The 55,828-nt window shown below is 74.7% G+C and carries 51 protein-coding genes and 1 pseudogene (1 of these 52 cut by a window edge); 15 read left to right on the forward strand and 37 right to left on the reverse strand.

What is annotated here, in order from left to right; translation table 11 throughout:
- Positions 1-55: 55 nt before the first annotated feature.
- Together ACWERV_RS26590 and ACWERV_RS26595 are read right to left on the reverse strand one after the other, a co-directional pair.
- Positions 56-277, reverse strand: coding sequence for a DUF397 domain-containing protein (locus tag ACWERV_RS26590; protein ID WP_452937522.1), 222 nt, complete (start codon positions 275-277; stop codon positions 56-58).
- Entirely contained in the window at positions 255-1,103 is an 849-nt protein-coding gene (locus ACWERV_RS26595; protein ID WP_452937525.1) for a helix-turn-helix domain-containing protein, read from the reverse strand. Before ACWERV_RS26595 ends, ACWERV_RS26590 begins: the two co-directional genes overlap by 23 nt.
- Before the next feature lie 126 nt (positions 1,104-1,229).
- On the opposite strand from ACWERV_RS26595, the gene ACWERV_RS26600 reads away from it, so the two are divergent.
- Positions 1,230-1,661 (forward strand): ATP-binding protein, encoded by a 432-nt coding sequence (locus tag ACWERV_RS26600; protein ID WP_452937527.1) that lies wholly within the window; start codon positions 1,230-1,232, stop codon positions 1,659-1,661.
- A 2-nt stretch (positions 1,662-1,663) separates the two neighbouring features.
- Here the strand turns inward: ACWERV_RS26600 and ACWERV_RS26605 are convergent, their stop codons facing one another.
- From ACWERV_RS26605 to ACWERV_RS26620, 4 genes are all read right to left on the reverse strand, one after another.
- On the reverse strand, positions 1,664-2,380 hold the full coding sequence (locus ACWERV_RS26605; RefSeq protein ID WP_452937530.1) for an anti-sigma factor: 717 nt from the start codon (positions 2,378-2,380) through the stop codon (positions 1,664-1,666).
- Positions 2,377-2,964, reverse strand: coding sequence for an ECF RNA polymerase sigma factor SigK (gene sigK / locus ACWERV_RS26610; protein ID WP_398178608.1), 588 nt, complete (start codon positions 2,962-2,964; stop codon positions 2,377-2,379). Before sigK ends, ACWERV_RS26605 begins: the two co-directional genes overlap by 4 nt.
- Before the next feature lie 81 nt (positions 2,965-3,045).
- Entirely contained in the window at positions 3,046-3,687 is a 642-nt protein-coding gene (locus ACWERV_RS26615; RefSeq protein ID WP_398178605.1) for a fasciclin domain-containing protein, read from the reverse strand.
- A 65-nt stretch (positions 3,688-3,752) separates the two neighbouring features.
- The gene (locus tag ACWERV_RS26620; protein WP_452937533.1) at positions 3,753-5,360 is read right to left on the reverse strand and encodes a molybdopterin-dependent oxidoreductase; all 1,608 of its coding nucleotides are present in this window, start codon (positions 5,358-5,360) and stop codon (positions 3,753-3,755) included.
- 75 nt (positions 5,361-5,435) lie between these two features.
- Between ACWERV_RS26620 and ACWERV_RS26625 the strand changes: the two genes are divergently transcribed.
- A complete protein-coding gene (locus tag ACWERV_RS26625) occupies positions 5,436-5,693 on the forward strand; it encodes a hypothetical protein (protein WP_452937536.1) in 258 nt (85 codons plus the stop codon).
- Positions 5,694-5,699: 6 nt separating this feature from the next.
- Here the strand turns inward: ACWERV_RS26625 and def are convergent, their stop codons facing one another.
- Positions 5,700-6,359, reverse strand: coding sequence for a peptide deformylase (gene def / locus ACWERV_RS26630; protein WP_452937539.1), 660 nt, complete (start codon positions 6,357-6,359; stop codon positions 5,700-5,702).
- Between the two features lie 77 nt (positions 6,360-6,436).
- Between def and ACWERV_RS26635 the strand changes: the two are divergent.
- Both ACWERV_RS26635 and ACWERV_RS26640 read left to right on the forward strand, forming a co-directional pair.
- Positions 6,437-6,631: pseudogene (locus ACWERV_RS26635) on the forward strand (helix-turn-helix domain-containing protein); the annotation flags it as partial.
- 126 nt (positions 6,632-6,757) lie between these two features.
- Positions 6,758-7,543, forward strand: a complete 786-nt coding sequence (locus ACWERV_RS26640; RefSeq protein ID WP_452937620.1) for an arylamine N-acetyltransferase family protein — start codon at positions 6,758-6,760, stop codon at positions 7,541-7,543.
- Between the two features lie 6 nt (positions 7,544-7,549).
- On the opposite strand, the gene ACWERV_RS26645 is transcribed toward ACWERV_RS26640, so the two are convergent.
- Positions 7,550-8,887 (reverse strand): aminotransferase-like domain-containing protein, encoded by a 1,338-nt coding sequence (locus ACWERV_RS26645; protein ID WP_452937542.1) that lies wholly within the window; start codon positions 8,885-8,887, stop codon positions 7,550-7,552.
- Between the two features lie 88 nt (positions 8,888-8,975).
- Between ACWERV_RS26645 and ACWERV_RS26650 the strand changes: the two genes are divergently transcribed.
- Complete coding sequence (locus ACWERV_RS26650) at positions 8,976-9,587, forward strand: DJ-1/PfpI family protein (protein ID WP_452937545.1); 612 nt, start codon at positions 8,976-8,978, stop codon at positions 9,585-9,587.
- A 49-nt stretch (positions 9,588-9,636) separates the two neighbouring features.
- Here the strand turns inward: ACWERV_RS26650 and ACWERV_RS26655 are convergent, their stop codons facing one another.
- The 9 genes from ACWERV_RS26655 to ACWERV_RS26695 form a co-directional block, all read right to left on the reverse strand.
- Entirely contained in the window at positions 9,637-9,966 is a 330-nt protein-coding gene (locus tag ACWERV_RS26655; RefSeq protein WP_452937547.1) for a hypothetical protein, read from the reverse strand.
- 121 nt (positions 9,967-10,087) lie between these two features.
- Positions 10,088-10,537 (reverse strand): hypothetical protein, encoded by a 450-nt coding sequence (locus ACWERV_RS26660; RefSeq protein WP_398178586.1) that lies wholly within the window; start codon positions 10,535-10,537, stop codon positions 10,088-10,090.
- A 132-nt stretch (positions 10,538-10,669) separates the two neighbouring features.
- The gene (aroA, locus tag ACWERV_RS26665; protein WP_452937551.1) at positions 10,670-11,905 is read right to left on the reverse strand and encodes a 3-phosphoshikimate 1-carboxyvinyltransferase; all 1,236 of its coding nucleotides are present in this window, start codon (positions 11,903-11,905) and stop codon (positions 10,670-10,672) included.
- A 107-nt stretch (positions 11,906-12,012) separates the two neighbouring features.
- On the reverse strand, positions 12,013-13,089 hold the full coding sequence (locus tag ACWERV_RS26670) for a hypothetical protein (RefSeq protein ID WP_452937554.1): 1,077 nt from the start codon (positions 13,087-13,089) through the stop codon (positions 12,013-12,015).
- Positions 13,086-13,955 (reverse strand): ABC transporter ATP-binding protein, encoded by an 870-nt coding sequence (locus ACWERV_RS26675; RefSeq protein WP_452937557.1) that lies wholly within the window; start codon positions 13,953-13,955, stop codon positions 13,086-13,088. The genes ACWERV_RS26670 and ACWERV_RS26675 overlap by 4 nt, the downstream gene beginning before the upstream one ends.
- Entirely contained in the window at positions 13,952-14,359 is a 408-nt protein-coding gene (locus tag ACWERV_RS26680; protein WP_452937560.1) for a GntR family transcriptional regulator, read from the reverse strand. The genes ACWERV_RS26675 and ACWERV_RS26680 overlap by 4 nt, the downstream gene beginning before the upstream one ends.
- Positions 14,360-14,665: 306 nt before the next feature.
- A complete protein-coding gene (locus tag ACWERV_RS26685; protein ID WP_398178577.1) occupies positions 14,666-15,283 on the reverse strand; it encodes a bifunctional 4-hydroxy-2-oxoglutarate aldolase/2-dehydro-3-deoxy-phosphogluconate aldolase in 618 nt (205 codons plus the stop codon).
- A gap of 173 nt (positions 15,284-15,456) precedes the next feature.
- Positions 15,457-16,296, reverse strand: coding sequence for an AIM24 family protein (locus ACWERV_RS26690; protein WP_452937562.1), 840 nt, complete (start codon positions 16,294-16,296; stop codon positions 15,457-15,459).
- Positions 16,297-16,360: 64 nt separating this feature from the next.
- The gene (locus tag ACWERV_RS26695) at positions 16,361-17,665 is read right to left on the reverse strand and encodes an ROK family transcriptional regulator (RefSeq protein WP_452937564.1); all 1,305 of its coding nucleotides are present in this window, start codon (positions 17,663-17,665) and stop codon (positions 16,361-16,363) included.
- A gap of 148 nt (positions 17,666-17,813) precedes the next feature.
- Between ACWERV_RS26695 and ACWERV_RS26700 the strand changes: the two genes are divergently transcribed.
- The 4 genes from ACWERV_RS26700 to ACWERV_RS26715 are packed head-to-tail and all read left to right on the forward strand — an operon-like array spanning position 17,814 to position 22,434.
- A complete protein-coding gene (locus tag ACWERV_RS26700; RefSeq protein WP_398178568.1) occupies positions 17,814-19,169 on the forward strand; it encodes an ABC transporter substrate-binding protein in 1,356 nt (451 codons plus the stop codon).
- Between the two features lie 16 nt (positions 19,170-19,185).
- Positions 19,186-20,190, forward strand: a complete 1,005-nt coding sequence (locus tag ACWERV_RS26705) for a carbohydrate ABC transporter permease (protein ID WP_398178565.1) — start codon at positions 19,186-19,188, stop codon at positions 20,188-20,190.
- Complete coding sequence (locus ACWERV_RS26710; protein ID WP_452937568.1) at positions 20,183-21,058, forward strand: carbohydrate ABC transporter permease; 876 nt, start codon at positions 20,183-20,185, stop codon at positions 21,056-21,058. Before ACWERV_RS26705 ends, ACWERV_RS26710 begins: the two co-directional genes overlap by 8 nt.
- A gap of 20 nt (positions 21,059-21,078) precedes the next feature.
- On the forward strand, positions 21,079-22,434 hold the full coding sequence (locus ACWERV_RS26715) for a GH1 family beta-glucosidase (protein WP_398178556.1): 1,356 nt from the start codon (positions 21,079-21,081) through the stop codon (positions 22,432-22,434).
- A 48-nt stretch (positions 22,435-22,482) separates the two neighbouring features.
- Here the strand turns inward: ACWERV_RS26715 and allB are convergent, their stop codons facing one another.
- On the reverse strand, positions 22,483-23,877 hold the full coding sequence (allB, locus tag ACWERV_RS26720; protein ID WP_452937572.1) for an allantoinase AllB: 1,395 nt from the start codon (positions 23,875-23,877) through the stop codon (positions 22,483-22,485).
- A gap of 189 nt (positions 23,878-24,066) precedes the next feature.
- Here allB and ACWERV_RS26725 point away from each other — a divergent pair, with 189 nt between their 5' ends.
- Positions 24,067-24,834: an IclR family transcriptional regulator gene (locus tag ACWERV_RS26725; protein ID WP_452937574.1), complete on the forward strand. Its 768-nt coding sequence runs from the start codon at positions 24,067-24,069 to the stop codon at positions 24,832-24,834.
- Here the strand turns inward: ACWERV_RS26725 and ACWERV_RS26730 are convergent.
- Both ACWERV_RS26730 and ACWERV_RS26735 read right to left on the reverse strand, forming a co-directional pair.
- Positions 24,831-25,154, reverse strand: a complete 324-nt coding sequence (locus tag ACWERV_RS26730; protein ID WP_398178546.1) for a DUF5955 family protein — start codon at positions 25,152-25,154, stop codon at positions 24,831-24,833. The genes ACWERV_RS26725 and ACWERV_RS26730 overlap by 4 nt on opposite strands.
- A 134-nt stretch (positions 25,155-25,288) precedes the next feature.
- Positions 25,289-27,520, reverse strand: coding sequence for a serine/threonine-protein kinase (locus ACWERV_RS26735; RefSeq protein ID WP_452937577.1), 2,232 nt, complete (start codon positions 27,518-27,520; stop codon positions 25,289-25,291).
- Between the two features lie 195 nt (positions 27,521-27,715).
- On the opposite strand from ACWERV_RS26735, the gene ACWERV_RS26740 reads away from it, so the two are divergent.
- Together ACWERV_RS26740 and aceB are read left to right on the forward strand one after the other, a co-directional pair.
- On the forward strand, positions 27,716-28,357 hold the full coding sequence (locus ACWERV_RS26740) for a nucleotidyltransferase family protein (protein ID WP_452937579.1): 642 nt from the start codon (positions 27,716-27,718) through the stop codon (positions 28,355-28,357).
- A gap of 215 nt (positions 28,358-28,572) precedes the next feature.
- Positions 28,573-30,204, forward strand: coding sequence for a malate synthase A (aceB, locus tag ACWERV_RS26745; RefSeq protein ID WP_452937582.1), 1,632 nt, complete (start codon positions 28,573-28,575; stop codon positions 30,202-30,204).
- A gap of 23 nt (positions 30,205-30,227) precedes the next feature.
- Here aceB and ACWERV_RS26750 read toward each other — a convergent pair whose 3' ends face one another.
- From ACWERV_RS26750 to ACWERV_RS26775, 6 genes are all read right to left on the reverse strand, one after another.
- Positions 30,228-31,607, reverse strand: a complete 1,380-nt coding sequence (locus ACWERV_RS26750) for an 8-oxoguanine deaminase (protein ID WP_452937584.1) — start codon at positions 31,605-31,607, stop codon at positions 30,228-30,230.
- An 86-nt stretch (positions 31,608-31,693) separates the two neighbouring features.
- Positions 31,694-32,584 (reverse strand): factor-independent urate hydroxylase, encoded by an 891-nt coding sequence (gene pucL / locus ACWERV_RS26755; protein ID WP_452937587.1) that lies wholly within the window; start codon positions 32,582-32,584, stop codon positions 31,694-31,696.
- A gap of 4 nt (positions 32,585-32,588) precedes the next feature.
- Positions 32,589-32,972, reverse strand: a complete 384-nt coding sequence (gene uraH, locus ACWERV_RS26760) for a hydroxyisourate hydrolase (protein ID WP_452937622.1) — start codon at positions 32,970-32,972, stop codon at positions 32,589-32,591.
- A gap of 11 nt (positions 32,973-32,983) precedes the next feature.
- A complete protein-coding gene (gene uraD, locus ACWERV_RS26765) occupies positions 32,984-33,496 on the reverse strand; it encodes a 2-oxo-4-hydroxy-4-carboxy-5-ureidoimidazoline decarboxylase (protein ID WP_452937590.1) in 513 nt (170 codons plus the stop codon).
- Between the two features lie 87 nt (positions 33,497-33,583).
- On the reverse strand, positions 33,584-33,985 hold the full coding sequence (locus ACWERV_RS26770) for a helix-turn-helix domain-containing protein (RefSeq protein ID WP_452937593.1): 402 nt from the start codon (positions 33,983-33,985) through the stop codon (positions 33,584-33,586).
- Positions 33,982-34,233 (reverse strand): hypothetical protein, encoded by a 252-nt coding sequence (locus ACWERV_RS26775; protein ID WP_398178521.1) that lies wholly within the window; start codon positions 34,231-34,233, stop codon positions 33,982-33,984. Before ACWERV_RS26775 ends, ACWERV_RS26770 begins: the two co-directional genes overlap by 4 nt.
- Before the next feature lie 122 nt (positions 34,234-34,355).
- Between ACWERV_RS26775 and ACWERV_RS26780 the strand changes: the two genes are divergently transcribed.
- Positions 34,356-35,108 carry an N-acetyltransferase gene (locus ACWERV_RS26780; protein WP_452937595.1) on the forward strand — a complete coding sequence of 251 codons (753 nt, stop codon included), beginning with the start codon at positions 34,356-34,358 and terminating at the stop codon, positions 35,106-35,108.
- Here ACWERV_RS26780 and ACWERV_RS26785 read toward each other — a convergent pair.
- Positions 35,105-36,424, reverse strand: coding sequence for an amidohydrolase (locus ACWERV_RS26785; RefSeq protein ID WP_452937598.1), 1,320 nt, complete (start codon positions 36,422-36,424; stop codon positions 35,105-35,107). The two genes, ACWERV_RS26780 and ACWERV_RS26785, sit on opposite strands and share 4 nt — an antisense overlap.
- 123 nt (positions 36,425-36,547) lie before the next feature.
- On the opposite strand from ACWERV_RS26785, the gene ACWERV_RS26790 reads away from it, so the two are divergent.
- A complete protein-coding gene (locus ACWERV_RS26790) occupies positions 36,548-36,733 on the forward strand; it encodes a thiazolylpeptide-type bacteriocin (protein WP_033175763.1) in 186 nt (61 codons plus the stop codon).
- Between the two features lie 140 nt (positions 36,734-36,873).
- Here the strand turns inward: ACWERV_RS26790 and ACWERV_RS26795 are convergent, their stop codons facing one another.
- The 9 genes from ACWERV_RS26795 to ACWERV_RS26835 form a co-directional block, all read right to left on the reverse strand.
- Complete coding sequence (locus tag ACWERV_RS26795) at positions 36,874-38,922, reverse strand: YcaO-like family protein (RefSeq protein ID WP_452937599.1); 2,049 nt, start codon at positions 38,920-38,922, stop codon at positions 36,874-36,876.
- On the reverse strand, positions 38,919-39,725 hold the full coding sequence (locus tag ACWERV_RS26800; RefSeq protein ID WP_398178508.1) for an ABC transporter permease: 807 nt from the start codon (positions 39,723-39,725) through the stop codon (positions 38,919-38,921). Before ACWERV_RS26800 ends, ACWERV_RS26795 begins: the two co-directional genes overlap by 4 nt.
- On the reverse strand, positions 39,722-40,720 hold the full coding sequence (locus ACWERV_RS26805; RefSeq protein WP_452937625.1) for an ABC transporter ATP-binding protein: 999 nt from the start codon (positions 40,718-40,720) through the stop codon (positions 39,722-39,724). The genes ACWERV_RS26800 and ACWERV_RS26805 overlap by 4 nt, the downstream gene beginning before the upstream one ends.
- A gap of 1,838 nt (positions 40,721-42,558) precedes the next feature.
- Positions 42,559-43,626 carry a lantibiotic dehydratase C-terminal domain-containing protein gene (locus tag ACWERV_RS26810; protein ID WP_452937628.1) on the reverse strand — a complete coding sequence of 356 codons (1,068 nt, stop codon included), beginning with the start codon at positions 43,624-43,626 and terminating at the stop codon, positions 42,559-42,561.
- Between the two features lie 38 nt (positions 43,627-43,664).
- Positions 43,665-46,493 carry a lantibiotic dehydratase gene (locus ACWERV_RS26815; protein WP_452937602.1) on the reverse strand — a complete coding sequence of 943 codons (2,829 nt, stop codon included), beginning with the start codon at positions 46,491-46,493 and terminating at the stop codon, positions 43,665-43,667.
- A 75-nt stretch (positions 46,494-46,568) separates the two neighbouring features.
- Positions 46,569-48,209, reverse strand: a complete 1,641-nt coding sequence (locus ACWERV_RS26820; RefSeq protein ID WP_452937604.1) for a nitroreductase family protein — start codon at positions 48,207-48,209, stop codon at positions 46,569-46,571.
- Between the two features lie 133 nt (positions 48,210-48,342).
- Positions 48,343-50,532, reverse strand: coding sequence for a TOMM precursor leader peptide-binding protein (locus tag ACWERV_RS26825; RefSeq protein ID WP_452937606.1), 2,190 nt, complete (start codon positions 50,530-50,532; stop codon positions 48,343-48,345).
- Positions 50,529-52,769, reverse strand: coding sequence for a TOMM precursor leader peptide-binding protein (locus ACWERV_RS26830; RefSeq protein WP_452937631.1), 2,241 nt, complete (start codon positions 52,767-52,769; stop codon positions 50,529-50,531). Before ACWERV_RS26830 ends, ACWERV_RS26825 begins: the two co-directional genes overlap by 4 nt.
- A 5-nt stretch (positions 52,770-52,774) precedes the next feature.
- Complete coding sequence (locus ACWERV_RS26835) at positions 52,775-53,986, reverse strand: AfsR/SARP family transcriptional regulator (RefSeq protein ID WP_452937634.1); 1,212 nt, start codon at positions 53,984-53,986, stop codon at positions 52,775-52,777.
- Positions 53,987-54,665: 679 nt separating this feature from the next.
- Here ACWERV_RS26835 and ACWERV_RS26840 point away from each other — a divergent pair.
- Positions 54,666-55,412: a hypothetical protein gene (locus ACWERV_RS26840; protein WP_452937608.1), complete on the forward strand. Its 747-nt coding sequence runs from the start codon at positions 54,666-54,668 to the stop codon at positions 55,410-55,412.
- Between the two features lie 10 nt (positions 55,413-55,422).
- Here ACWERV_RS26840 and ACWERV_RS26845 read toward each other — a convergent pair whose 3' ends face one another.
- Positions 55,423-55,828, reverse strand: the 3' end of a protein-coding gene (locus tag ACWERV_RS26845) for an AMP-binding protein (protein WP_452937637.1). 1,160 nt of this gene lie beyond the right edge of the window; only the last 406 of its 1,566 coding nucleotides appear in the window; its start codon lies beyond the right edge, outside the window; the stop codon is at positions 55,423-55,425.

Here is a 55,828-nt window from a genome sequence, read left to right on the forward strand (position 1 = left end):
CAACGAGGTGCGTTGAGATCATCACGGTTGTGCTCTCCTTCGCGGGAGGGACGGTTCAGGCCCCGAAGCGGCCCGCCTTGACGTCGGCGACGAAGCTCGCCCAGGCTTCCGCCGGGAAAACCAGCGCCGGCCCCTGCGGGTCCTTGCTGTCCCGGATGGGGACGACGCCGAGCACACCGTCCGCGACCTCGACGCAGTCGCCGTTGTCCCCGCCGCTGTAGCTGGACTTCCGCCACGTCGTCAGCGCTGACGCGTCAGGGATGTACCTGGGAGGCATGGCGTTCGTACTCCTTAGCCACCGACTCGATCATGCTCAGGGACGCCTCGGGCGAGAGCCCCGCGGCCTTGGCAAGATCGTAGGCGTCCCGGTAGCGCTGAACCATAGCCGGGTCGTCGATGAGGGAACCGGTGTAGAGACCCTCGACGTAAGCCGCGTCTGGCTCGTCCTCGAAGCGCATCAAGGACATCATGCTCGCCATCGTCGCGTGAGCGCCTGCGCTGTACGGAATCACCTGCACGAGCACACGGCCCGACCGGCCGAGTTGGGCGATGTGCCGGAGCTGCTCGGCCATCACCTCGGGGCCGCCGACCACCGCGCGCAGCACATTCTCGTTGAGGATCGTCCAGACCTCGGGACCGTCCTGCGCACGCAGGATCTCGGCACGCGCGAGCCTGTTGACAACTAGCTTGTCAACCTTCTCGGGAACGTAGTTGGCGTGCTGAGCGCGGAAGACCGCTCGGGCATAGCGCTCGGTCTGGAAGATGCCGGGCACCAGCGACACCGCGTACGAGTAGATCGCCACAGCCCGCTGTTCCGCGTCCGCCGCGTCGTTGAAGTGCTCCGCGAAGCGCTTGCCGTTCAGCGTCGGCAGGAAGCGGACGAAGAAGCCCTCGGTGCACAGCACCTGGTCCAGGCGGCGGGCGTCGTCCAGGCTCGGTTTGCGGCGGCCCGCTTCGATGTGGGCGATCATCGACGGCGAGAGGATCACCAGCTCGCCGAGCTGCACTTGTGTGAGCCCCGCGGCCTCGCGGCGCAGTCTCAGTTCCTCCCCGTACTTGACCCTCGGGTCGGAGCTGGAGCTTCGCGCCTGCCTGCCCATCATGGCTGCTCCCCTCGTTGACAGGCCCGTTGGAGACCTGCGCCTCTTGTCAAGGCTATCCCCGGCCAAGCCACTCTGTAAGCAGAAAGGCACAGAACGTGCCCGCAGACTTCGCGGAGGACTACGCATATGGAACCGTCGTACGAGGACGACAGCCAGAGCCCCGACCAGCCCGAGCGGCAGCTCGTCGTCATCCGGTGGCCGATGAGTGCCCGCGCGGTCGGGCGGGCGCGGCGGGAGTTGCGGGAGGCGTTGTGCGGGTGGGAGCTGGAGGGGCTGGCGGACACCGCGGAGTTGGTGCTCAGTGAGTTGATGACGAATGCGGTGCGGCATGCGCGGACGCCGCGGGGGCGGCTCATCGAGACGCGGTACGAGCGGCGGGAGGAGGGCGTGCGGATCGAGGTGCACGACGCGTCGCACCGGATTCCGTTGACGCGGCGGGCGGCGGAGGAGGACGAGGCGGGGCGCGGGCTGGCGCTCGTGGGGGTGCTCACCGGGCAGCGGTGGGGGGTGAGTTCGCGGGACGGGGTCGGCAAGCTCGTGTGGGCGCACGTGGGGTGACGTCACAGGGGGAGGACGAGCAGGGGTGGGCCGGTGGGGGCGGGTGAGCCGCCGGGGGGTTCCGCGGTGATGCCGACGGCGTCCGCGCCCGCGGGGGTGCCGTCGAGGAGGGTGGTGCCCGCCGGGCGGGCGGGGAGGAGGCCCGCGGGGGCCATCGTTCCGGCGCGGCGGTACCAGAGTTCGTAGACGCGGGAGTCGGGGAGGTCGGGGAGGTCGTGGAAGAGGACGGCGGAGCGGCCGAGGGTGGCGGACGAGACGACCGTGGCCGTGCCGCCGCCGGTGAGGGGGCCGGTGTGGAAGGTCGCGTCGGGGGCGGTGGTCACGGCGTTGAGTTCGGCGGCGCGCTGTTCGGCCCGTACGGCGACGTCGGCACGGTGGCGGGCGTCGAGCGCGAGGCCGGTGGCGACCGCGGTGACGGCCAGGCAGGCGGCGAGGGCGAGGTGGGACAGGCGCCAGCGGCGTCGGAGGGTACGCGGTGCGGGGGCGGACGGCGGGAGTTGGCGGACGGCGGGGAGCGCGGCGAGGACGCGCTCGCGCATGGCCGCGGGCGGCACCTCCGCGACGGCCATGGCCAGCCGCGCGGCGGTCTCGGTGAATTCGCGGACCTCCTGGCGGCAGGCGCCGCACTCGGCGAGGTGATGGCGGAAGGCCTGTTCTTCCGGTCCGGACACCGCGCCGAGCGCGTACGCCCCGGTGAGGGTGTGCAGGTCGGCGGTCATGAGCCCACCCCCAGGCAGTCGCGGAGGCGGACGAGGCCGTCGCGCAGGCGGGTCTTGACCGTGCCGAGGGCCACGCCGAGGACTTCCGCGGTCTGCTGGTAGGTGTAGCCGCGGTAGTAGGCGAGGGTCACGGACTCCTGTTGGAGGGGGGTCAGTTGCCGCAGGCAACGGCGTACCTGCTCGTGTTCCAGGCGGCGTTCGACGTGTTCGCTGACCTCGTCGAAGGCGGGTGTGTAGTCCCGGACGCCCACCCGTGCCTCGCGGTGGGCGCCGGCCTCCGCGGACTGGACCCGGTCCACGGCGCGGCGGTGAGCGAGCGTCATGATCCAGGCCATGGCGCTGCCCTTCCGTGCGTCGAACCGTGCCGCGCACCGCCACACCTCGACGAGCACTTCCTGGGCGACCTCCTCGGACTGCGCGGGGTCCCTGACGACGCGCCGCACCAGGCCGAGGACGGACCCGGCGACGGCGTTGTAGAGGCGTTCGAACGCCTCGCCGTCGCCGCGTGCGACACGGTCGAGCAGCGACTCCAGCCGTCCCGGCGGGGACGGCTCGGGGGCGGGTTCGCTTGCGCTGCGTGTCACGGCACGCACGGGCACCTCCTGGCAGGTACGGCGGTCAGCCGTGGGTCGCGGTCCGGTCGTCGAGGGAAGCCGCCCGGGGGCTTACTGGGGCGGCATCAGGACGGTGTCGATGATCTGCACGGTCGCGTTGGCCGTCTCGACGTTGCCGCACACCACGTTGGCCGTGTTGTTGACCTTGTACGACTCGCCCGAGCCGGACGTCGTCAGCGTGCCCTTCTCCAGTGTGGTGTAGGTGCCGTGGGCCAGTCCGTCCGGCGCCTTCACCGGCTGGCCGACCACGTGGTAGGTGAGGATCTTCGTGAGCATCGCCTTGTCGGCGAGCACCTTGTCGAGGGTGGCCTTGGGGAGCTTGGCGAAGGCGGCGTCGGTGGGCGCGAAGACGGTGATGCCCTGCGCGTTGTTCAGGGTGTCGACGAGCCCGGCCTTCTGCACCGCCGTGACGAGCGTGGAGAGCGCCGGGTTGTGCGAGGCGGCGGTGGCCACCGGGTCCTGCGCCATGCCGTCGAAGCTTCCGGCGCCGTTCTTCGGCACGGCGGCGCAGCCGGGGCCGAACGGCTGGTCCATGGCCGCGACGGACGGGGCGGCGGCGCTCGTCGCGGGAGCGGCGGACGAGGCGGAGTCGTCCGCGGACTTCTTGTCGCTGCTGGAGCACGCGGTCAGCGCGAGGGGCAGGACGGCCGCGGCCGTGAGGGCGACGGTGACGCGGCGGGCGAGGTGGCTCATGGTCTCTCCAGGGGGTGTTGTAAAGGGGGTTGTGGAGCGTGCGTCCGCGAGTGCGGCGTCCGGGGTCAGGTCACGGTGACCACCACCGAGTGCCGGCCGGTCGCCCCGTCGGGGACGGTTCCGGTGCGCCGGGAGGTCTGGGTCGCTCCCGTGCGGTCCGTGGCGCGGACTTCGAGGGTGTGGGTGCCGGGATGCGCGTCCCACTCCCACTGCCACTGGCGCCAGGTGTCGACGGTGTCCTCGGCGGCGAGGGTGGCGGTCCGCCACGGGCCGCCGTCCACCCGCACCTCGACGCGCTCGATGCCCCGGTGCTGGGCCCAGGCGACGCCGGCCACGGGGACGCGGCCGGCGGCGGGCGTGGCGAACGGCCTGGGGGTGTCGATGCGGGACTGCGTCTTGACCGGCGCCCGCCGGGCCCAGCCGCGCCGCACCCAGTAGGCGTCGTAGGCGTCGAAGGTGGTCAGCTCCAGCTCGCGCAGCCACTTGCAGGCGGACGCGTAGCCGTACAGGCCGGGGATCACGACCCGTACCGGGAAGCCGTGGGCGAAGGGCAGCGGGCTGCCGTTCATGCCGAGGGCGAGCATCGCGTCGCGGCCGTCGAGGACGGTCTCGACGGGGGTGCCGATGGTCATGCCGTCCACGGAGCGGGCCACGAGCTGGTCGGCGGGGCCGCCCTGCGAGGGGGCCCGTACGCCCGCCTCGCGCAGCAGGTCGGCCAGCCGCACGCCGGTCCACCGGGCGTTGCCCGTGTAGGGACCGCCGACCTGGTTGGAGACGCAGGTCAGCGTGATGTCCCGTTCGATCAGCTCGCGGCCCAGCAGGTCGGCGTAGGTGTACTCGACCTCGCGGGGCACGCCCAGGCCGTGCAGGCGCAGCCGCCAGGTGCCGGCGTCGATCCTGGGGACGACGAGGGCGGTGTCGACGCGGTAGAAGCGGTCGGCGGGGGTCATGAACGGGCTGAGGCCGTCCACGGGCAGTGCGGCGCCGCGCGGCACGGGATCCGCCGGGGACGCGGGGCGGGGCAGCACGACCGCGGCGCGTGAGCGGGCCGCGGCCGCTCCCCGGCGGCCGTTCAGCGCCCGGCCGAGCGTCCCGGCCCCGGTGGAGGCGGCCGCCGTGGCCGCCGCGGCGACGACGAAGCCGCGCCGGTCGAAGGCCGGCGGCCCGGCTTCCTCCCGGACGGTGGGGCCGCTTGCGGGGGGACGGGGGGTGAGCCGCGCGGACAGCAGCATCAGCACTCCGGCTGCGACGAACGCGGCCGCCAGGGAGGGCAGGACGTCCGCGGCGCGGTGGTCCGGACGGCTGGTGGCGGCGAGCACGCCGACGAGGCCGAAGACGGCCGCGCCCGCGGCGGCGGTCCTGCGCAGGCGCAGCGCGGCAAGGCCGAGGGCCACCGCGAACAGGCCCAGCAGGACGACGATGCCGAGCTGGAGCACGAGCTTGTCGTGGGTGCCGAAGTGCCGTACGGCGTAGTCCTTGACGGACGCCGGGGTGCGGTCGACGACCGCGCCGCCCACCACGACGACCGGGCTCGACTGCGGCCGCACCGCCGCCGACACCAGTTCGGCCGAGCCCAGCGCGGCCGCTGCCGCCAGCAGCCCGCTCAGGCCGCCCAGCACCCACCGCCCGCGCCGGGGGGCCGCTCGGCCGCCGCTGTCCGTCTTTTCGCTCACACCAGGTATTCGGAGCCGCGGCCCGCGTGGATGGGTCCATCACCCGAACGAGTTACCGGCGGGGCCGGATTGTCAGTGATCGCCCCTGGCGTGGTGTCCGTCGGGGTGGAGCGGATACGCCTGTACTTCGGCACGGACCGGCCGACGACCGCCGCGTTCGAGCGGGCGCTCGCCGAGGCCGGTGCCGGGCTGGAGCAGCCGGTCGCGGAGCGCGGCCCCACGCTGCTGGACGAGCAGACGCCGCGCTGGACGGGGCGGTACGTCCTGCTCTGCGACGGGGCGGGCGCCGACGAGCCGAGCCATGTCGGCGTCTTCGGCTCGTCCGGGGACTGAGGGCGCTCAGGGCAGGGGCAGCGGCTTGCCGAGGTCGGCGGCGCGGGCGGCGCGGCGGGCGGTGACCTCGTCCTGGGTGCGGGCCATCTCGCGCAGGACGGAGCGGCGGTCGCGGGCGGAGAGGCGGTCGAGGTAGAGGTTGCCGGACAGGTGGTCGGTCTCGTGCTGGAGGCAGCGGGCGAAGTAGCCGCGGCCCTCGATGACGAGCGGGTTGCCGTGCAGGTCCCGGCCGCGGACGACGGCGGTGTCGGGGCGGGCGAGGGGGCGGTAGGGGCCGGGCACGGACAGGCAGCCCTCCGACTCCTCGACCAGGCGGCGCCGTTCGGCGGGGAGTTCGTCGAGGACGGGGTTGGCGATGTGGCCGACGTGGCGCACGCCCCATTCGTCGGCCATGTCCCAGACGAAGAGCCGCAGCGGCACGCCGACCTGGTTGGCTGCGATGGCCGCGCCCTCGGCCATCGCGTTGGTGGCGAACATGTCGTCGACGAGCCGGGCCAGTTCGGGCGTGCCGAAGTCCGTGACGTCGGCGCACGGGCGGTGCAGCACGTCCTCGCCGACGACGGTGATCCGGCGCAGCGTGCCGCGTCCCACCTCGGGCGGGAGGGCGGGGTAGGACGCCACCCGCTCCCCCAGCACCCGCACCTCGCGCACGCCGTCCCCGCTCATCCGCAGCCCCTTCGCAAACGGTGGGCCGGGCAACTCCCCGGCTTGCCAAGTCATTTGCAAAGTAGCACTCTTTGCAAATGACCGAGGACGAACTGCGCGGCACCACCCGCCCGAGCCGGGCCCGCCGTGAGCTGCCGGACCATCCGGTGCGGCTCGCGCTGCTCGACCTGCTCGCCGAAGAGGGCACCGTCACCGCGACGGGGGCCGCCGCGCGGCTGGGGCACAGTTCCGGGCTGTGCTCCTTCCACCTGCGGCAGCTGGCCCGGCACGGGCTGGTCGAGGAGGCCCCGCACGCCGGGGGGCGGGGCGGGCCGCGCCCGTGGCGGCTGCGCTGGGAGGATCCGCGTGTCGCCGAGGCCGACGCGTCCGGCCCCGGGGGCGGACCGTACGGTACGGGCATGGACCCCGCCCGTACCGACGCCTACCTCCGCCGGATCGGCGCCGCGCGCCCGGCCGCGGCCGACGCCGACGCGCTGCGGGAGCTGCACCGCAGGCACCTGGTGAGCGTGCCGTTCGAGAATCTGTCGATCCACCTCGGCGAGGACATCGTGCTGACCGAGGACGCCCTCACCGACAAGATCGTCACACGGCGCCGGGGCGGCTTCTGCTACGAACTCAACGGCGCCTTCGCCGCGCTGCTGCGCTCGCTCGGCTTCGGCGTGGAACTGCTGGCGGCCAGGGGCATCGGGGACGACGGGCGGCTCGGGCCGCCGTACGACCACATGGCGCTGCGGGTCACGGGCGCGGACGGCAGCGGTCCGTGGCTGGCGGACGTCGGCTTCGGGCGGCACAGCACCTATCCGCTCGACTACGCCAGCCGCGCGGAGCAGCAGGACCCCGGCGGCCGCTTCCGTCTCGCCGAGGCCCCGCACGGCGACCTGGACGTCCTGCACGACGGCTCCCCCGCCTACCGGCTGGAGCAGCGGCCCCGCGAGGCGGCCGACTTCGGGGCGACGTGCTGGTACCAGCGCACGGCGCCCGGTTCGTACTTCCGGACCTCGCTGGTGTGCTCGCGGCTGACGGACGACGGCGGCCGCGTCACCCTCAGCGGGCGCACGCTCGTCCGGACGGACGCCGAAGGGCACCGCGAGGAGCGGGAGTTGGACGAGGCCGAGGTGCTGCCCGCCTACCGTGCGGAGTTCGGCATCGCCCTGGACCGGGAACCGGCCGTCGCCCCGCGGTGAGGGCGTTCAGCTGGTCGCGTCCTCGGTGACGGCCCGCCGCACCGTGCGCAGCGTCGCCCGGAGCCGGTCCAGGTCCGTCGAGCCCAGTGCGAGGCGGAGCGCCTGCGGCGGGTGCGCCGAGGCGGCGAAGGGTTCCGCGGTGCTGACCGAGATGTTCCGGCGGGCGAGGGCGGCGGTCAGCCGGTCGGCGCGCGCGTCCTCGGGCAGCGGCAGCCAGGTGAAGTACGACGAGGGGTGGCCGACGAGCGGCAGACCGGCCAGTTCCTCGGCGGCGACGGCCTGCCGGGCCCTGGCGTCGTCGCGTTTGCGGGCCTCCAGACGGTCCACCGTCCCGTCGTCGAGCCAGCGGCAGGCGAGGGCGGTGGCGAGCGCCGGGGTGTTCCAGACGGTGGCCCGGATCGCCCGTTCCAGCGCCGGGACCAGGGGCGGCGGCGCGACGACGAAGCCCACGCGCAGGCCCGTGGCGACGCTCTTGGACAGCCCCGAGACATGGACGGTGACGTCCGGCGCGAGCGCGGCCAGCGGCGCGGGCGGGTCCTCGGCGAGGTAGGCGTAGGCGGCGTCCTCGACCAGGAGCGGACCGTACCGCCGGGCGATCGCCACCAGCCGTATACGGTCGGCCGCGGACATGACCCAGCCGAGCGGGTTGTGCAGGGTGGGCATCGTGTAGACCGCGCGCACCGGGCGGGTCGCGCACAGCCGCTCCAGGGCGTCGAGATCGGGTCCGGCGGCCGTGGTGGGGACGGGCTCCAGGTCGAGCTGGAAGGCCTGCGCGAGCACCTTGAAGCCCGGGTAGGTGAGCGCGTCGACCGCGACGACGTCACCGGCGCCGAGGGCGGCCATGACCGTGACGGCGAGGCCGTGCTGGGCTCCGGTGACGACGAGGATCCGGTCCGGGTCGGCGGGGAGGCCGCGGCGCCGCAGGTGGCGGGCGATCGAGGCGCGGTCCTGGGGGCGGCCCCGGTGCGGCTGGTAGCGCAGCAGCGCGTCGAGTTCGCCGGAGGTGGCGGTCTCCCGCAGGGCCCGGCGCAGGAGGCCGGACTGCTCGGGCAGCAGCGGGTAGTTGAAGGTGAGGTCCACCGCGTCGTTGGCGACGGCCTGCTGGTCGATGCCGTGCCCGGCGGGCACCGCGAGGTCGCGGACGAACGTGCCGCGGCCCTGCTCCCGGCTCACCAGGCCCATGGCCGCCAGCTCGGCGTAGACCCGGGTCGCGGTCACCACGGCGACGCCCTCGCGGGCGGCGAGCGCGCGGTGCGTCGGCAGCCGCATGCCCGCGGCGAGCCGTCCCGCGCGGATGTCCGACGCGAACGCGTCGACCAGGGTCTTGTAGCGCGAGGCCGCCATGGACCGGATTGTATCCATGACAATTCTTTGACTGTCCCGTCCGCGGATCCCTACCGTCGGGGCCCACCCCAGCGGAAGGACAGCCGCCGTGCACATCGCCATCCTCACCTTCGAGGGCTACAACGAACTCGACTCCCTGATCGCCCTCGGCGTGCTGGGCCGCGTCCGGGCGGACGGCTGGCGGGTCACCCTGGCCTGCCCCACCCCCACGGTGACGTCGATGAACGGCGTGACGGTGGCGCGGATGTCCACCCTGGAGGAGGCGTGCGAGGCCGACGCCGTCGTCGTCGGCAGCGGCGTCGCCACCCGCGAGGTCGTCGAGGACCCGGCGGTCATGGGCGTCCTGCGCGGTCTGGACCCGGCGCGCCAGCTCATCGCCGCGCAGTGCTCGGGCGCGCTGGTGCTGGCCCGGCTCGGGCTGCTCGACGGTGTTCCCGCCTGCACGGACCTGACCACCAGGCCCTGGGTGGTGGCCGCCGGGATCGAGGTCCTCGACCAGCCGTTCTTCGCACGGGACGGTATCGCGACGGCGGGCGGCTGCCTCGCCTCGCAGTACCTCGCCGGGTGGCTGATCGCCCGCCTCGCGGGCACCGAGGCCGCGACGGAGGCGCTGCATTACGTCGCGCCGGTCGGTGAGAAGGAGGAGTACGTCGCACGCGCCTGGCGCGCGGTGGGTCCGTATCTGCCCGCGCGCGTGTGAGGCACCGCCGCGGGGTGCCGGGCCGTGCGGTCCGGCACCCCGCCGGGCGTCAGAAGGAGAAGACGACCGAGCGGAAGCCGTCCTTCAGGGCCGCGCCCGCGTACGGCGGCAGCGAGAAGTGCGGGCCGTCGCAGTCGGGTCCGGCGAAGACGGTGGCCGAGGCGTCGGTGTCGTTGACGGCGTGGGTGGCCGGCGGCAGGTCCCAGTCCGCGACCTCGGGCAGCGTGATGCACTCGCGGCCGGGCGGGTTCACCAGCGACTTCTCGCCCTGGTAGGTGCGGTAGGCGAACGCGCCGCCGGCGGCGTGCGCCGGGACCGGGAAGGACAGGGCGACGCCGACCGCGCAGGTCACGGCGGCGAGAGTCGTACGGATACGCACGGGGGTCCCTTTCGTGGGGTGGGCAAAACAGAGGCCACCCTAGATCGGGACAACTGCGGCGAAACGGTTCTGCGCCACGGGACACCGGCGCGCCCCACCCGCCCGGCCCACCGCCGAAGCGCTACCGGGCCTTGCGCTTGCCGAACTCCGCCGCCACCGCGTGGATCGCGCCGCGGCCCTCCAGCGCGACACTCTTGCCGTCCGCCATGGTGATCGTGACGGGCTGCCAGTTCTTGCCGCTCTCGACCGTGACGGACGCGATGCGCTCCAGCGCGATCGCGCCGAGGTGGTCACCGACCCGGTTGAGCATCGGGTCGGCCGTCCACACGTGCAGGGAGCTGTCGCTGACGCCGAAGACGACCGCCGCGTCCAGCGGTATGTCCGTCTCCTCGGTCATCTTCTTCGCGGCCGCGCGCGCGGCGGGCCTGGCGATCAGGTAGTTGCCGAGCGGCGAGAGCATCCGCGCCGGGCCCAGCACGGTGTCGACCCGCGCGTAGGCGGCCGCCACGATCTTCTCGTCGCCCAGCGACTCGGTCAGGACGTCGGCCAGTTCGGCGTCTTTTGCGTGCATGGGTGCTCCCGTTCGGTCAGGGGGGTGCGAAAATCGGCCACCCCGCTCGTCCGGACCATGATGGCCGGGGCCCGCGCGGCCGTGCAGCCGTTCGCCCGGATTCCCCTGCCGTCACACGGGAGTTGCCCCTCCTCAGACGTCCCAGCGGGCCCGCAGGTCCGCGAAGAACTCATGGAAGCCCGGGAAGGTCTTCTTCACGCACGAGGGGTCGTCGAAGGTCGTACCGGGGTTGCGCAGGCCCGCGACGGCGAAGCTCATCGCCATCCGGTGGTCCCCGTGGCAGGCGATCTCCACCGGCCGGGGCGCGCCCGGGTGGATCTCGATCCAGTCCCGGCCGGTCTCCACCTCGACGCCCTGCGCCCGCAGGTTCTCCGCGCACGCGTCCAGCCGGTCGCACTCCTTGACGCGGGTGTTGTAGACGTCCTCGATCCGCACCGGACCGTCCGCGTACGGGGCGACGGCCGCGAGCGTCGGCATGGTGTCGGAGATGTCGCGCATGGCGACCGTCACCCCGGACAGCCGCCCGGTGCCGGTCACCGTCGTCGCGTCCGGCCCGATCTCGACGTCGGCGCCCATCTGCCGCAGCACCTCGACGAACTGCAGGTCGCCCTGCAGCGCGCCCTGCCCGAGCCCCGGTACGGTCGCGGTCCGCCCGGCGAGCGCGGCCGCGGCGAAGACGTAGCTGGCGGCGGAGGCGTCGGGCTCCACGGCGTAGTCGGCGGGCCGGTAGCCGCCCGGCGGGACGACGAAGGTGTCGCCCTCGCGCGTCACGTCCACGCCGAAGCTGCGCATCATCGCCAGCGTGATCTCGACGTAGGGCACCGACACGATGCCGGTCACCCGGATCCGCAGGCCCTCCGCGGTGAGCGGCCCGGTCATCAGCAGCGCGGTCAGGAACTGCGAGGACAGGCTCGCGTCCAGCTCCACCTCGCCGCCCCTGACACCCGCCGCCCGCACGGTCAGCGGCAGGTGGCCCTCGGCCTCGTCGTGCGTGAGGTCCACGCCGAGCGCGCGCAGTGCCCCGGTCAGCGGGGCGACGGGACGGCGGCGCATCTGCGCGGAGGCGTCGAAGCGGTAGACACCGCGGTGCCCGGCGGCGGCGAGCGCGGGCAGGAAGCGCGCGGCGGTGCCCGCGTCCCGGCAGTCGACGTCGGCGGCCGCTGCGGGCGGCCCGTCCGGGCTGCCGGTCACGTGCCACGCGTCGTCCGTGCGCCGCGCCGCGTAGCCGAGCGCCACCAGGCCCTGCGCGAAGCCGTCGGTGTCGTCCGACAGCAGCGGCCTGCGCAGCACGCTCTCCCCGCCGGCCGCGGCCGCCAGGAACAACGCCCGAGCCGTCACGGACTTCGACCCCGGTACCGCGACGATCACCACTGCCTCCCGCCTCGCCGGCGGGCCACTCCCTCCGGCGGGCCCGATCTTACGGGGCGGGCGCACCACCCGCGGCGCCCTGTCCAGCGGGTGGGCACCGCCCGGCGTCATCCCACGGTCAGCCGCGTACGCCGCACGACCAGCCACACCGCCGCGAGCGCGAGCACACCGACGCCCGCGTAACCGGCCGCCAGGATCGCGTGGAAGCTGCCGATGCGGCCGGCGGGCTGGTAGACGACCCGGGTCATCAGGTGGTGCCCGGCCATGCAGGACGGCAGCCGCCCGGGGGCCATGGCGTCCGGCCCGGCGAAGGGGCACAGCCGGTCCAGGTCCGCGGCGCCCAGGGGCCGCCCGGCCGCGTCGTACAGATTGCCGACCCGGTCCGGCGAGATCGTGATCCCGGTCCTGATCCGCAGCGCGTTCGGCCCGCCCGCCGGGCCCGGGTCGTACGTGCCGTCCGGAAGGGGCCGGAACCGCGCGAGGGGCGTCATCAGATACGGATAGCGGTAATTGACCAGCACGAACAGACCGACGAAGAAGGCCACCGCGGCCAGCGCCGCGGGCAGCACCCGGCGGATCGCCGCGCCGAGCGCGACCCCCACGGCGAACATCGCCACGCCCAGCGCGAGCGGCAGCATCCCCGCGTCCAGGAACATGTCGCCCTCGAAGAGGCCGTCGCCGGTCACCTGGCCCATCACCTGCGCCGCATGACCGGCGGCCAGCGACACCGCCGCCGTGCACAGCGCCGTGCAGCCGCCCAGCAGGGCCACCTTCGTCCACAGCCAGCGCTGCGGCGAGACGTCCTGGCTCCAGGCCAGCAGCAGCGTGCGCTGCTCGTGCTCGCGCGCCAGCAGCGGCACCCCGAGGAAGACGCCGATCAGCAGCGGCTGGTACTCCACGAACTGCAGGAGGTGGTCCGCGACACGGAAAGGCCCGGTCTGCGAACTCAGTGCCGCGTCCTGCGGCGTGCCGGGCAGGCACGGGCGGTCGTGACACCGGTGGAAGGTCACCGTCATCTCGTGCCCGAGCCAGGCCAGCCAGCCGGTCAGCACCACGGTGAGGACCAGGGCGCACAGCAGCGCCCAGCGGTGCTGGCGCCAGGTCAGCCACAGCAGGCCGCGGAAGCCGCCCGAGGACTCCCGCGCCGGTACGTCCAGCCCGATCAGGGGCACCGCCTGGGTCATGCCGCCGCCTCCGCCGTCCGCGGGTCCCTGAGATACGTCAGCACGAGGTCCTCCAGCGTCAGCGGCCGTGACGTCCAGCCGGGGGCGACCACCGGGGGCCGCACACCCTCCTCCCGGACGGTGAACACCGACTGCCGCGCCGTGTGCCGCACCGCCACCACCTCCCCGGGCCCCGGCGGCCGCTCCGCCCGCGGACCGCTCAGCCGCACATGCCGGGCCAGCAGGTCCTCGACGTCGCCGGTCAGCACCGGGCGGCCCGCCACGAGCAGCAGCAGATGGTCGCCGACACCCGACAGCTCCGCCACGATGTGCGTCGACAGCATCACCGTCATCCCGGTGTCCGCCGCCTCCCCCATCAGCTCCCCCGTCACCTCCGTCCGGGCCACCGGATCCAGGTTCGACAACGGCTCGTCCAGCAGCAGCAGCGCGGGCCGCGACCCCAGCGCCACCGCCAGCGAGACCTGCGCCCGCTGGCCCCCCGAGAGCCTTCCGCACGGCCGGTCCACCGGCACCGCGAACCGCTCCAGCCACGCCACCGCCCGCCGCTGGTCCCACACCCGGTTCGTGGCCCGCCCGAAACGCAGCATGTCCGCCGGGCTGAAGTCGCGGTAGAGCGGCTTGTCCTGAGCCAGGATCGCCACCCGCGCCGCCCGCTCCCCCACCGGCCGCCCGTGCACCCGCACCGCACCGGCGGTCGCCGGAAGCAGCCCGGCCACGATGCCCATCAGCGTGGACTTCCCCGCCCCGTTCGCCCCCACCAGCGCGACGACACCCCCGGCGGGAAGCCGGAACGAGCAGTCCCGCAGCGCCTCCACCCGCCGGAAGCGCTTGCCCAGCCCCTCAGCCTCCACCGCGTACACGCTCATGCGACACCCCCCTCCTTCCCCGCCGTACGGGCCTCCTCCGCCAGCACCGACCCGATCAGCGCCCGCACGTCCTCCGCCTCCAGCCCCGCCTCCCGGGCCTGCCCCACCCACCGCGCGAAGCTCGCCCGCAGCCGCGCCATCGCATGCGGGTCGGCGGCGCCGAGCTCCCCGCTCACGAACGTCCCCGCCCCCTGCCGCGCCTCCACCAGCCCCGACAGCTCCAGCTCCCGGTACGCCTTCAGCACGGTGCTCGGATTCACGGTGCACGCGGTGACCACACTCCGCACGGTGGGCAACTGATCCCCCGGCCTCAGCACCCCCATCCGCAGTGCCTCCCTGACCTGCGTCACGAGCTGGGCATACGCCGGGACGGTGCTCGCCCTGTCGACATGGAGGTCGATCACGTCTTCTCCTCGCGGAGGGCCACATTGTTCTGGTCAAGTAGAACACCAGCCCACCAACACGGCAAGACCTCGACTTTCCCGCCGCGATGGGTGCCCGCGCCTGGCGGCGCGGGGTGCCCCCGCAGGAATGCGCTGGGAGGGGCTCAGCCCCTACGTAGGAGGGTGAAGGCGCATTCCGAGGAGGTGCCCCGTGGCGGCACCCGACCCACCAACGGCGCGCCGCGCAAAGGGGCGCGAGGAACGGCGCGACCAGCCCCCACCGGCAGAAGATCACGCAACAAACCGCAGCAAACCCGCCCGGAGGGCCTACGCCGCGAGACGATCCAAGAGCTCCGACAACCGCTTGCTCACCGTCAACCGATCACCGCTCGTCAGAGCCGAGCCCAGCCCCACCGCCACCGCCCCCGCGGCGATCCACTCGGGCGCCGCCGCAAGCGTGATTCCCCCGATCGGCACGAGCGGCGCCTGCGGCAGCACCGCGCGGACCTCGGCCACCCACGCCGGGGTGACGGAGACCGCGGGGTAGACGGTCAGCGCGTCCGCGCCGAGCTCCAGCGCGCGAACCGCCTCGCCCGGGGTGGCGACCCCGGGAAAAACGGGCACCCCGTACCGGTGCCCGGCGCGCAGCACGCCCTCGTCGAGGCTGGGCGAGAGCAGGAACCTGGCGCCCGCCTCGATGGCGAGCCGCGCGGACACCTCGTCCAGCACCGTCCCGGCGCCGACGATCGCGTCGTCGCCGACCTCCCGCACGAGCGTGGTGACCGCTTCGAGCGCGAAGGGCGTGGTGAGGGAGATCTCCAGGGTCGTGAGCCCGGCGGACAGCAGGGTGTCGGCGGTGGCGGCGGCCTGGTCGTACGTGTCGGTGCGGATCGTGGCGAAGACGCGTTGTGCGAGCGCGGCCCGGGTGGTCTCCCAGCGGTACACGGAGGATCTCGGTCCTTCCCTAGCGGTGCTGCACGGTCGTGCGGGTGCGCGGGATGCGGAGAGCGCGATCAGAACGCTACCCGCCCGGCGGGGCGCGTCCGCCGGGCGTTCCGGCAGCTGTCACCGCACCGTGATACGAGCGGGGCAAGCGTCCGCCCCCTCGCCGGGGACCCTCATCCCGCGTGCGTGGAGAAGAGCCCGCCCGTGGGGCCCTGCTTGTCGCCGCCCTGGGCCTTCTTGAGGGCGTTGGCGAGGCCCTCGATCGTCATGGACTGGAGGATGACCCGGCCGTTGCCCTCCAGGGTGGCCAGCGACAGGCCCTCCCCGCCGAAGACCGCGTTCATGATGCCCTGCCGGTTGAGGCCGCCGATGCGCTGGATGCCGTACTGGATGCCTTCCTCGAAGGCGACGATGCAGCCGGTGTCGACCTCGATGCGGCCGCCGAAGTCCGCGGGGTTGAGGTCGATGAAGTTGCCGGCGCCGGCGATGATCACGGTGCCGTGGCCGGTGAACTTCTCCAGGACGAAGCCCTCGCCGCCGCTCATGCCCTGCCGTCCGCCGACGAAGGCGATGCCGAACTGGACGGTGTCCTCGGCGGCGACGAAGGCGTCCTTCTCGGCGAACCAGGCGCGCGAGCCGGACAGCTCCAGGGCGCGCATCTCACCGGGCAGCACCCCGGCGAAGCCGACCGTGCCCTCGCCGCCGGAGGCGGTGAAGTACTGGAAGGCGAGCGACTCGCCGGCCAGCGCGCGCTGGCCGACCTGCATCGCGGTGCCCATGGCCTGCCGCAGCAGGCCGCCCATGCCGCCGCCCCCACCGGCACCTCCGGCGCCCCCGGCGCCCCCGGCGCCGCTCGCGCCACCGCGGGGCTGCCCGCCGAGTCTGGTCTCCATGGAGACGTTGGCGGTCTTGAAGAGGAACTTCCCGGCCTCGCAGTAGACCGTCTGCCCGGGGCTGAGGGTGCAGACGGCCATCTGCATGGCGTTGCCGACGATCTGCTGCTGGAGCGTCACCGCAGGACTCCTTGAAACGAACGATGCCGAAAGGGGCGAAACCGGTACGGTTCGCGCCCTCCCGTCAACGTACCGCCCGAGCGATCCGGTTCCGTGCCGGGAGGGCCGCGTCGCCGGTCCGCTCGGCGTCGCCCTGGGCCGGCAGGCGTACCGTACGCTCCCCGCCGGTGTCCAGGAAGCGGGCGAGCGGCAGGGTGGCGGCGCCGACGGTGACGGCGTCGGTGCCGAGCCTGCCCAGTTCGATGGAGGTCTGCGCGCAGGGGTGGCGCAGCGCGTACGCGGCGGCGACGTCGCGGACGGTGGGCAGGATGCGCGGGCCGAGCATGAGCCCGGCCCAGCCGCCGAGCACGATGCGGTGCGGGTTGAAGAGGTTGATCAGGTCGGCGATGCCCGCGCCCAGGTACTCGGCGGCCTCGGCGAGCAGCGCGTCGGCCTCGGGGTCGGTGTCGGCGGCGGCGAGCAGCGCGGCGAGCGCGGTCTCCTCGCTGACGTCGCGGGGCGCGGCGGGCCAGCGGCCGAGCAGCGCCTCGGCGCCGACGTAGGCCTCCAGGCAGCCGCGCGAGCCGCAGCGGCAGGTGCGCCCGCCGACCCGCAGGGTGGTGTGGCCCCACTCCCCCGCGCTGCTGCTGGCGCCGTGGTAGGGCTTGCCGTTGGTGACGACGCAGGCGCCGACGCCGGAGCCGATGAGGGCGATCACGACGTTGTCCGAGCCGCGTCCGGCGCCGAACCACATCTCGGCCTGGCCGAGGGTCTTGGCGCCGTTGTCGATGAAGAGCGGCAGTGTGGTGCCGGCCCGCAGCAGCCGGCCGAGCGGGACCGCGTCCCAGCCGATGGTCTGGCCGTGCACGACGATGCCCTCCCCGTCACCGGGGAGGGCATCGGGGGTGGCGTTGTGGGCCACGATGCCGGGGACGCCGATGCCGACGCCGAGCACCTCGCTGTCGTCGATCCCGGCTTCCCGGACGACCCCGGCGATGCCCTGGAGGGCGAGGCTGACGACGTGGTCGACGTCGTGGCCGCTGTCGGACAGCGGCAGGTCGGCGGAGGCGCGTTCGGTCAGCGCGAGGTCAAACAGCTCGACCCGGACCCGGGTCTCGCCGACGTCCACGCCGACGACGTACCCGTAGCCGGGGGCGACCTGGAGCAGCATGCGCGGGCGGCCGCCGTCGGACTCGACGGCCCCGGCCTCCTCGACCATGCCGTCGGCGATCAACTCTCCAACGACGTTGCTGATCGACCCGGCGCTGAGCCCGGTGTCGCGTCCCAGCTCCTGGCGGCTCAGGGGACCTTCGAAATACAAATGACGCAGAAGCGATGCACGGTTGCCGCGCCGCAGGTCACGCACGGTGCGCTTGCCTCGCTCAGCCATCGAGTCTCCCTCCCGGGGGGTCCGGCGTGAATCTATCGCTGCACAGGGTCTTGACGCCACCTTTTCTCACAAGTTAAATCACGGCCTGAAATAAGGCACACGCGCTGTTCACTTCCTGAAGCGATCCCACCCCTGAGAGGGAACCGTCATGCGCACCAGCACCTCCAGCAGACTCGTCGCGGCCACCGCCCTCGTGGCCGCGCTGGGTCTCACGCTCGCCGCCTGTGGTGGCGGCGACGACGACAGCAGCAGCGGCAGCAGCGGCGGCAGCAAGTCCTCGGGCGACAGCCTGAAGGGCCAGACGATCACGTACTGGGCCAGCAACCAGGGCACCAGCATCGACGCCGACAAGAAGACCCTGGCCACCGAGACGGCCAAGTTCACCCAGCAGACCGGCATCAAGGTCAACGTCGAGGTCATCGGCTGGGCGGACCTGCTCAACCGCATCCTGGCGGCCGCCACCTCCGGCCAGGGCCCCGACGTGCTGAACATCGGCAACACCTGGTCGGCCTCCCTCCAGGCCACCGGTGCCCTCATGCCGTGGGACGACGCCGCCTTCCAGACGATCGGCGGCAAGGACCGGTTCATGCCGGCCGCCATCGCCTCGGCGGGTGCCGCGGGCAAGGACCCGGCCGCCGTGCCGATCTACTCGATGGCGTACGGTCTGTACTACAACAAGAAGATGTTCGCCGCGGCGGGCATCCAGAACCCGCCCACCACGTGGGACGAGCTGGTCGCGGACGCCACCAAGCTCACCACCGGCGGCAAGTACGGCCTGGCGGTCGAGGGTTCGAACGGCGCCGAGAACATCCACCACATCTTCGTGCTGGCCAAGCAGCGCGGCGCGAGCTGGTTCGACGACAAGGGCAACCCGACCTTCACCGGTCCGCAGCAGGTTGCCGCGGTCAAGCAGTACGTCGACTTCATCGCGGCCAACAAGGTCGCGGCCAAGGGCGACGCCGAGTACGACCAGAACCAGACGATCACCGACTTCGCGACCGGCAAGGCCGCGATGATGATGTGGCAGACGGCCGCCGCGAGCATCGCCTCGCACGGCATGAAGCCCGACGAGTACGGCGTGGTGCCGGTGCCGACGCAGACCGCGGGCGCCACCGGTGACGCGGGTGTGACGTCGATGGTGGCCGGTATCAACATCGCCATCTTCAACGACACCAAGCACAAGGAGGCCTCGGAGGCCTTCGTGAAGTTCATGACCAGCACCGACGAGCAGAAGGTGCTCAACAGCAAGTACCAGTCGATCCCGCCGGTCGTCGAGGCGCAGAGCGACCCGGCCTTCCAGACCCCGGACCTGAAGGTCCTGGGCCAGGTGCTGCAGAAGTCGGCCGCCCCGCTGCCGCAGGTCGCCAACGAGAGCCAGTTCGAGAACCTCGTCGGCCCCGCCGTCAAGGGCCTGTTCGCCGACGCCGCCGCCGGCAAGCCGGTCACCGACGATTCCGTCAAGGCTGCGCTCCAGCACGCGCAGCAGCAGATGCCGACGTCGTAAGGACCGGCCCTCCTCCATGACTGCCACCGCCCCCCCGAGGCGCGTGCCCGAAGCCGGCCCCGACAGCGGGAAATCCGCTGCCGGCGGCCGGCTGCGGCCGCGTGTCATCGAACGCATCCGCCGCGGCGGACTGCCGTATCTGATCCTGCTCCCCGCCGTCCTGGTCGAGCTGCTGATCCACATCGTGCCGATGGTCTTCGGCATCCTGATCAGCTTCAAGAACCTCACCCTGTTCTACATCCACCACTGGGACAGGGCCCCCTGGTCCGGCTTCGACAACTACAAGGCCGCGGTCAAGATCCACCAGCCGATCGGCCAGGAGCTGCTGCACTCGTTCTGGGTGACGCTCTCCTACACCCTGCTGTCGGTCGCGCTGTCCTGGCTGCTCGGCGTCACCGCCGCGATCCTGCTCCAGGACAAGTTCCGCGGCCGCGGCCTGATCCGCACGATCTTCCTGGTGCCGTACGCGCTTCCGGCGTACGCGGCGCTGATCACCTGGGCCTTCATGTTCCAGCACGACACCGGTCTGGTGAACCACGTCCTGCACGACCAGCTGCACGTCACCTCCAGCAAGTCCTTCTGGCTGCTGGGCGACAACGCCTTCTGGTCGATGGTGATCGTATCGGTGTGGAAGTCCTGGCCGTTCGCCTTCCTGGCGCTGATGGCCGGTCTGCAGAACATCCCGCGTGAGCTGTACGAGGCCGCGTCCATGGACGGCGCCGGTGTCTGGCAGCAGATCCGCAAGATCACCATGCCGGCCCTGCGGCCGGTCAACCAGGTGATCGTGCTGGTGCTGTTCCTGTGGACGTTCAACGACTTCAACACGCCGTTCGTGATGTTCGGCCAGAACCCGCCGCACCAGGCCGACCTGATCTCCATCCACATCTACCAGTCGTCGTTCATCAACTGGAACTTCGGCTCGGGCTCGGCCATGTCCGTGCTCCTGCTGCTCTTCCTGCTCGTGGTGACGGCGATCTACCTGCTGGTCACGTCCAGGGGAAGGAGCGAGAACGATGTCTAGGTCCCGCTTCTCCGAACAGCCGTCCCCGATGGCCCAGCCGAAGTCCTTCCTGTGGACCCGGCGTGTCGTCCTGACGCTGCTGCTGGCCTTCGTGCTCATACCCGTGTACGTGATGGTCAGCTCGTCCCTGAAGAACCTCCAGGACGTGCAGGGCTCCTTCAAGTGGATACCCCACAGCCTGACCGTCAAGCCGTACGTGGACATCTGGAAGACCATCCCGCTCGCGCACTACTTCGTGAACTCGCTGATCGTGTGCCTGAGCGCGACCGTCTTCTCGGTGCTGCTGGCGATCTTCGCGGCGTACGCGGTGAGCCGCTACCGCTTCGCGGGCCGCAAGGTCTTCACGGTGTCCGTGCTGGCCACCCAGATGTTCCCGGGCATCCTCTTCCTGCTGCCGCTGTACCTGATCTTCGTCAACATCGGCAACACGACGGGGATCACGCTCAACGGCAGCCGGCTCGGGCTCATCATCACCTACCTCACCTTCTCGCTGCCCTTCTCCATCTGGATGCTGGCCGGCTACTTCGACTCGATCCCGCGCGACCTCGACGAGGCCGCGAAGGTCGACGGCTGCGGGCCGATCCGTGCGCTGTTCCAGGTCGTCGTGCCGGCCGCCGTGCCGGGCATCGTCGCCGTGAGCGTGTACGCGTTCATGACGGCCTGGGGTGAGGTGCTCTTCGCGTCGGTCATGACCAACCAGTCCACCAGGACACTGGCGGTCGGCCTGCGCGAGTACGCCACCCAGAACGACGTGTACTGGAACCAGGTCATGGCCGCCTCCATCGTGGTGAGCGTGCCGGTGGTCGCCGGATTCCTGCTCCTCCAGCGTTACTTGGTCGCCGGGCTCACCGCCGGCGCGGTCAAGTGACCCTTCCCGAAAGGCAGCTTGTGAACGACCTGAGCGCTCTTCCCGCCGATTTCGTCTGGGGTGCGGCCACCGCCGCCTACCAGATCGAAGGCGCCGCGGACGAGGACGGCCGGGCCCCGTCCATCTGGGACACCTTCTCCCACACCCCCGGCAAGGTCGACGGCGGCGACACCGGCGACGTCGCGTGCGACCACTACCACCGCACGGCCGAGGACATCGGTCTCATGAAGACCCTCGGCCTGGACGCCTACCGCTTCTCCGTCGCCTGGCCCCGCGTCATCCCGCAGGGCTCCGGCGAGGTCAACGCGGCCGGTCTGGCCTTCTACGACAAGCTGGTCGACGACCTGCTCGAAGCGGGCATCACCCCCAACGCCACCCTCTACCACTGGGACCTCCCGCAGGCCCAGCAGGACCGGGGCGGCTGGCCCGAGCGCGAGACGGCGGAACGTTACGGCGAGTACGCGGCCGTGGTCGCGCAGGCGCTGGGCGACCGCGTCAAGAACTGGGCGACGCTCAACGAGCCGCTGTGCTCGGCCTGGATCGGCCACCTGGAGGGCAACATGGCCCCCGGGTGGACGGACCTGACCGCGGCGGTCCGCGCCTCGTACCACCTGCACGTCGGCCACGGCCTGGCCGTGCAGGCGCTGCGGGCGGCGTACTCCGACGTCCAGGTCGGCATCGTCAACAACCTCAGCCCGTGCGAACCGGCCACCGACCGGGAGGCCGACGTCGCGGCGGCGCGCCGGGCCGACGGCCACACCAACCGCTGGTGGCTCGACCCGATCCACGGCCGCGGCTACCCGCAGGACATGGTCGAGCACTACGGGGTCGACCTGCCGATCAAGGACGGCGACCTGGAGTCCATCGCGGCTCCGCTGGACTGGCTGGGCCTGAACTACTACTTCCGCAACGTCATCGCGGACGACCCGACCGGTCCCGCGCCGCACGCCAAGGCCGTGTACCTGCCGGGCGTGCGCCGCACCGCGATGGACTGGGAGGTCAACGCGGACGGCCTGGAGCAGCTGCTGGTCCGGCTGCACGAGGAGTACGGCGCGCGCAAGATCTTCGTCACCGAGAACGGCTCCGCCTACCGTGACACGGTCGGCGCCGACGGGCAGGTCGACGACCCGGAGCGCACGCAGTACCTGGAGGAGCACCTCGCGGCCTGTGCCCGCGCGGTCCGCCGCGGGGTGCCGCTGGCCGGCTACTACGCCTGGTCGCTGCTGGACAACTTCGAGTGGGCGTACGGCTACGACAAGCGCTTCGGCCTCGTCCACGTCGACTACGCCACCCAGAAGCGCACCATCAAGGGCAGCGGTCGCCGGTACGCCGAGATCATCGCGGCGCACCACCGCAAGGCGCGCCGCGCCGCCTGACCCGGCCCGGCCCGCGAGGGGTGACGTCACCGGTTCCGCACCGGTGCGTCACCCCTTTTCGGTTTCCGGGACGAGCAGCCGCCCGGCCGGGGGGCCGACGGGGGCGCCGCCGGACGCGACCAGGCGGCCGCGCAGCCAGGTCTCGCGCACCACACCGCGCAGTGTGCGGCCGGCGTAGGCGGTCACGGGGTTGCGGTGGTGCAGCAGGGCGGGATCGACGGTGAAGGCCGCGTCCGGGTCGAGCACCGCGAAGTCGGCGTCCCGGCCCGGCGCGACGGCGCCCTTGGCCGCGAGCCCGGCGAGCGCCGCGGGGCCCGCCGCCATCCAGCGGGCGACGTCACCGAGGGTGTGGCCGCGCCGCCGTGCCTCGGTCCACACCGCGGACAGGCCCAGCTGGAGCGAGGAGATGCCACCCCAGGCCTCGGCGAAGTCGCCGGTGTCGCGGCGCTTGAGCGCGAGCGTGCACGGCGAGTGGTCGGAGACGACGCTGCCGATCGTGCCGTCGGCGAGCGCGGCCCACAGCGCGTCCTGGTTGGCGGCCTCCCTGATGGGCGGGCAGCACTTGAACTCCGTGGCCCCGTCCGGAACCTCCTCCGCCGTCAGGGTCAGGAAGTGCGGGCAGGTCTCCGCGCTCACCGGCACGCCCGCCCGCCGCGCGGCGGCGATCAGCGGCAGCGCGGAGGCCGACGACAGGTGCAGCACGTGCACCCGGGCGCCGAGCCGCGCGGCCAGTTCCACCAGGCCCTCGACCGCGCGCTCCTCGGCGGCGGGCGGCCGCGACGCGAGGAAGTCGGCGTAGCGCGGGCCCGGCCGCTGCGGGGCGCCGTCGATCACGGCCGGGTCCTCGGCGTGCACGATCAGCAGCCCGCCGAATCCGGCGATCTCGGTGAGCGCCGCCGACAGCTCCGCCGGGGACAGCGGCGGGAACTCGTCGACGCCGGAGGGCAGCAGGAAGCACTTGAAGCCGAAGACGCCCGCGTCGTGCAGCGGCCGCAGGTCGGCGGTGTTGCCGGGCACGGCCCCGCCCCAGAAGCCGACGTCCGCGTGCACCCGGCCGCGCGCGGCGGCGCGCTTGATCTCCAGGTGGGCCGCCGTCGTGGTGGGCGGGACGCTGTTGAGCGGCATGTCCACGAGCGTGGTGACCCCGCCCGCGACGGCCGCGGCGGTGGCCGTCGCGAAGCCCTCCCACTCGCTGCGGCCGGGGTCGTTGACGTGCACATGGGTGTCGACCAGGCCCGGCAGCAGCACGTCGGTGCCCAGCTCGCGGACGGGCACACCGGGCGGCAGCGGCGCGTCGTGCGCGAGCACCGCCGTGACGACCCCGCCGCGCACGGCGACGGCCGCGGGACGTTCACCCTCGGGGGTGACGACGCGGGTGGAGCGCAGCACCAGGTCGGGGGCGCAGCCGCCCGCGTCGGAGTTCTCTACCTGCTCGGCGTCCAACGGGCGGCCTCCCGGGGGAGTTGGGGCGGGGTCTGGGACACGTCGCCAACGACCCTGTCGACGCTGCTGACGGACATGGTGGAGAGCCGCCGGGCCGGACGTCAAGGGCGGTAGGATTCCGCACAGCGAAAACCGCCTTCCGCGACGGGCCGCACCGCCGTCGTGAGCGCCGAGCAGAGGGGACCGCACGTGCCTGCGGAGCGCACCGGGGGCGTCCAGTCCCTCGAACGGGCCTTCGGCCTGCTGGAGTCGCTCGCCGACGCGGGCGGCGAACTCGGCCTGAGCGAGCTGTCCGCCGCGAGCGGGCTGCCGCTGCCCACCATCCACCGGCTGATGCGCACGCTGCTCGCCGGGGGTTACGTCCGCCAGCAGCCCAACCGCCGCTACGCGCTCGGCCCGCGGCTCATCCGGCTCGGCGAGACGTCCGCGCGGCTGCTCGGCAGCTGGGCCCGGCCGTACCTCGCGGAGCTGGTCGAGGCGACCGGCGAGACCGCGAACATGGCACTGCTGGACGGCGACGAGGTCGTCTACGTCGCGCAGGTGCCCTCCCGGCACGCGATGCGGATGTTCACCGAGGTCGGCCGGCGCGTGCTGCCGCACTCCACGGGCGTCGGCAAGGCACTGCTCGCCGGGCTGCCCGCGGCGGACGTACGGGCGCTGCTGGCCCGTACCGGCATGCCCGCCGCGACCGAGCGCACGCTCACCGACCCCGAGGCGTTCCTCGCCGAGCTGGAGCGCGTCCGCGCCGCGGGCTACGCCGTGGACGACGGCGAGCAGGAGACCGGGGTGCGGTGCCTCGCGGTCGGCGTGCCGGGGTCACCGGCGCCCGCCGCGATCTCCGTGTCCGGCCCGGCGGCCCGCGTCACGGACGCGGTGACGGAGAAGATCGTGCCCGTCCTGCACGCAGCGGCCCAGGGGCTCGCGGCAGCGTTCAGCGGCGCGGCAGGCGCGCCCTAGCCGCGACGGGCTGCGGCGGGCCGGTTCAGCTCCTGCTCCACCGCCTCGCGCAGCGCCGCCACCGGGGCGGCGAGCCCGCTCACCGAACCGAGGGCCGCCGCGACCAGCAGCAGCGACTGGCGCAATTGCTCGGGCTCCGGAGCGCCCCCGCCCGCCTGCCGCTCCAGCTCGGCCAGCTCCTCCTCCGCGACCGTCCGGTCGGGTAAGAAGCGGCGGTAGTGCGCGAGTTCCCGTTCGAGCCGGGTCACCGCGGTACGTAACGACACGTCACCGCCGTCCGCCGGCCGTACGGGACCCTCGCTGCGGTCTCCTTTGACCACAGGCGTCTCCCCCACAAACATTCGCCCCTGCCTCGTGCGTACCTCGTCCCCCACCGGTTCCGCCTCTCGCGTACCGGGGGCGATCAGTAAACGCCCTGCGCCGCAATTGCGCCACACGGTCGGCGAAAGATGCGTCAAAGTCGCTGTGCGGGCCACACCGAGAGGTCGAGGGTCGCGTATCCGTCCGGACCGGCGCTCACCGAGAGGCTCCTGACCGTCACCAGTGCGACGGTGCCGTCCGTGCCCACCACGCACAGCCGCGACTCCTGGACGAGCCCGGTACGCGGGACGACATGAAGCAGCGCGTCGCCCTGCGCGGCACTGCACCGCTCGCGCGTGCCGGGATCCTGCGGCGAGAGCACCACGAGGGAACCCCGGGAGGGCGCGGCGACCAGGGCGTCGCCGGTGCCGTCGTAGCCGAACGTGCCGGTGGCCGCGCCCTCCAGGGGGCGCGGCGGATCGGCGGTGAGGTCCAGGGCCTGACCCGCGCGCAGCGTGACCGCGAGGTAATCGCGCTGCAGGTCGCCGCCCGGCGCGGGGGCGCCGTCGCCGGGACCGGGGCTCGGGCTGGGGCTCGGACTCGGCGCCGCGCCGCCGGGGGCGGGCGAACCGGTGGTGGGACGCGGCACCGCCGAGACGGACGCGTGGTCACGGGAGCCGTCCCCGTCGAGGCGGCCGGCCACGACGACCCCGCCGACGACGGCCGCCGCGAGCGCGAGCCACACCACGGGGCCGCCACCACGCCGCTTGCCGCCCCGGGTGGGCACGGGCGCCCCGGCGGGCGGCGGCACGAACACCGGCACCCCGTGCGCGGGCGTCGCCCCCGGCGGCAGCGGCGGCTGCGGCGGCACCCGGCCCCCGGCGGGCGCCGCCTGCGGCGGCAGAACGGTGCCCCCCGCGGGCGTCGCCCCGGCCGGGGCAGGTACGGCGACGGGTACGGCTGGGGGCGCGACCGGCATCGGCGTCCCCCCCGCGGGGGTCCCCCCGCTCACCACGGACGGCTGCGGCGACACGGCCACCCCGGCGGCGGACGCCGCACCCGGCGGAACGAACGCGTCCCCGGCAGCAGCACCCGGCACCGCAGAAGGCTGCGGCACCACAGGCACCCCGGCGGCAGGCGTCGCACCCGGCGGCACAGGCACCCCGGCAGCGGGCGTCGCACCCGGCGCAACGAACGCGCCCCCGGCGCCAGCGCCCGGCACCACGGACGGCTGCGGCGGCACGGCCACCCCGGCGGCGGGCGCCGCACCCGGCGGCACAGGCACCCCGGCGGCAGGCGTCGCACCCGGCGGAACGGACGCGTCCCCGGCAGCAGCGCCCGGCACCAGGGACGGCTGCGGCACCACAGGCGTCCCGGCGGCGGGCGCCGCACCCGGTGCTCCCCCCGTCACCGTGCCCGGCGCGGGGGGTGGGTTTTCCGCGGTCTGCTGCGGGGGGGTCGGCCATGTGCCCGGCGGGGGCAGGGGCGGCAGTGGCGGGGGGAGGGTCAGGAGGGTCTGGAGGGGGACGGGGAGCCAGGGGTCGGGGCGGCGGCCGTGGCCGGCCTGCGCGCACATCGCGACGACCTGCGCGGGCGAGGGCCGCAGCGCCGGGTCCTTGATGAGGCAGCGGGTCACGATCTCCCGCAGCTCGCCGGGCAGTTCGTTGAGGTCGGGCTCCTCGTTGAGCTTGCGGCCGGTGTCCGGGTCGAAGGGCGCGGTGCCGATCGCGGCGTACGCGGCGAGCTGGCCGAGCGCGAAGACGTCGGTGGCGGACACGGGTGCCTTGTCCGCGGCCTGTTCCGGCGAGGAGAAGGCGGGGATGCCGGGCGCGTCGGCGGCGGCGCGGGTCACCCCGTAGCCGGTGACGCGCGGCCCGTCCGCGGCGAGCAGCACCGTGCCGGGGCCGAGCCCGGCGTGCACGACGCCCGCGTGGTGGACCGCGCGCAGCGCCTCCGCGACCCCGGCGACCAGCCGCAGCACCGTCGGCACGGGCAGCGGCCGCCCGGTGCCGGTGACGGCGGCGTGCAGCGTGAGCGCGGGCACGTACCCGGCGGCGAGCCAGTAGCGCGTGCCGTCGTGCCCACTGCCGAGCACCGGCACGGTGTAGGGGCCGCTCACCCGGCGGACGGCCTGCACGTCGTGCTCGAAGGCGGCGGCGAAACCGGCGCGGGCGGCGAGTTCGGGCCGGACGGCGGTGAGGGCGACGGGGTGCCCCGCGGGCGCGTACGCGAGGTAGACGGGCCCGAGCGAGCCGACGCCGAGCCGCGCGGCGACGCGGTGCCCGCCGATCACGGCCGGGTCGTCCGGCGTGAGCGGCTGATACAGCGGCCCCGGGTGGCCGGGGTACCCGGGGGCGGCGTGACCCCCGGTGTGCTGAGCGCCCATCAGTCCCCGTTCCTCGGGCCTACGCGGACAAGCCCGCCGACGCGGGTGCGGGGGTGCCGCGGGCGCCGGCCGGGCCGCGCGGCGCGGGCACCGACGCAGGTGCCGCCCCTCCCGGCCCGTGGCCAGACGATACCGGAAGCGGCGGGGGCGTCCGGTACCCGTTCCGACGCACGCCGGGCGCGGTATGCAGAAGCCATGGACTCTCATGGCGAGGTGGCCGGCCTGCTGCTCGCGGCCGGTGGCGGGCGGCGGCTCGGCGGCCGCCCGAAGGCGCTGCTGACCCACCACGGGCGGCCGCTGGTGGAGCACGCGGCGGAGGCGCTGCTGGCGGGCGGCTGCGGGCCGGTGCACGTGGTGCTGGGCGCGGACGCGGAGCGGGTACGGGCCGAGGCGCGGCTCGGGGCGTACGTCCCGGTGGACAACCCGCACTGGGCGGACGGCATGTCCACGTCCCTGCGGGCGGGCCTGGCCTCGCTCGCCGCGCTGCGGCCTGCCCCCGCCGCGGCGGTGGTCGCGCTGGTCGACCAGCCGGGCGTGGGCGCGGCGGCGGTGGGCCGCGTGGTGGCGGCGGCCCGCGCGGGCGACGACCTGCTGTCGGCGCTGGTGTCGGCGGCGTACGGGCAGCGGCGCGGCCACCCGGTGCTGATCGGCGCGGCCCGCTGGCCCGGGGTCGCGGCCAGTGCGTCGGGCGACAGCGGCGCGCGGACGTACCTGCGCGAACACGCGGCGCAGACCCTGCTGGTCGACTGCGCGGACATCGCCGACCCCGCGGACATCGACACCCCGCCCGACCTGCGGCTGCTGGACGCGCCCGGCCCCCGCCCGAACCACCCCTGAGCGCGACCGGTTCCGCGTCCGCCGCCCCCGCGCCTCGGCGGCAGCGCCGCACGCCACCGGCCCCGCCCGGCAGCGCGGACGGCACCGCCCGGTCGCATTGAGATTCCGCAGTGCGAAAACTATGCTTCGCCATGCAGAAGATCCACCGACACCGGTCTCCCGGCGCGCACGCCGACCGCCGGACGGACCGGCCCAGTCCAGGAGGAACCGACCGCATGTCCGCACCGACACCGCCGTCCGCAGCCGCCGTCGTCACCGGGACCGCCGGGCACACCGTGCCGCGCGAGGAGGAGGTGCTGACGCCCGCGGCGCTGGAGTTCCTCGGCGGACTGCACCGCCGATTCGCGCCCAGGCGCGCCGAGCTGCTGGCGCTGCGCGCCGCCCGCCGGGCGGAGATCGCCCGTACCGCGACACTCGACTTCCTGCCGCAGACCGCGCACATCCGCGATGACGACAGCTGGCGGGTGGCGCCCGCGCCGCCCGCGCTGGAGGACCGGCGGGTCGAGATCACCGGGCCCACCGACCGCAAGATGACGGTCAACGCGCTCAACTCCGGCGCCCGCATCTGGCTCGCCGACTTCGAGGACGCCTCGGCGCCCACCTGGGCGAACGTCATCGGCGGGCAGCTCAACCTGACCGACGCCTACGAGCGGCGCATCGACTTCACCACCCCCGAGGGCAAGTCGTACGCGCTGCGCCCGGCGCAGGAGCTGGCCACCGTCGTGGTGCGGCCGCGCGGCTGGCACCTGGACGAGCGGCACCTGACGGTGGACGGCGAGCCGGTGCCGGGCGCGCTCGTCGACTTCGGACTGTACTTCTTCCACAACGCGCGGCGGCTCCTCGACCTCGGCAAGGGCCCGTACTTCTACCTGCCCAAGACCGAGTCGCACCTCGAAGCCCGGCTGTGGAACGACGTGTTCACCTCCGCGCAGGAGGCGCTCGGCATCCCGTACGGCACGATCCGCGCCACCGTCCTGATCGAGACGATCACCGCGGCGTACGAGATGGAGGAGATCCTCTACGAGCTGCGCGACCACGCCTCCGGGCTCAACGCGGGCCGCTGGGACTACCTCTTCTCGATCGTGAAGAACTTCCGTGACGGCGGCGAGCGCTTCGTGCTGCCGGACCGGGCCGCGGTCACCATGACCGCGCCCTTCATGCGCGCCTACACCGAACTGCTGGTGCGCACCTGCCACCGGCGCGGCGCGCACGCGATCGGCGGCATGGCGGCGTTCATCCCCTCGCGGCGCGACCCGGAGGTCAACGCGACGGCGTTCGAGAAGGTCAGGGCGGACAAGGACCGGGAGGCGGCCGACGGCTTCGACGGCTCGTGGGTCGCCCACCCCGACCTGGTGCCGATCGCCCGCGCGTCCTTCGACGCGGTGCTCGGCGACCGCCCGCACCAGAAGGACCGGCTGCGCGAGGACGTGCACGTCACCGCCGCCCAGCTCATCGACATCGCCTCGCTGGACGCCCGTCCGACCGCCGCGGGCCTGCGCAACGCGGTGCAGGTGGGTGTGCGCTACATCGAGGCGTGGCTGCGCGGTACGGGCGCGGTCGCGATCTTCCACCTCATGGAGGACGCGGCCACCGCCGAGATCTCCCGCTCGCAGATCTGGCAGTGGGTCAACGCCGGTGTGGTGCTGGACGACGGGCAGAAGGTCACGCCGGAGCTGGTGCGCGAGGTGGCCGCCGACGACCTCGTGGCGATCCGCGCCGAGCTGGGCGAGGACGCCTTCGCGGCGGGCCGCTGGGAGGAGGCGCACGAGCTGCTGCTGCGGCTCGCGCTGGACCGCGACTACGTCGAGTTCCTCACGCTGCCCGCCTACCGGCAGCTCACCGGCTGAGGCGGCGCACTCCTGGACAGGGTCTAGGCCAGGCCCGCCCGTTCGGCGAGACGGCGGGCCTGGGCGCGGGTGAGCCGGGCGACGTCGTCCTCGTCCACCCGCGTCAGCCTGCCGTGCTCGACGACGGCCTCGCCGCCGACGAGCGACAGCGTGACGGGGGCCGCGGCGCCCAGCACCAGCGCGGCGACCGGGTCGGCGATCGAGGCGTGGCCGAGCCCGTCCAGTTTCCACAGCACCAGGTCGGCGAGCTTGCCCGGCTCCAGCGAGCCGATCTCGGCGGACCGGCCCAGCACCTGGGCGCCGCCCATGGTGGCCAGCCGCAGCGCCTCGCGGGCGTCGAGGGCCTTCTCGCCCGCGCCGAGCCTGGCCACCAGCAGGGCGTTGCGCAGCTCGGTGTGGAGTTCGCCGGACTCGTTGGAGGCGGTGCCGTCCACGCCGAGGCCGACCGGCACCCCGGCGGCGAGCATCGCGGGCACCCGGGCGATCCCGGCGGCGAGCCGGGCGTTGGAGGACGGGCAGTGCGCCACCCCGGTGCCGGTGCGGGCGAAGGCGGCGATGTCGGCGTCGTTCATGTGCACGCAGTGCGCCATCCACACGTCCGCGCCGAGCCATCCGGTGGACTCGAAGTAGTCGGTGGGGCCCATGCCGAACAGCTCGTGGCAGAAGGCCTCCTCCTGCACCGTCTCGCTGCCGTGCGTGTGCAGCCGTACGCCCTTGCGGCGGGCCAGTTCCGCGGCCTCGGTCATCAGCCGGGTCGACACGGAGAAGGGCGAGCAGGGGGCCACGGCGATGTGCAGCATCGAGCCGAACGACGGGTCGTGGTGGGCGTCGATCGCGGCCTCGGTCGCCTTCAGCGCGGCGTCCGTGGACTCCACGGCGAAATCCGGCGGGAGCCCGCCGTCGCTCGTCCCGCGGTCCATGGAGCCGCGCGCGGCGGTGAAGCGCACACCGGTCTCGGCGGCGGCGCGGATCTCCGCGCCGAGCAGGTCGCCGGTGCCGCGCGGGAAGACGTAGTGGTGGTCCATCGCGGTGGTCACCCCGCCGCGGGCCATCATCGCGAGCGACCCGGCGGCGCCCGCGTGCACGATGTCCTCGTCGATCCGCGCCCACACCGGGTAGAGCGTGACGAGCCAGTCGAAGAGGTTGCTGTCCTGGGCCATGCCGCGGGTGAGCCACTGGTAGAAGTGGTGGTGGGTGTTGACCAGGCCCGGGGTCACCAGGTGCCCGGTGCCGTCGATGCGGCGGTCCGCGCCCTCGGCCGCCGCGGCGGGCGCGGGGCCCGCGCCGACCGCCTCGATCACCCCGCCCGCGACGACGACATGGCCCGCGGCGTGCTCGGTGCCGGCGGCGTCCACGGTGGCGACGGCGCAGTTCTCGATGACGATGCGCTCTGCTGCGGGCATGGGCTGTACCTCTTCCGTCGTGCGGACCCTCGTGCGTGACGTCGTATCGGGTGGGCCGGTCAGCCGGTGTCAGCCGGTGCAGCCGGTCAGCCGGTGACCGGGATGCGGGCTTCGGCGCCCTCGCGCAGCACCGTGCCCTCGATGAGCCCGTAGGGGCGGTCGGCGGCGATGTACACCTCGTCCTCGTTGTCCAGGCCGAAGGGCGCGAGGTCGGCGAGGAAGTGGTGCTTGTTCGGCAGCGCGAGCTGCACCTCGTCGACCGCGGCGTCCGCCGCGCTGCCCTCGACGACCCGGGAGCCCATCGCGTACAGCGTCTGCTGGAGGGAGTACGAGTAGGTGTCCGCGAAGGCCGTGAGCAGGTCGCCGCGGGCGCGGGCCCAGGCGTCGTCCCACGCGGGCACCGGGGTCTCCGCGCCGCTCCAGGTGTAGCGCCAGCGGGCGTCCACCTCGGTGGCGAGGATACGGTCGCGGGTCTCCTGGAGGGTGGTGTACGGGTCGCGGGCGAAGCCCCAGAACTCCGAGTCGGTGGAGTTGAGCACGACGAGCCCGGTGAGCCCGGCCACGACCTCGCAGCGCTCGCCGTCGAAGGACACCTCGGCGGTGCGCACCTCGCCGCCGCGGCGCACGAAGGAGTGGCCGGAACCGCCCGGGGCGCGCTCCCAGGCGTACTCCTCGATCCGTATCCGGGCGTGCCGGACGGACGTCCGGGCGGTCACGAAGTGCCGGGCCAGCAGCAGGCCGAAGTCCTCGGCGGAGGCGATGCCGTACTTGCGGGCGAAGGCCAGCACGGTGTTCTTCATGGTGTCGGTGGGCAGCACGGCGGCGTTGGACCCGGACAGATGGACGGCCTCCATCGCGCCGGTCAGCGCGACCGAGACGTTGAGGTCCTTCAGGTGGTGGGTGCGGCCGTCGCGGGTGACGCGCACGACGCGCGTCTCCGCCTTGCCGTACCGGTTGTGGCCGAGCGTCGTGGGCATCTCGCTAGCTCCCTCGGTATACGGAGTAGCCGAACGGGCTGAGCAGCAGCGGTACGTGGTAGTGCTCGCCCGGGGTGACGGCGAAGGCCACCGCGACCTCCGGGAAGAAGGCGGCACCGGCCGCGCGGGCGGCGGTGTCGAAGACGAGCCGGGCGTGGGTGGTGCCCGCGGGGAGGGCGGGGAGGGCGGTGCAGCGGCCGTCGGGGCCGGTCGTGGCGCGGCCGAGGTCCGTCCAGGGGGCGGCGGCGCCCGCGCGGACGGCGAGCGTGACGGGCACGCCGGTGGCCGGGCGGCCTGCGGCGGTGTCCAGGACGTGGGTGGAGACGGTGGCGGGGCCGTCCGCCGGAACGTCCGCTGCGGGCTCATCGGTCACGGGGTCGTCCGTCATGCGGTCGTCGGTCATGGGGTGGCCTCCTGGGCGGTCGCCGCGAGCCTGCCGAGTCTGATGCGGTTGATCTTCCCCAGTTCGGTGCGGACGATCTCGCGTTCGGTGGGCTCGTCGTTGCCGGTCCGGGAGCGCAGCGCCTCCCGTATCAGGGCACCGGAGGCGCCGGTCGCGCAGATCAGGAAGACATGGCCGTGCGCCCGCCGGTAGGCCTCGCCCAGCTCCAGCAGCTCCGCGCGCTCCCGCGCCGCCACGCCGGACTGTTCGCGGGCGGAGGTGGGATCGCCGGGCGCGGGCCGCCCGATCGGCGGGTGCGCGGCCATCGCCTCGCGCAGGTCGGCGGCGGTCAGCCGGGTCATCGCCGAGTCGCTCGCCGCGAGCAGCTCGTCGGCGTGCGCGTACGGCCGCCCGGCGGCCACGTCCGCGCACCACGCGGTGCTCGCGCACACCTCGCGCAGCAGCGCCACGGCGGCGGCCGCGTCGGCCTGGTTGAGCCGGGAGAGCCCCGGCGGGGTGCGGGAGGTCACACGGGCACGCTAGGAGCCGCCGCGAAAGGGCGTCAACAATTTGTTGAAAACTCGCCGTTACGGTTTCCTCTCAGGACCCCTCGGCGCTCACGGCTCCTCGGCGGGCGGCGCCGGGGCCGCGCCCTCCCGGTTGAGGTAGTTGTAGACGGTGAAGCGGCTGACCCCGAGGGCCGCCGCGACGGTCTCCACGCCGTGCCGGACCACGAACGCGCCGCGCTCCTCCAGCTGCCGCACGGCCTGCTGCTTCTCCTTGCGGCCCAGCTCGGCGAGCGGGCGCCCGTGACGGCGGCGCAGGTCGGCGAGCAGGTGGTCGAGGGAGTCCGCGAGGTGCGGCAGCCGTACGGCGACGACGGGCACGCCCTCCCAGCTCAGCACGACGTCCTCGGGCCGCGCGGCCGCCGGGGCGAGCAGCTCGCCGCCGATGGCGTCCACCAGCGGCCCGAGGGCGCGCGCGAAGGGGTGCTCCGGGCCCGCCCCGCCCGCCGTCATGCCCCGCTCTCCGGCAGCGCGCTGACCTGGAGCGATATCCGGGTCGCCCCGGCGGCGAGGGTACGGTGCAGCAGCTCGGAGACGGCCGCGACGACCTCCTCCGCCGCGCCCTCCGCGGTGTTGCCGAACGGCCCGACCTCGACCCCCTCCAGCGTCCCGCCCTCGACCACCTCCCGCGCGACCACGGCGTGCCGCGGCGGCTCGTCCAGGTCGAACGGCTCGGTCGTGAACTCCAGCCTCAGTCGCACGCGTCCCCTCCTCCGTGGTCGGCCCACCCCCGCGCGGGGCGGCGGCCCGACCCTACGCGGCGCGGCTTCCCGCAGGTAGGGGCACTCCGGCCGGTGCGCGCGCCTGTGGCAGGATCATTCGGATGAACGCCACCGACCCGCTCACCGTCACCCGGATAGCCGACCGCCCGCACCTGGCCGCCCGCGTCTACGAGATCGCCGACACCTGGCCCGCCTTCACCGGGGGCGACCTGCTCGCGGCCTCACTGCTGGGCCGCGTGGTGCACGACTTCCCCGACTACTGCGTCGTGGCGACCGTCGGCGACCGCGTGGTGGCCCGCGGCCTCAGCGTCCCCTTCAACGCCGAGCTGGACGGCCGCGAGGAGCTGCCCGACCAGGGCTGGGACCGCGTGCTCGGCTGGGCGGTGCGCGACCGGGCCACCGGCACCCCGCCGACGGTCGCCAGCGCGCTGGAGATCACCCTCGACCAGGACTACCTGGGCCGCGGCCTGTCCTACCGGATGCTCGACGCGATGCGCCAGGCCGTCGCCCGGCAGGGCCATCACTCCCTGCTGGCACCCGTGCGCCCCAACGCCAAACACCTGCACCCGCACGAGCCCATGACCGAATACATCGGCCGCACCCGCGAGGACGGCCTCCCCGCGGACCCCTGGCTGCGCGTCCACATCAAGGCGGGCGGCACCGTGGAGAAGGTCGCTCCGGCGTCCATGACCGTCAGCGGCTCGCTCGCTCAGTGGCGCGCCTGGACGGGCCTGCCCTTCGACCGCGACGGCGAGGTCGTCGTGCCGGGCGCGCTGTCCCCCGTCATCTGCGACACCGCGCACGGCCACGCCGTCTACGTCGAGCCCAACGTGTGGGTGCGGCACGCGCTCTAGGGAGCGGTGAAGGCCGCGTGCGCGGCCGTGGTCAGGGCCGTGATGCCGGTCTCCAGGGTGAGGCGCGGGTGCGGGGCGAAGTGCGGGGAGTGGTTGGGCGGGAGGGCCGCGAGCCGGGACGCGGGGTCCGGGCCCGGGGCCTCGGCCCAGGCGCGCGGGCCGGTCGCGCCCAGCATCCAGTAGGCGGTGCGGATGCCGGTGACGCCGTGCAGGGCGCGGCCCGCCTCGCCGAAGAGGGCGAAGTCCTCGGTGGCGAGGGAGGGTTGCCAGCGGGTGACGCGGTGCGGGCCGAGCGCCGTGTGGTGGGCGGCGCGTACGGCGGCGGTCAGCTCGGTGTCCGGCACGGTGGGGGTGGAGCGGCTCAGGACGGTGAACTCCGGCTCCGGGGGCGCCGGTTCGGGGGCGGCTGCCGCCTCGGCCCGCACGATGCGCCGCACGGCGGCGACCGCGCGGTCCAGGGCCGCCCCGCCGAAGGCCCGTACCGTGACCTCCAGGGTCGCCCGGTCGGCGATGACGTTGCCCGCGCCGGGGGCGCCCGCGCGCAGCGAGCCGACGGTGACCACGAGCGGTTCGCCGGGCGCGGCCTCGCGGGACACCACCGTCTGGAGCCGCAGCACGACCGCCGCCGCGGTGACCACCGGGTCGGCGGCGAGCTGCGGCGCCCCGGCGTGCCCGCCGCGGCCGTGCAGCACCACCCGCAGCGTCACGCTGCCCGCGAGCAGCGGCCCTTCCGCGTGCGCGACCATGCCCGCGGGCAGCGGCACGAGGTGCTGGGCCAGCACCGCCGCGGGGGCCGGGAAGCGTGCGTAGAGCCCGTCGGCGAGCATGGCCGCCGCGCCGCTGAGCGTCTCCTCCGCGGGCTGCCCCACCGCCAGCAGCGTGCCGCGCCAGCCGTCCGCCCCGGCGGCGAGCAGGTCGGCGGTCCCGGCGAGCGCGGCCAGATGCGCGTCGTGGCCGCACGCGTGCATGACGGGGACGGTGCCGCCGTCCGGGCCGGGCGCGGTGGCCTCGCTCGCGTACGGCAGACCGGTGGCCTCGCGCACGGGCAGCGCGTCGAGTTCGGCGCGCAGCATGACGACGGGTCCGGGCCCGTTGCGCAGCACGCCGACCACGCCGTGCCCGCCGACGCCGCCGGTGACGTCGAGTCCCGCGGCGCGCAGCGCGGCCGCGAACCGCCCCGCCGTGCGCTCCTCGGCCCCCGACAGCTCGGGGTCGCGGTGCAGCGCGACGTACAGCTCGGCGGCGCGGGCCAGCACCGCGCGGGGCACGGCGCCCGCGGGGGCCCGCGGCGGCGCGGGGGTGGGGCCGTTCGGCATCAGGTGCTCCTCGGGGGACGGGCGTGACAGCGAAGTGACAGCGGATCGGTCAGTGGACGCGCGTAGAAAAGGGTCGGCCGGCCCGGACCGGGCCGCGTCCCCCGCCGAGAAGAGGGAGTCACCATGGCGATCACCAAGCAGGACACGCCGCTCGCGTCGCTGGCCCAGGAGATCCTGGAGCTGGAGTCCGAGACCTTCGAGATCACCGACTACTCGGACGCCAGCGAGGTCATGCTCGGTTCGTCGACCAGCTGCTCCAGCACCAGCACGTGCTCCAGCACCACCAGCACCACCTCCTGCACCGCCTGACGGCTTCCTCGTCGTCCGCCGCTCCGCCACCCGCTGCGTACGGGTGGCGGAGCGGTCGTGCGTTCCGGCCTCCGGCGCACTCACCGGAAGCGGACTCGCCGGAAGCAGACTCGCCGGAAGCAGACTCGCCGGAAGCGGACTCACGGGAACGGGTGCGGCACCCGGCGGACCGCCGCCTCGGGCAGGTCGTCGGCGCGCAGCCCGGCCCGCCGCTGGGCGGTCAGCAGCCGCGGCATCGTCAGCGCGCGCTGCCGCGCCCAGCCGAAGTCGATCGGCAGCAGCCCGGGGGCGATGGTGCACACCGTGCGCAGCCCCATCGCGCGCTGCTCCGGCGCGGTCTGGTCCACCACGATCACGTCGCAGCCCGCGGCGGCGAGTTCGGCGGTGAGCAGGCGCACGTCGTCGCGCAGGTCCCGGCCGCGCGGCCGCCCCCGCTCCCAGTCCGCGTACAGCTCGCCGGGCGTCCGCACCGCCGGGGGCTCCAGGTAACCGCGGACGTACTCGCCCATGCGCGGCAGCCCGAACAGCGCCGCGTGGTCCGGCAGCCGCCGCACCAGGCCGAAGTCGTCGGCCATGGCGTCGAGTTCGGCGGGCCGCTCGGCCACCTGGCGGGGCAGGTGCGGCAGGTAGGTGAGGATCTCCGACACCGCCGCCTCGATCGCGGTCTCCGGGTCGAAGGCGGCGCCGGCGGCGAAGGCGTACGTGCCGGGGCCGCCGTCCCGGCGCACGGCCAGGCCCGTGACGACGGGCACGGCGAGGTCGATGCGGTTGTCGAAGGCGTGCACGTCGTAGCCGCACAGCGCGGCCCGGTCGGTCATCGAGCGCAGCACGGGGTTGCCGCACGCGCCGAGGTCGATCTCGGTGAGCGGCGCGTCGCCGTACCAGCCGAGCAGGAAGGCGTCGCGCTCGACGAGTTCGAGCAGGCCGAAGAGCACCGCCTCCTCCAGGCAGCTGCCGGTGGCGCAGCCGTTGGAGCACTCGAAGACGAAGTGGTCGGCGGAGGTGCCCGCGCTGTAGTAGACGAGCCGCGCGGGCACGAGCACGGGCCGGTCGTCGCGCAGCGACCAGCCCTGGACCCACGGGATGGGGCGTTCGGGGTCGAAGGGCGCGATCATCGGGTCGTCGCGGTAGGTCTCGGGCGTGTAGAGCCCGCACGCGCGCGGGTCGAGCGCGGACTCGCCGAGGTTGGTGTACGAGTCGGTGACCACGCCGCCGACGGCCCGGCGGTGGGTGCCCGCGTAGCGCTCCAGGCCCTCCAGGAAGGCCAGGTCGCGGCTCGCGGCGAAGGAGTGCGACTGGCCGCTCCACGTCACGTCGGTGAGACCCGCGTAGCCGCGCATGAAGACGCTGCCCGCGACGGGCGCGGTGGTGGGCGAGGTGACGTCGCTCCAGGTGCCCGCGCCGAGCACACCGCACACCGGGTTGGCCAGCGCGGCGAAGGGCAGCCCGTAGGCGCCGGGCGCCTTCAGCCGGTAGCGGTCGGGCGCGGGCTTGGGGCGGGAGGCGGGGAAACCGTCGAGGTCGGCGGCGGGTGCGGCGGGTTCGGTGCTGTGGGCTTCACCCTGCGAGGCGTGCGGGGCGTGGGGGGCGTGCGGGCACAGCGGATCGGCCAGCAGCGGGACGGTGCTGAGCTGCCCGGTCTCCAGGTCCAGCCGGGTGACCCGCGGCAGCCGGTCGTCGGGCAGGGCGGGTGTACGGGGCGCGGGGTCCACCGCGCCCGCCGCGCCCGGTGCGCCCGGTGCCGGATGGGAACCTACGGCCGTACGCTCCCCCACCGCCGCGCACAGCGCCCACACCGCGTCCACGGTCCAGTCGGGGAGGACCGGCCAGGCGCCCGCCGCCGAGCGGGCCCGGCCGGTCTCCAGGGCCTCGCGTTCGGTGCGGGTGCGCAGCCGCTGCCAGCGGATGGCCAGGCAGCAGCCGCACGCCGCGGCCTGCGCCGTACCGCCCCACGGGCCGACGAGGACGGCGTCCGCGGTGAGGTGGACGGTCGAGGCGGCGCGGGCGGCGGCCGCCCGCGGGGGCTCGGGGCGCAGCAGGTCGTGCCCGCCGACGGCGGCGACCCGGGGCGCGGGCAGCCCCGCGGCAGCGGCGCGGGCGGCGAGGCGTGCCGCCAGGTCCGCGGCGGCGGCCTCCAGCGGCGGCACCACGGCGACGGCGGCGGGTCGCCCAACGGTCTCGGTCGTCATGTCCGGTTGCTCCAGCGGAAGATGCGGGCGGCGATGAGCCCGAAGACGGCGGTGAAGGCGATCAGGCCGCCGCAGTCGACCGCGAGCGAGCCCAGCGAGGCGCGCCCGGCGAGCACGTCGGTCAGACCGTCGTCGAGGTAGCGCAGCGGCAGGATCCAGGAGGCGGTGCGGATCCAGCCGGGCAGCAGGTCGGCCGGGTAGAACGCGCCGGACAGGAACGCCATCGGCACCATCACGCAGTTGGCGATGGCCGCGACCGCCTCGGGGGTGTCGGCGAGGCTGCCGACGACCAGGCCGAGCGCGAGGAAGGCCGTGACCCCGAACACCAGCAGCGGCAGCGCGAGCGGCCAGCTCCCGTCCAGGTGCAGGCCGAAGAACGGCAGCAGCGCCACCGCGGTGAAGAGCACCGCCTGCGTCAGGCCCACGCCGATCGCGACCAGCAGCCGCGAGCCCAGCACGGTGGGCAGCGGCGTCGGGGTGCGCCAGATGAGCCGCAGGATGTCGTCGCGGCGCCAGTGCATGAGCGCGAACGCCGGGCCGAAGAGCGCCGCGTTGCCGACACCCCAGGCGAGGACGCCGGGCGCGACGTAGTTGATGTACGGCAGGTCGCCGTTGACGGACTGGCCGCGGAAGAGCAGGCCGAAGACGACGAGGAAGACCAGCGGAAAGGCGAACGTGAAGAAGACGGTGGTGCGGTCGCGCACCGAGGCCAGGAACGCGGCCCGGGTGAGCGTCCGGTACGGGCCCGGCACCGCGGCGGGCGCGGCGCCGTCCTTGGTGTCGAGCGCGGGGGTGGCGGTCATCGGCGCTGCTCCGTTCCCGCCGCGGCGGTGTGCGCGGCCCGTTCGTCGTCGTGGTCGGGCGGTGCGGACGCCGTGCCCGGCGGCGGGCTCGCCGTCAGCCGCAGGTAGGCGTCCTCCAGGGTGGCCGTCCTGGTCTGGATCGCGTCCATGTCGACCAGTGCGGCGAGCGCGACCAGCGTGCGGTTGGCGTGGTGCGTCTCGATGACGACCTCACCGCCCTCCACGAGCACCCGCTCCGCGCCCTCGACCCCGCGCGCCTGCTCCACGGTGATGCGGCCGGCGGGCACCAGCAGCCGGGCGGGCGCGGCCATCGAGCGGATGAGCGCGCCGGGGCTGTCCAGCGCGACGATCCGGCCGCCCGCGACGATCGCGACCCGGTCGCACAGCGCCTCGGCCTCGTCGAGGTAGTGCGTGGTGTAGACGATGGTGCGGCCCTCGCCGCGCAGGTCGCGCAGCACCGCCCACAGCGACCGGCGGGCCTCGGGGTCGAGGGCGGCGGTCGGCTCGTCGAGGAAGATCAGATCCGGCTGGTGCACCAGCGCGGTGGCCAGCGCGAGGCGCTGGCGCTGGCCGCCCGACAGCTCGTCGACCCGGCTGCGCTGCTTGCCCGTCAGGCCCACCAGCTCCAGCGCGTGCCGGGCGGCGGCCCGGTCGGCGCCGTGCAGCGCGGCGACGGTCTCCAGGTGCTCCCACGCGGTGAGCCGCGTGAAGAACGCGGACGTCTGCGTCTGGACGCCGATGCGCCGCAGCAGCGCGGTGTTGCGCGGCCAGGGGCTCGTCCCGAACACGCTGACGGTGCCCGCGTCGGCCTTGCGCATGCCCTCGACGATCTCCACGAGGGTGGTCTTCCCGGCCCCGTTGGGCCCGAGGATCCCGAAGAACTCCCCCTGCGCGACGGTCAGCGACACGTCGTCGAGCGCGCGCACCTCCCCGTACACCTTGGTGACGCCGTCGAGCACGATGGCCGTCCCCTCCGGCCGCGGCTGTGCTGTCATGTGCCCCTTCTCCCGTTTCTCCTGCTGCGGTTCGCCGTCCGGCGGGGTGGTTGCGTACGGGCCCGCGCCCGTGGGACCGCCGCGCCCGGCGGCGGCGGGTACGTGCGGGCCAGGGCCCCGGGTGCCCGCGGGCGCGGTGGCGGACTCCCCCGTCGCGCCGCCGGGCTGCGGGCGGCGGGCCGCGAAGCGCAGGCCGACCAGCCGCAGCAGCCACGCGGCCGCGATCACGGCGGCGGGCAGGAAGCCCGACCAGTCCCGCCAGCCGTCCGGGAGCATCGCCCGGACGGCGAGTCCGAAGCCCGCGAGCACGGCGAGCGCGAGCAGCGCGCACAGGACGCCGTATCCGGCGTAGAGCGTGCGCAGCCGCGCGGGGTAGCGGCGCACCTGCGCGCGGGCGTCCGGCACGCGCGGGCGGGCCCCACTCCCGGGGGCAGACGCACCCGCGCGGCTCCCGGCCGACGCGTGCACTGTGGCGGGCGCCGCTCCCGCGGAAGCGGCCCCGGCGGATGCCCCGCCTCTGCCTGCGGCCTCCGGCGAGGGGCCTGCGCCGCTCCCGGCCGACGCGTACGCGGCACTCGACACGGGCCCGGTGGTGTCCGGTGAGGCCGTCGCGGCGGGGGCGGCGGATGCCCCGCCCGCACCCGCGGCCTCCGGCGAGGGGCCTGCGCCGCTCCCGGCCGACGCGTACGCGGCGCTCGACCCGGGCCCGGTGGCCTCCGGGGCGGGCGGGGCGGCGGAGGCCCCGCCCCTGCCCGGGGCCTCCGGTGAGGCCGTCGCGGCGGGGCGCTCTTCCGTGTGCGGGGAGCGGATCGCGCGGGCTGTCAGGGTCAGGAAGGTGCGGCTCTCGGTCGCCAGGCGGAGGGTGCCGAGGGCGTAGCCGAGGGCCTTGTAGCCGTCGAGGGGTGGGAGGGGGACGAGGTTGAGGAGGGCCATCGCGGTGCCGAGCAGGAGCAGGCCGCCGAGGAAGGGCAGGGCCTGGGCGTGGTCCGGGAGCAGGGCCCAGACCGGCCAGAAGGGCACCAGGAAGAGCAGGTTGGCGACCGCGCCCGCCGCCGCCACGGCGATCTGGCGGCCGCGCCGGGTGAGGAACTGTACGTCCTCGACCTCGCAGTACAGGTACGTCATGACGCCCCACACGCGCCGCAGGCCGATCTCGCCGACCCGCAGCCCGTACGCGCGGGCGACGAGTCCGTGGGCGATCTCGTGCAGCCCCAGGCTCACCCAGAGCACGCAGCCGACGGCGGCGAGCGCGACCGGCTGGTGGTACAGCTCGCGCGTCTGGTCGGCCAGTTCGCCGAGCCGGGCGGCGACGGCGGCGACCACGGCGAGGGACAGCGCGAGCAGCACCCCGACGACGGCCCGGCGGCGGGCGAAGCCGGTGGCGGCGTGCAGCCGGTCCATGAGCGCGGGCGCGTCCGCGACCATCCGCGTCCGCCCGCTGAACAGGCTTCCGCGCCGCGGCCGTTGACCGGCGTCGTCCGCGGTGCGACCGGGCGCCGTGCGCGCGGCAGCGGCGGCAGCGGTGGGGGCGCCTGCTGCCGACGGCGGCACCGCCAGCAACTGCCGCGTGCCGAGCAGCCGCATCATCCGGCCCCACTGCGCGTCGCCGAGCCGCGCTCCGAAGTGCGCGGCGTACTCCGTGCCGATCTCGCCGAGGGAGCGCGTGCCGTCGAGGCGGGCGATGATGAAGTGCTCCTTCGGGCCGACCTCCAGCCGCACTCCGGTCTCGGGGTCCTTGAGGAGGTGGACGACCGCGGGGCCGCGGGTCAGGGGCGGGCCGACGAGGATGCCGGGGCGCAGCGCGGGGCGCGCGGCGAGCAGTGCGCCGCTGGTGGCGGTCATGGCGCCGCCGTGGGCCGGGGCTCGCGCAGCGCGCGGGCCAGGACGTAGGAGAGGAAGGCCTCGTCGCGGACGGACACCGACAGCCGGTTGTTGGTCATGTGCATGTACGGCGACAGCAGCATCGGCAGTGCCTGGTCGGGGTCGTCGACGGGCAGGTCGCGCGTGCCGTCCCAGGAGCGGAAGACCAGGTCGCCGGCCTGGGCCAGGGCGACGACGCGCTCGCGCAGGTCGAGGCAGTGCTCGGCCCATCCGGCGAGGAGGCTCGGCAGCCGCTCGGGCGCGGGTTCGGCGACCGCGGCGCGGATGTGCTGGAAGCGCTCGGGCAGCGCCTCCATCGTACGGTAGGCGCGGTCGTAGCCGTCCTGCGCGGTGTAGTTGGTGGTGGCGAAGGCGGAGTTCCAGAAGTCGTGGTAGCGGTCGAGGAAGGCGAGCAGCGCGTCCTCCTCGCGCAGCAGGCAGCCGGACATGGTCATCATCAACTGGGCGGCCACGCCCAGCAGTACGGTCCGCAGGTGCAGGTTCATCGAGCCCGCCGCGCCGGAGACCAGTTCGCTGGAGCGCTGGAAGTGCCATTCGGCCAGCTCCACCCCGGCGGGGCCGCCGTACTTGCCGTACTCGGGCTCGTAGGGCTCGGGGCTGAAGGAGTTGTTGGGCCGCAGCTTCATGTGGCCCTCGGCGTCGACCAGGCCCGCGGGCGCGCCGCCGGGGTATTCGAGGGCGAAGAGCGTCTGGTAGAGGTCGGCCATGAAGCCGCCCTTGACCTCGTAGAGGGCCGGGCGCTCGCGCAGGAACGTCTCGATCGCCGCGGTCGCCCGCTCGGCGACGGCGGCGGAGGCGTCCGGCGAGGAGGGGCGCAGGCGCAGCCGGATGTGCGGCCCCTCCAGCCAGTAGTTGATGAAGAACCAGCCGTCGAGCAGGCCCTCCGCGGTGAGTTCGGCGACCAGCGGGCGCGCGCAGCGCTGGAGGAAGGGCCGCGGGCTGGCGGCGTAGAAGACGTGGTAGGCCTGCCACGCGCCGCGCGTCCCGGCGGCGGCGCGGGTGGTGTCCTCGGTGGTGTCCTCCATGGCGCCCTGGCTGATGCCGTGGGTGATGTCGTGGGTGGTCATACGGCGGGGTCCTGCCTTCCTGGCCGGGCCGCGGCGGCGGGATGGGCCGCGCGGGGGACGATTTCCACGGCCAGTTCGGCGACGTGGTGGCCGCGGGGGGAGCGCACGTGCAGCTCGTCCTCGCCCGGCAGCATCTCCTCGAAGACCGCCTTGTGGCGGCCGCCGTCGGTCAGGGCGTGCAGCGCGAGCAGCGACAGCGGGCTGTCGAAGTCGACGTAGTGCGGCTTGGATCCGCCGAAGACGGCGCCGAAGCCGCCCGCGTCCGCCGCCCGTTCCTCGTGGACGGTGGCGAAGACCCGGTCGGGCAGGCCGTGTTCGTGCCGCCAGCGCTGCCACGCCAGGTAGGCCGCGGCCTCGTCCGTGCCCGCCGGGCGGGCCGGGAGCGCGCCGGGCGCGGCCGTCCAGGACCTGCGGTGCAGGACCAGGCCGCGGTAGCGGACCCGGGGCCGGGAGGTGACCCCGGCGCGGTCCGGGCCTTCGGGCACACCGCGCCAGGCGTCGACGGAGGCGCGGGAGGTGGGTGAGAGCAGCAGCAGGGTGCGCGGCACCTCGGGCAGCACCATCGGCACGAGGTAGCCGAGGTAGAGCGGCACGACCTCGGCGTCCAGCCGCCGCGAGCGCAGCACCAGCCGGTCGGCGTCGGCGTCGTGCTCGGCGTAGAGGTCGTCGAGGTCGATCCGGGCCTCGGGCGGGGCGGTGCTGGTCTCGCCGGGGCAGACGATCTCGTGGTCGGTGAGCCGGCCGTGCAGGTTGAGGTTGGTGGTGGCCGAGCCCGCGGTGATCTCGGCGAAGACCGCGCCGGGCGGCTGCCATTCCCGCAGCTGTGCGCGCAGCCGCTCGGTGAGCCCTTCGGCGGGGACGGCGTCGGGGACGCCGTGCCCGGCCGCGTCGTCGAAGCAGTGGGTGAAGCGGGTGAAGGGGAAGGCGAGGCCGCCGTAGGAGTTGTTGAGCACCACGAGCGGGTCGCCGTCGCGCCGGGCGAGCTGAAGGAAGTGGCTGTGCGGGGCGAACGGGCGGCCGAGGGGGGCGAGTTCGGTGCGGACGGCGGCCACCGTGTCCTCGTCCAGGCACAGTTCGGGCTGCCCGTCGGGGTGGGCGGCCCATGCCTCGCGCATCCGCCGGGTGAATTCCGCGCGGGCCCGGTCGAGCGCGGCGACCTCGGGCATGCCGAGCCAGTTCTCCTCGGGGGCGGGGCTGCCGTCGGCCGCCCAGGGCGACTTGGTCGAGGTGAACTGCAGGTACTGCGTGAAGATGTCCTCGTGGAAGTCGTGGACGAGCCGCAGCAGGTCGTCGCAGCGCCCGCCGCGCCCGTAGCGGGCGAGGAAGAAGCCCTTGAGGGTGAGCCGTTGCGGCAGTGCCACGTCGAACGCCGGGAGGATGCCGTGCAGTTCGTGCAGCGGCGCGGCGGCCAGTTCCTCCCACTGCGCGAGATCCGCGGTGACGCCGTCCTCGCGGACGTCCTCGTAGAGCAGGGTCTGCGGCAGCGCCGGGGACGGCGCGCCGAGGTCGGCCTGCACCGCCAGCAGGTCGCGGCGCAGGTCGCCGAGCAGGGCGCGGCGCCCCGCGGCGTCCGCGGCCGGGTAGCGGTCGACGAGCGCGGCGGCGCCGTCCAGCCGGGCGGCGAGCGGTTCGGCCCAGGGGCGTTCCAGGGCGCGCAGCGCGGCGGCGAAGGAGCGCAGGGGGTCGGTGGTGTGGACGTCGGTCTCCAGGCCGGTCATCTGGAGGATGCCGAGGTCCAGCAGGGTGCCCGCGTAGTGGGCGGCGTCCTCGGGCGCGGCGCCGGTCTCGGCGGTCAGCCAGCCGGTCAGCTCGGCGTGCCGCAGCCGGCCGCGTGCCCGGAAGAGCGCGGTCATCCGCTCCAGGGTGCCGCTGTTGCGCAGGAAGAACAGCCGGTCGTGGGCCGCGTCGAAGCTGACGGCGGCGCTGTCGTCGCCCGCGGTCACCGAGCGGCGGACGTAGCGGATGCGGTCCTCGTCGACCTCCCAGCCCGCCGAGAGGGTGACGGGCAGGTCGCCGCGCCGGCCCGGGTCGGCGGCGACCAGCTCGGCGAGCCGGGCCAGCACCACGACGTTGAGCCGCGGGTAGCTCGTCCAGCCGCCGCCGGTGCGCACCTCGGGTCCGGCGTCCGGGGCGAAGCCGCCCTCGGCCACGGCGGTGAAGGTGCTGAACGGGCTGGTCTTGCACGCCGTGCGGTAGAGGTACGCCAGCAGCGAGCGCTCCTTCTTGCGGGCGCGCTTGTCGGGGACGGGCGCGGTGTCGGCCATGAAGGCGTCGAGCTGCCCCTCCAGCGTCGGGGAGGCGAGCGCGAGCCCGAGCCGCAGCCGCTCCTCACCGGCCAGCTCCCGCAACCGGCCGCGGGCCGCCGCGAGTTCGGCGTCCACCAGCGCGCCCCCGGCGCGGGCGAGCGCGTCGAGCCGCAGCCGGGCGTCCAGCCAGCGCAGCAGCAGCCCGCCCGTGCCGTCACCGTCACCGCCATCGCCACTGCCACCGCCATCCGCTTCCGCGGCGAGGCTCCGTACCGCGTCCACGTCCTGCGGCAGGCGGCCGTTGAAGACCGCGCGGCGCAGCGCGAGCACCGTACGGCGCCGCGCACCGTCCTCCGTGGCCTTCACCAGCACGGTCAGCGGGTCGTTCAGCTCGTCCGCGAGCCGTGCGGCGTCGCGCTCGGCGGCGAGCGTCCCGGCGGCCCAGTCGCGGGCCGCGGGGCTGCGCAGGCTGTGCACGGCCTCCACCGGCAGCCCCGCCACGCGCAGCATGAAGCGGCGGTGCAGGTGCCAGTCCCGCGGGGTGTTCCCGCTCTCCGGCGCGGCGTCGTCGACGCTCATGCCGCTCCCTTCTGTGCCCGGGACCGCTGTCCGGCCCGGCCCGTGTCGTCGTCGGATACGTCGCCGTGCACGGCGTCAGGCGATCTCGTGGCGGAACCCGGCGGGGCGGGGGCGCTCGTGGCCGATCATCATGATCAGCAGCGGCACCTCGCCGGTCGCCTCCAGTTCGAGTTCCTCGGTGAAGGAGATCGCGTCGAAGCCGAGCGCCACCCCGCAGGACAGCCCGGCGGCGGCCGACGCGGTGTAGACGGCCTGCGAGATCCCGCCGATCACCGCGTTGACCAGCCGGTACCCGCGGTCGCCGACGGCGTCCAGCACCGCGTGGGTACGGGCGGCGGGCACGATGACGGCGGCGGCCTGCTCCAGGTTGTAGTTGGCCAGGAAGTAGTTCTCCTGGAGGAAGGCGCCGGACGGCCCGGCCTTCAGCAGCCGCAGCGTCCCGTCCGCCGTGTCGTGCAGGTAGGTGCCGGGGGCGACGCCGTCCACGTGGTTGACGAAGACGTAGCTACGGCTGAGCGAGCCGGTGTCCGGCGTCTCGGCGTCGCTGTCGAGCGTGCCCGCCGCGGCGATCGCGGCCAGCACCGTGGACAGGTCCCGCGCGGGCAGCGGCCGGGTCGCCTGGAAGCGGCCGAAGCTGCTGCGGCGGGCGCGCAGCGCACTGCTCACGGGGGTGTCCAGCGGGCGCGGCGCGGGCAGCGCGACGCGGTCGCCGCCGTCCGGCACCGGCGGCGCGAGGGCGGCGTCCAGCGCGCCGGGCGCGGGGCGCTCGGCGGCGCGGTCGAGCGTCGCGGCGTGCATGCGCCGCACCGTCTCGAAGGTCATGGTGACGTGCGAGCGCTCCTGGTCGGTGTGCCGTACCCGCGGGGCCGCGGCGCTCGCGGGAACGGGAACGGGGACGGGGGCGTCGGCGGGCGGCGCGGCGGCCGGGGCCGGGGCGCCTTCCCAGGCGAGCGGGACGACCGCGAAGACGCCCTCCTCGTCCTGCCCCAGGCCCAGCAGGCGGCCGAGCCGCGCCTCGTCGAACCAGAACGCCGGGCCGACGCGCAGCCCGTGGGCGGCGGCCCAGATCCGCCAGGTCTGCAGCAGCGCGCCGGTGTCCATCGTGACGACGTGGTAGCAGAAGCTGTTGTACTTGAAGGCGTTCTGCCAGAAGCGCACGCCCAGGACCAGGAACTGGTCGTGGCCCGCCCAGCGCGCCCCGCCGCCGAGCGCCGCGCGCACCTCGCCGCTCACGTCACCGGCGAGCAGCCGCCGCAGCGCGTGGTGGGGGGTGTCGTAGTAGTAGACGCCGGGCGTGAGCGGGCCGGAGGGCCCGGCGACCCAGTGCACCCCGACGGGGTAGAGGCCGCCGCCCGAGGCGCTGCCGCGCGACCAGTTGGCCTGCGTGTACATCGGCAGGGTGCCGAGGTCGGAGTTGGCCTGCACCGCGAGCCGCCGCCCGACCAGGCCGTAGGACTCCTGGAGCATCCCGGCGAGCAGCGGCAGGGTGAACGCGCCCCCGGCGTCCGGGCCCTGGGTCCCGTCCGCTCCGAACAGGCCCCGCTGCACGGTCGCTTCGGGGTCGGCGACGGCCTGCGGCAGCGGGAGCGCGGCGGCGCCGGGGAAGTGCTTGCCCTTGCGCGGCCGGTCGGCCCAGTCGGGTACGAAGTCGGCGGGCTCCATGGGATAACGGCCCCGCCGGACGATGGCGGTCGCGTACTCATGGGCGAATCCCACGGGCGTTTCCTCTCTGCGCGTGCGGTGCGGGTCTTCGGGGCGGTGCGGCCTTTGGCGGCGCGGGCGTTCGCGGTGCGGGCAGTGCGGGCGGTACGGACGGCGCGGGCGGTGCTCGGTCCCACGGCCCGGCCGGTCAGGGGAAGGGGTGCGGTGCGGGGTTGAGGTCGGCGGGGGTCAACTCCCTTTCGCGCAGGCCTGCTTCGTGCAGGGCCGTGCGCGTACGGGGCAGGTGGCGGGCGCGCTGGCGGCGCCAGCCGAAGTCGATGGGCAGCAGGCCGGGCACGAGGACGCTCGCGGTGTGCAGGCCGAGGTCGCACTGCTCGGGCATCGTCTGGTCGACCACCACGACGTCGAAGCCCGCCTTCGCGACCGCCCCGACGCACGTCTCGACGTCGTCGCGCAGGTCGGCGCCCGGCGTGAGCGTGCCCGGACCCGTCGCGGCGAGGTCGGCGAGGGCGACGCGCGGGCGGTCGCCGCGCAGCAGGAAGGCGGCGTGCTCGGCCATCTCCGGCAGCCCGTACATCAGCGGGTGGTCGTGCAGCACCTGCACGCGGTCGAAGTCGGCGGCCAGCGCGCGCAGCCGCCGCTCGTCGCGCGCGGTCCGGCGGCGGAGGTTGACCGCGTCGGTGGCGATCTCGCACAGTCCGCCCGCGAGCGCGGACTCCGGGTCCAGGCCCGCGCCCGCGCCGAAGCACAGGCGGCCGAGGCCGCCGTCGACGCGCTCGGCGACCGCCGTCACGACCGGGATCGGAAAGCTGATCCGGGTGTCGAAGAAGCGGGCCCGGTAGCCGTACATCGCCAGCCGGTCGATCGTCGCCCGGGTCTGCGGGTCGCGCGACGTGCTCGCGTCGATCTCGGGGAGCCGGGCCTGCCCGAACCACGCGAGCAGGAAGGCGTCGCGCTCCACGACCTCCATCAGCCCGTGGTAGACGGCCTCGGCCAGACTCCCGCCCGACGCGCAGCCGTTGGAGCTCTCCTGCACGAAGCGGCGCCGCAGGCCGCCGGGCGCGTGGTAGTAGACCAGGATCTCCGGGACGAGCACGGGCAGCCGGTCGCGCAGCGACCAGCCCCACACCCACGGGACGGGCCGCGCCGGGTCGAAGGGCCGCACGTCCGGCTCCGCGCGGTGGAAGGCCTCGTCGTACAGACCGCACTCCCGCGGGTCCACGAGCGTGTGCTCGGCGGCGAGTTCGTCGTACGCGGCGACGACGGCGGTGCGCTTGCCGCGCGGGCGCATCCCGGCGAACCGCTCCAGTCCTTCGAGCAGGCCGACGCGCTCGCTGGAGCGGTAGCGCGCGGTGTGCCCGCCCCAGAAGCACTCGCGCAGGTAGTCGCCCGAGCGCAGCAGGAACGAGCCCACGGTGGAGGACGTGGACGCCGAGATGAGGTCCGGCACCACGGACGGGCCCAGCATGCCCGCCGCCGGGTTGACGAACGCCTCGAACGGCACGTCGTAGTCGTCGGCCGGGCGCAGCCGGAAGACGTCGGGCGCGGGCTTCGGCGCGGGCGCGAGGTCGAGCCGGGCGCCCTGCGCGGTGTCCGCCGGGCGCACCCCGCAGTCCGGGCACTCGGCGTCCGGGACGAACGCGAAGCGCGTCACGCACAGCGTCTCGGCGTCCACGAGGAAGGCGTACGGGTGCCGGCCGCCGCGGCCGCCGTCCGGTCGTTCGCGGTGCGCCGCGACGAGCGCGGCCACCGCGTCGATCCCGAACGCCGTCTCCACCGGCCCGGCCCCGGCCGCCCGCGTCCCGGCCCCCGTCTCCAGCGCCTCCCGCAGCGCCCGCGCGCGTACCCCCTGCCACCGACGGACCAGGCACCGCCCGCACCCCGCTCCCCCGCCGGGCACGAACGGCCCGACGAGCACGAGGTGCCCGTAGCGGAAGACCCCGACGGCGCCGCCCGGCGCCCGCGCGCGGCCGGGAAAGGTCTCGGGGCCGTCCGGTCCCGCGCCCTCGCCCCGTTCCTGCCCGGCGGCGAAGCGGTGGGCGGCGCCCTCCGGCCCGCCGCCGCCCGGCCGTTCTTCGGCGTCCGCGCCGGACTCGCCGCCGACGGCGAGTTCGTCCCGCACCCCGAGGGCGCCGACCACCACCTCGGGCCCGCGCCCGCCGGTCAGGGCGCGCAGGCTCGCGGCGAGGCGGTCGGCGAGGTCGGCGCAGAAGGCGTCGAGCGGCCCGCCGTGTCCGACCCGGGAGGCCGGACCCGGTCCGGCGGGGTCGTCCGTGGCCGCGGGCACGGCCGTCCCGCCGGACGGAGCGTCGGCCGCGGTGCCGACGCCGTGCGCCGGGGGTGCGGGCTCGGCCGCCGGGGGCAGGGGGCGGGTCATGCGCGGGGCTCGGGGAGGGTGAGGAGGACGCGGGCGGTGTGGATGCGGCCCGCGGTCAGGTCGGGGGTGTCGGCGGGGGCGGTGAGGACGTCGCGGCCCGCGGCGCGCAGGGCGGCGGCGGCCTCGGTCCAGGTGGTGTCGGCGGCCGGGGGCGCCTCGCCGGTCACCGCGAGGGCGGCCGGGTCGAGGTCGGCGAGCAGCGGGTCGCCCGGGTCGAGCGGGCGGCCGGTCTGCACGGCGCCGAGCAGGTCGCGCAGGGCGGCCAGCAGCGCGTCGCGGCGGCGCAGGGCCGCGGCGAGGGTCCAGCGCGGCGCGCCGCCCGCCGGGTCGGCCGCGCGGGCCAGCACGACGGGCAGGGCGCCGCCGCCGAGGTCGAGGATCTCCAGGCCCGCGCCGAGCCCGGCGGCGGAGCGGAGCAGGAAGGTCAGTTCGGCGTCGTCGCCGTCCTCCTCCGGGGTCAGGCGGCGCACCTCGGCTGCGCCGCCCAGCGCGCGGCGCAGCGTGTCGTGGGCGAGGGCGGTGCGCAGGGCGCGGGCGACGGCGGCGGCCGGGGTCGTCCCGGCGCCGTTGCCCGCGGACGTGGCCTCGACCAGGCGTGCCTGGTTGTCCGGGCCGAAGGGCCGCAGCGCCGCCGCGGGCACGAGCACCGTCTCTCCGGTGAGCAGCGACGTCACCGGGCACCAGCGGGCGACCGGTTCGGCGGGTGCGCCGAGCCCGGAGGCGAGGGCGAGCCTGTCGGCCGCGACCGTGCGCCATTTGCCGCGGGCGGCCTCCAGTTCCGGCCCGGTGAGCGCGCCCCGCACGGGCACGACGTGCTCGCCGTACACCTCGGCGGCGCGCAGCAGCGCCCGCAGCCGGGCCCCGGCGACGTGGTGGACGTCGAAGGCGGTGATCTCGCGGCGCTCCCGGTGGCCGGTGCCGAGCAGCACCGTGCTCACCTTGAGCGGGGTCTGCGTCCAGTCCTCGTCGGCGTAGGCGGCGAAGACCCCGGCGCGCGGCTGGACGAGCACCGAGCGGCCGGAGATCTCGGCGAGCGCGGCCTGCGCGGCGTCCTCCTCCTCGGCCCCGCTGCCGACGGGCCCGCCCAGCGGTGAGACGGCGGCGTCGCCGGTCGCGGCGGGGCTCGGCAGGTCGGTGAGCCGCACCGGGGTCTCGGCGGCGGGTGCGGCGGGGGCGCAGTGCGGGCAGCGGGGGTGCGGCAGCAGCGGTTCGGCGACGGTGTCGAGGGAGTCGGTGTGCTGGATCAGCAGCTGGTTCTCGGTCTCGGCGGGCAGGACGCCGGTGGTGCGGCGGAAGACCTCGTAGCCCAGCAGGTTGCCGACCATCGCGGCGAGCGGCCCGGCCAGGCCCTGGGCCGCCGGGTCGTACGGGCCGCCGGGGGCGGCGGCGCTCCACAGGTCGGCGGCGGCGCCCGGTTCGCCGTTGGCGCCCAGCCGCAGGGCCGCGCAGGTCCAGCAGCCGCTGCCGTCCCGGGTCATGAGCGGGCCGATGACGACGGAGTCGCCGTAGGGCCAGGCGGGCAGCAGGGTGCGTCCGGCGGGTATCCCGGCGTCCAGCAGCGGGGCGAGGCGGCGGGGGCCGTGCGGGCCGGTGAGCAGTACGAGGTCGTGGCCGTCGAGGTCGTCCCAGCCGGGTCCGCCGGGCGGCGGGTCGAGCAGGGTGACCTCGGCGGGGCAGCCGGACTCGCGCAGGGCGGCCGCTTCGGCGAGGACGTCGGCGAGTCCGCTGCCGGGGCGGTCGAGGGCGCGCGGTACGGCGACGGCGGCGCAGCCGTTGCGGATCAGGCTGAGCGCGGCCCAGCAGGCGACGGCGTCCTCGCCGAGCACCGCGACCCGGGTCTGCCGGAAGCGGCGGAAGCGGTCGGCGGCGCCGTCGGTGTAGTGGTCGATGTAGTCGATCTGCGCGGCGAAGCGTTCGGCGACGGTGTCGCCCAGCGCGTCCGGTGCGTCCTGCGCGGGCTCGGCGGCGCGGGCGAAGCCACGCGCGTAGAGCGTGCCGACGAGCTGGACGACCATGTCGCGCTGCTTGTCGCCGAGGCCGTTGCACAGCTCGGCCACCGTGTGGTCGCCGGTCAGGTGCGGGACGATGACGGTCGCGAAGCGGTAGGCGGAGGGCATGACGACGCTGAAGCCGCCGCGCGCGTTGTGGAAGTGCACGCCGGTGGGCGTCTGGGTGTAGAGGACGTCGCGGCGGATCCGCGGCCTGGTGCCGGCGAGTTCGTCGTAGGTGGACGCCATGTCAGTCACGCCTCCGTGGGGTGCGGTCCTGCGGCCCGGGGCCGCTGCGGGTCGGTGGGGGTGGGGCGCCCGTCGCGGGCGGGCGCCGGGGGTGCGGGGCTCCGGCCGCCGGGTGCGCCGGCGGCGGCCTGGGCGCACGGGGCCGGGCGCGGGGAGGCCGGGGCCTCCGTGTGCGAAGCCGGGGGCGGGGACGCCGGGGAGCCGGCGGCCTGCGGGGGCGGGTCCGGGGGCGCCGGGCCGGGGGCGCTCGTGGCGGGCCGGGCCGCGCCGACGCCGCCCGCCGCGGCGGCGCGGGTGAAGACCCGCAGCAGCTCGTGCACCCGGTAGCGCCCGCTCGGCTCCTCCTCCAGCAGCCCGGCGCCGACGAGGCTGTCCAGCACCCGGCCGCCGTCCACGGCCTCGTCGGGAGCCGGGTCCGCACCGGTCGCGGGGGGCGCGGGGGCCACCGGGGCGGGGAGCGCGGGCGGCGGCTGCCGCGGCGGCCGGGCCTCGGCGCTGCCGGACGACTCGCCGCGCAGGATGGCCAGTTCGAGCCGCTGGAGGGCGGGCCCGGGATCGACCCCGAGGGTGCTCGCCAGATGCGACTTGAGCCGCCGGTACTCGGCGAGTGCCTCCGCGCGGCGGCCGGTCCGGTCCAGCGCCTCCATCAACTGCTCGGTGAAGCGCTCGTGCAGCGGGTGCGCGTGTGCGGCGGAGCGGATCTCGGCGACCGCCTCCCGGCATCTGCCGCACTCCAGTTCGAGATCGAAGACGCGCTCGATGGCGCGCAGCCACTCCTCCTGGAGCCGGGGCAGTTCGTCGCGGTGCAGCAGGTCGGAGGGGACGTTGGTGAGCAGCGGCGGCTGCCACAGCGCCAGCGCGGCCCGCAGCAGCCGCAGTTCGGCCTCCGGCTCGGCCGCGTCGTAGGCGGAGCCGAGGAGTTCGCGGAAGCGGACGAGGTCCAGCGTCCCGGCGTCCGCGGTGAGCCGGTAACCGCCGGGCACCGCCTCGATCATATTGCCGGAGATGCCGTACTTCCCGAACAGCCGGCGTAAGCGCAGAACGCAGCTGTGCAGCGCGGACTTGCCCTGGGCGGGTGTCTCCTCGCCCCAGATGACACGCTGCAGGAATTCGACGGAGACCACCGAATTCGCATTGAGCAACAATGCAGCCAGAAGTGCCGCGGGCCGCGAGGGCTGAAGCACCACGGATTCACTGCCGTCCGCCACCGCCAGCATTCCGAGAACCGTGAAACGGGTGTGACCTGCGGCTTGCGGCAGCCGCCCCGCATTCTCCGGAGCTATTCCCGTACCGTTTTTGAGACCGTTTTCGAGCGTGTTGTGCCAGACCACCACACCACCATCCCCGTAGCCCCGTACGACCACGGCCACCGCCTCCCCGGTGTGCTTGGAGGCGGAGCGGACAACCCCGGCCGATCAGGCCGTTCGCGGTCACGGAGGACAGTACGGCAATGCTCTTTACCTTGTCCAGCAATTGTGGCCGATTCCTTGCCGCCGATCGAGCAGTACGCGCCACCTGCCCGTTCGCCGAATCCCGGTCACCAAACAGGACCAACCGGGCCGCATCGCTCGGGCACGGAAGCGAGCAATCGGACATAACTCGCAGATATTACGGGCGTGTGTTTGCAGCGTTAACCAGCCGTTCTTCGCGCGGCGGCTTTACCTGCGGCATCGCCAAGTCGGCGGCAATTCAGAAGAAGTACCCTGCGCGGCCAATTCCTAATCATCGCCGCGGGTCCGGCGGCCGCCGGCCGGGACGGGCTGGGCGGCACCGGCGGTCGCGCACGGTGACGCAGCGTTCCGCCGGGACCGACACACAGTCGCGCCAACCACTCACCCGGAGGCGGCACTTCCTGCACTATGGGGGTGACGACGCCGATCGGAAGTGGTGACCGCCATGGCAGCGGAGAGCGTGCCGGTGCGCTGCCCGGCCTGCCGCCGTGACCATACGTACACGGCGCCGACCTACCCCTGCCCGTGCGGGGCGCCGCTGTGCCTGCCGGTGCTGCGCGGCGGTCCGCCGGTCGAGGTCGTGCACCGCTCCTGGGACGAGTCGTGGGTGCGGCTGCGCTGCCCCGGCTGCGGGCGCACCGACCAGTGGCCGCGGCCCGAACTGGGCTGCTCCTGCGGCGCGCTGATCCGCCTGCCGGTGGACGACGAGGCCGCCGAGGCGTCCGGTCCGCTGCACTCCCCCGGCGGCAGCGCGCCCGCCCCGGCCGGGACCGTACCGCCGCCGACGACCTCCCGGCCGCCGTTCCGTCCCGTCACCATTCGCACAGGTAGGGACGCGCTCACCGCGGCCGCCCAGTACCTGAAGTGGCTCGGCTTCGCCGATGTGCGGCTCGCGGGCGACCGCACCGCCAACGGCATCGACCTGCGCGGCCGGGGCCTGGTCGCCCAGGTCGATCCCAGCACCCAGCCGACGCCGGTGCGTGACGTCGAGTGCCTGTGGCTCAACTGCGCCAACGAGGACGCGGTCGGCGCGTTCTTCTCGCTCGCCGGTTACGCGTACGAGGCGCGGCTGCGGGCCGACCAGCTGGGCGTGCCGCTGTTCGTCATGGACCTCACGGGCACCCCGCAGCCGGTCAACCCGGCCGCCGACGCGCTCATCCAGTCCGGTCCGCCGGAGCCCGGCGGGTCCTGACCCGCGGCGGTCAGGGCGCGTCCGCGGCGGGACCGAAGTCGGCCCGCAGCTCGATCTTGCGGACCTTGCCGCTGACCGTCATCGGGAAGGCGTCCATGACGCGCAGCAGCCGCGGGACCTTGAAGCGGGCGAGCCGCCCCTCGCAGTAGGCGGCGATCTCCTCCAGCGTCGGCGGGTCGGCGGCGTCGCGCGGGATGACGCACACCGCGACCTCCTCCCCGTACGTGGCGTCGGGCACCCCCACCACCTGCACGTCGGAGACCTTGGGGTGGCCGTACAGAAATTCCTCGACCTCACGCGGATACACGTTCTCGCCGCCGCGGATGATCATGTCCTTGATACGGCCGACGACCGCGAGGTAGCCGTCGTCGCGCATCACGGCGAGGTCGCCGGTGTGCATCCAGCGGGCGGCGTCC

This window comes from Streptomyces sp. NPDC004031, assembly GCF_053604375.1.

What these genes read in the sequence shown, in the direction of transcription:
- ACWERV_RS26770 (WP_452937593.1), bottom strand. Translation starts at nt 33,985, where the DNA reads ATGACGGCGGGCGGGGCGGGCCCGGAGCACCCCTTCGCGCGCGCCCTC.
- ACWERV_RS26800 (WP_398178508.1), bottom strand. Translation starts at nt 39,725, where the DNA reads ATGACCGCCACCCCCGCGCTCGACACCAAGGACGGCGCCGCGCCCGCC.
- ACWERV_RS26810 (WP_452937628.1), bottom strand. Translation starts at nt 43,626, where the DNA reads ATGGAGGACACCACCGAGGACACCACCCGCGCCGCCGCCGGGACGCGC.
- ACWERV_RS26710 (WP_452937568.1), top strand. Translation starts at nt 20,183, where the DNA reads ATGTCTAGGTCCCGCTTCTCCGAACAGCCGTCCCCGATGGCCCAGCCG.
- ACWERV_RS26750 (WP_452937584.1), bottom strand. Translation starts at nt 31,607, where the DNA reads ATGCCCGCAGCAGAGCGCATCGTCATCGAGAACTGCGCCGTCGCCACC.
- ACWERV_RS26675 (WP_452937557.1), bottom strand. Translation starts at nt 13,955, where the DNA reads ATGAGCGTGTACGCGGTGGAGGCTGAGGGGCTGGGCAAGCGCTTCCGG.
- ACWERV_RS26795 (WP_452937599.1), bottom strand. Translation starts at nt 38,922, where the DNA reads ATGACGACCGAGACCGTTGGGCGACCCGCCGCCGTCGCCGTGGTGCCG.
- ACWERV_RS26785 (WP_452937598.1), bottom strand. Translation starts at nt 36,424, where the DNA reads ATGCCGAACGGCCCCACCCCCGCGCCGCCGCGGGCCCCCGCGGGCGCC.
- ACWERV_RS26670 (WP_452937554.1), bottom strand. Translation starts at nt 13,089, where the DNA reads ATGACCCAGGCGGTGCCCCTGATCGGGCTGGACGTACCGGCGCGGGAG.
- ACWERV_RS26605 (WP_452937530.1), bottom strand. Translation starts at nt 2,380, where the DNA reads ATGACCGCCGACCTGCACACCCTCACCGGGGCGTACGCGCTCGGCGCG.
- ACWERV_RS26815 (WP_452937602.1), bottom strand. Translation starts at nt 46,493, where the DNA reads ATGAGCGTCGACGACGCCGCGCCGGAGAGCGGGAACACCCCGCGGGAC.
- ACWERV_RS26830 (WP_452937631.1), bottom strand. Translation starts at nt 52,769, where the DNA reads ATGGCGTCCACCTACGACGAACTCGCCGGCACCAGGCCGCGGATCCGC.
- ACWERV_RS26600 (WP_452937527.1), top strand. Translation starts at nt 1,230, where the DNA reads ATGGAACCGTCGTACGAGGACGACAGCCAGAGCCCCGACCAGCCCGAG.
- ACWERV_RS26595 (WP_452937525.1), bottom strand. Translation starts at nt 1,103, where the DNA reads ATGATGGGCAGGCAGGCGCGAAGCTCCAGCTCCGACCCGAGGGTCAAG.
- ACWERV_RS26705 (WP_398178565.1), top strand. Translation starts at nt 19,186, where the DNA reads ATGACTGCCACCGCCCCCCCGAGGCGCGTGCCCGAAGCCGGCCCCGAC.
- ACWERV_RS26825 (WP_452937606.1), bottom strand. Translation starts at nt 50,532, where the DNA reads ATGACCCGCCCCCTGCCCCCGGCGGCCGAGCCCGCACCCCCGGCGCAC.
- ACWERV_RS26780 (WP_452937595.1), top strand. Translation starts at nt 34,356, where the DNA reads ATGAACGCCACCGACCCGCTCACCGTCACCCGGATAGCCGACCGCCCG.
- pucL (WP_452937587.1), bottom strand. Translation starts at nt 32,584, where the DNA reads ATGCCCACGACGCTCGGCCACAACCGGTACGGCAAGGCGGAGACGCGC.
- ACWERV_RS26740 (WP_452937579.1), top strand. Translation starts at nt 27,716, where the DNA reads ATGGACTCTCATGGCGAGGTGGCCGGCCTGCTGCTCGCGGCCGGTGGC.
- aceB (WP_452937582.1), top strand. Translation starts at nt 28,573, where the DNA reads ATGTCCGCACCGACACCGCCGTCCGCAGCCGCCGTCGTCACCGGGACC.
- ACWERV_RS26790 (WP_033175763.1), top strand. Translation starts at nt 36,548, where the DNA reads ATGGCGATCACCAAGCAGGACACGCCGCTCGCGTCGCTGGCCCAGGAG.
- ACWERV_RS26695 (WP_452937564.1), bottom strand. Translation starts at nt 17,665, where the DNA reads ATGGCTGAGCGAGGCAAGCGCACCGTGCGTGACCTGCGGCGCGGCAAC.
- ACWERV_RS26840 (WP_452937608.1), top strand. Translation starts at nt 54,666, where the DNA reads ATGGCAGCGGAGAGCGTGCCGGTGCGCTGCCCGGCCTGCCGCCGTGAC.
- ACWERV_RS26640 (WP_452937620.1), top strand. Translation starts at nt 6,758, where the DNA reads ATGGACCCCGCCCGTACCGACGCCTACCTCCGCCGGATCGGCGCCGCG.
- def (WP_452937539.1), bottom strand. Translation starts at nt 6,359, where the DNA reads ATGAGCGGGGACGGCGTGCGCGAGGTGCGGGTGCTGGGGGAGCGGGTG.
- ACWERV_RS26805 (WP_452937625.1), bottom strand. Translation starts at nt 40,720, where the DNA reads ATGACAGCACAGCCGCGGCCGGAGGGGACGGCCATCGTGCTCGACGGC.
- uraH (WP_452937622.1), bottom strand. Translation starts at nt 32,972, where the DNA reads ATGACGGACGACCCCGTGACCGATGAGCCCGCAGCGGACGTTCCGGCG.
- ACWERV_RS26835 (WP_452937634.1), bottom strand. Translation starts at nt 53,986, where the DNA reads ATGCTGGCGGTGGCGGACGGCAGTGAATCCGTGGTGCTTCAGCCCTCG.
- ACWERV_RS26615 (WP_398178605.1), bottom strand. Translation starts at nt 3,687, where the DNA reads ATGAGCCACCTCGCCCGCCGCGTCACCGTCGCCCTCACGGCCGCGGCC.
- ACWERV_RS26660 (WP_398178586.1), bottom strand. Translation starts at nt 10,537, where the DNA reads ATGCACGCAAAAGACGCCGAACTGGCCGACGTCCTGACCGAGTCGCTG.
- ACWERV_RS26590 (WP_452937522.1), bottom strand. Translation starts at nt 277, where the DNA reads ATGCCTCCCAGGTACATCCCTGACGCGTCAGCGCTGACGACGTGGCGG.
- ACWERV_RS26735 (WP_452937577.1), bottom strand. Translation starts at nt 27,520, where the DNA reads ATGGGCGCTCAGCACACCGGGGGTCACGCCGCCCCCGGGTACCCCGGC.
- ACWERV_RS26700 (WP_398178568.1), top strand. Translation starts at nt 17,814, where the DNA reads ATGCGCACCAGCACCTCCAGCAGACTCGTCGCGGCCACCGCCCTCGTG.
- ACWERV_RS26645 (WP_452937542.1), bottom strand. Translation starts at nt 8,887, where the DNA reads ATGGCGGCCTCGCGCTACAAGACCCTGGTCGACGCGTTCGCGTCGGAC.